Below are 57,671 nucleotides of genomic sequence, written 5' to 3'. Positions count from 1 at the left end.
TAATAGGCGATCTACTGGAAGACGTCCTTGTTTGTACATCTCGATAAATCTTGGGATGTCACGGGAAGGAACACAGCTTCCTAAATACGAGCCCTTCAATATCCTTTCTTCAGCAGTTAGAGAAGCTTGTGGAAAGGAAAATTCATGTTCATGATGTGGAAGCCCAGTGGTTATCGTTGTACCTCCACGTCGTGTAATATTGTAGGCAACCTTCATGGCTGGAACTGCTCCTGCTGTTTCGAAGGCAAATTCTACTCCGCCATTGGTTGCATGTTTTATCTGATCAATAACATCTTCTTGTGTAGAATTGAAAATATGAGTAGCGCCTAGTTGTTGAGCAAAGGATAATTTATCTGGATTAATATCGACAGCAATAATCTCACGTGCTCCAGCTGCAATTGATCCAAGTAATGCGCTTAGACCGATACCGCCAAGACCAACTATAGCAACCGAGCTTCCCATTTTTAAATGTGCGGTATTGACAACGGCTCCGACTCCTGTCATTACTGCGCATCCAAAGAGTGCAGCTTTTTCAAAAGGAATTGAAGGATCAATTTTAACTAAAGAATTTCTTGAGGTTACAACAAAATTTGAAAAAGCTGAAACACCTAGGTGATGATGAATGTATTGTTCCCCATCATGCAATCTTTTTTCTCCACCTAAAAGAGTGCCATCATTATTAGCTTTTGCACCATTTTCACAAAGAGCTGGCCTCCCTTCCTGACAAGATGAGCAATGTCCACAAGTAGCAACGAAGATACATACAACATGGTCTCCTACTTTTAAATCGGTTACATCCTCACCTAATTCTACAATGACTCCAACTGCTTCATGACCTAATGCCATCGGTACAGGGCGGGGGCGACTTCCATTTATAACAGACAAATCTGAATGACATAATCCAGCAGCCTTAATTTCTATCAAAACTTCTCCGCGTCCTGGATTATCAAGCTCCAATTCCTGAATAATTAGTGGTTTGCTTTCCGTGTAAGGCGTAGTTGCACCCATTTTATGGAGTACAGCAGATTTTACTTTCATGATGAACTCTCCTCCATTTATTTATCGTGTTTCCATTATTCATAATATCCTTGCGTCGATTTAATGAATTGTTCAAATTGCTTTGAATCATGACCAAACCACACTTGGGAATTTGTTTCCTTCGCGATCCGTTTAATTTTTTCTACAGCTTTTACATAGCCTAAAGAGTCATAGATAATTCCTGGTATTTTAATAGGAGGACCATAATTCTCTGCAGAATAAACCGCATCAGAAGCTAGAATAATACCTCCTGATTCAGGCATATCAATTTGTAGTCCGAGGAGTCCCCAAGCATGACCGCTACCAAAGTTTAAAATTTTTACACCTTCTACAAGTTCGAGACTATCTTCATTCCTTCCAATGGTTTTCCATTGCAAGTGGTTTTTTATCCACGCATCGATATCAGCCCAAATATATGCACCACTCTTATCATGATTAGCATAGGAACGAAGTGTTCCATTTAGCTCATCCTCATGAACAATGATTTTTGCATTTGTAAACATTTCAAGACAACCTGCATGATCTAAATGTAAGTGAGAGGCTACAACAAATTTAATATCTTCAGGACGAACATTTAATTGTTCAAGACGATTGTGTAAATAACATTCTTCGTTTGCTTCCCATGGAAATGTTTTTTGGGTAATTTCCTCCCAGCGTCCTTTTTCACCCATAGAGTTCGGGTTACATGCAGTATCGAATAAAATTTTCCCTTCAGGATGATCGATTAAAACTGTATATATTGGAAATTCTACAAATGTTGCGGGTTGATTTGGATGATCGATAGATGCTGGATTGTGCATGGCAACCATATAATTCTTATCCATTCGCATTCTTCCATTATCCATAACAAATAGCTTTGGACGTGGCTTAATTATGTTTGTCATTATTCATCCCTCTTTTTTTCATTTTTTGTATAGTTAATCAGTATATTCCACAAATGATACAAGTTTTAATAATGCTTCCTCCTTTCTACTTGTTTAGTATGCAAGAAATATGCCAAATTCAGAGCAGATTACTGACTAGTCCGAAAGTTCTGTATGGTTAAAAAATTCACATAGACATGCTATGATAATGTATATACTCTCTATGGAGAGCGGTTACATTTTTCTTTCTCAAGTAGAAATATTTCACCACCTTTAAGGAGTGAACGAAATATGCTAGAACAAGATAAGTGTTATTTGTTGAACGATAAAGTTAAGACAATATTAGAATTTATTTCTGATGGAGTCTATGTTGTCAATAAAGATGGGGTTACCCTTTTTGTTAACGCTGCATACGAGGAATTATCCGGTTTTGATCGAAGAGATCTTCTTGGTAGATATATGGGGGATTTAATTCGAGAAGGTTATATTAGCCAGTCCGTATCTTTAATGGTGCTTGAAAAGAAGGAATCCTTGTCTATTATGCAAAAGCTTGGTGGAAAGAAGGATGTGATTGTTACCGGTCGGCCAGTTTGGAATAGGAATGGAAATATTGAGATGGTTGTTACAAGTGTACGTGATATAACCAATTTAAATTATTTAAAAAATCATTTGGAGCGTCATGAACATATTTCAAAACTAAATAATTATCGATTTACATATGATCATTTAGGAAATCAACAGTCACAATTTCTCTTTAAGAGTAATATAATGAAAGATTTAGTTCGTAAAGTTGAACAAGTTGCCCCTTTCCCAACTAGTATTTTTATAATTGGACCTTCTGGAGCTGGAAAGGAAGAGGTGGCTAATTTGATTCATTATATGAGTGATCGCCGGAAAAAGCCGTTTATAAAGGTGAATTGTGCTGCTATACCTGAGTCGTTATTAGAATCTGAACTTTTTGGTTATGTAGAGGGAGCATTTACTGGTTCAAAGAGAGAAGGAAAGATTGGATTGTTAGAGCTGGCCGATGGTGGAACATTTATGCTGGATGAAATTGGTGAAATGCCCTTATCGTTACAGGTAAAGCTACTAAGAGTATTACAAGATAAACAAGTTCAACGAATTGGGAGTACACAAATAAAGACAATAGATGTGCGTATAATTTCAGCCACGAATCAAAATATAGAACAAAAAATGCAAGCAGGGGAGTTTAGAGAGGATCTTTTCTATCGATTAGCAGTGGTTCAAATGGAAGTCCCTCCATTAAGAGCTAGACTAGAGGATGTTGATTTGCTATTGGATCACTTTTTCCATAGTTTTAAGGAGCAATATAGAGTTGAGAAGGAATTGTTAGAAGAGACAAAGCAAATTCTTCTTACATACCACTGGCCGGGTAATATAAGAGAATTAAAGAATGTGTTAGAAAGCCTAATCGTCTCTATTCCAGAAATTATCATCAAACCTGAAAACTTACCTAGACATATAACTCAAATATCTAATAACACTTCGTCTCGTACTTTAAAAGAGCAGGTGGAAAACTATGAAAAAATGATAATAGAAAAATCCCTTAAGCGAAACCAATCAATTAGAAAAGCTGCCAAGGAATTGGGCGTGCACCATACAACACTATTGAAAAAGTTACATAAGTGGGGAGGAAACGGTTAAAAAAGAATGTTTAGATTTTGACTCGAATTTTGAAATTCATAGATAACGAACAGTATCAAATACTGTTCGTTATCATCTGGTTCTAAACACCTTAATCAAAGGCTGTTTTTGTATAGTTTGTTGCTTTTAGTTAAAGCCCAACTTCCGGCTTTTACACCACTAAAGGATTTAGCGACATTTTAGGAGTATGCTGCTCTTTTCACAGTGAATGAAAGATGTAGCTGTCGTCAACCGATAGTTAGTTAAAACTTACCTCAAATAGCCACAATGTTTGAGAAAAGTCCTTAAACAAAAGAAGCGGTTATTCTTTATCTTTCACATGCATAATTATCATGATCACGATCCATTTTTGCTTGGTAAGCAGGGTGTGTACTTGGTACTCCATCTGGATATTTTTTTCTTAATTCCGTACAGTTGGTAAAAAATTCTGTACTACCTGTTCCAGATGTAGGTGATGTGTTCCTTTTGATGCTGAGTTTTTTGATTCAGTCGGTATGGACGTCTGATTAGTACTTGATTTTTTTACATCAGTAGCACAACCATTAAAGCCTCTATCTGTTACGAGTCCTTTATTAGACCATATCCGTAAATCATGTGCTCTTGAGCAATTTTTTCATCCTGTTTAAATTGATCAAGATATTTATACGTTGGTTCATAAATGTATGCGACTCGAGCATAGCCTTCTTTTAATAAAGTTTCTTGAACCGATTTTCCATCAACAAAAACATAGGCTAGTAGGCGCCCATATTTATCTCTTTCATTTCCATTATCAAATTCTAGAGATAAATCTCCACTCGAAACTAATTGTTCGTTTTTTTCGGAAGCACTTTTTGCATATGGTTGAACACAAGTTCCTGGTTTTTTCGATTCGGGTGTATCAATTAATAAATAGCGAACCGTTTCCTCTTTCCCCTTATAAAGCACCTTTATTGTGTCTCCATCTACAGCTCGTGTTAATTGTACCGAGACACGTTGATTGTCAGAAGTACCCTTAGATCCATTTTTTTGCTTATTAGCTATATTATCTGCTTTTTTATTTTGATCTTCTTGTGTCTTTTCCACCTGTACACTATTTGTGACTTTTTCAGGGGTATTGATAACTCCTTTATAGACTAAAACAACAAGAATAACAGCGATAACAAAGCCAATTCCTCCAAATTTCCGCTTACTCAAAATCTTGATCTCCTTTTATAAAATTTGCATTTTATCTGGGCTGATAAAAAGGAGTCTTACCGATGTCAATATTAAAAAGACTCACGAGGCCTATTATACAATAAATAGGTAAGGAACTGTTTTAACAATTTGGTTTTACTTCAACTGTCCATTCGAATGGATCCGGTTCATTACCATTTTGAATACTAGTGATTGTATGATAAAGCTTTTTTGACAATGATCCAGTCTGCCCATTGTTAATCACCATTTTTTCACCTTCCCAATTCAATTCCCCAACAGGAGAAATAACTGCAGCTGTACCTGTTCCGAAGATTTCCTCAACTAACCCTTTTTTGTAGCTTTCATAAATTTCATCAATAGATATCCTGCGCTCAGTAACAGGAACACCCCAGTGATTTAAAAGATGAATGACTGAGTTTCTTGTAACGCCTTCTAGGATACTGCCATTTAAGGCTGGTGTGACTACTTCTCCATTGATTTTAAAGAAGATGTTCATACTTCCTACTTCTTCAATGTACTTTTTCTCAATTCCATCCAACCAAAGAACCTGTGAATAGCCTAGTTTTTCTGATACTTCCTGTGCTTTCAGACTCCCTGCATAATTTCCTGCAGTTTTCGCCTTTCCTGTACCACCAGCAACAGCACGAACATATTCACGCTCTACAAATATCTTTACTGGATGAATTCCTTCCTTATAGTAAGATCCGACAGGGGAAAGGATAATCATTAATCGATAGGTTTTTGATGCGGCTACTCCTAAATATGGTTCTGTTGAGATGATAAAAGGACGGATATATAGGGAAGTTCCCTCAGCTGATGGAATCCAATCTTGATCCATGCTAATTAATTGTTTTAAGCAATCTAAAATAAATTCTTCTTCAATTTGTGGTATACATAAGCGATCATTCGACATATTCAATCTTTCCATGTTTTTTTCAGGTCTAAATAAAAGCACCCTGTTATCTTGTGTTTTATATGCTTTAAGCCCTTCGAATACGGTTTGTCCATAGTGGAAAATCATAGCAGCAGGATCTAAGGAGATAGGCTGATAAGGTACAATTCGGGGATCATGCCATCCTGTTCCTTCTGTATAATCCATTATGAACATATGGTCTGTAAAGTGTTTTCCGAATTCAAGTTGATTAGGATCAGGCATTTGTTTTTTTTCTTGATTTTCGATGATAGTAATTGAATAATCTCTCATTTTGGTCCCTCTTTATCTATAAAATTTATTTTTAAGTTTTATTATTCCACCAATTTTCTAATAAATCAATTTTATTTAGTAAATAAAAATACTCCCCCTCAAAAAAGAGGAGGGGAGAAGAAGGTAAGAATAACAAAAAGAATAAGCAGCATTCATTCGAAAAATAATCTTGTCACTAATTTCAAAATGATTTTGAAGGACACAACCACTTTTTTCAGATATAACATCTTCTTAGACGATAGAGAATTATTGCACCTGAAACTTTTACAATGGTTGCTTCAAATTTACCTGAGGTGTCTTTCGAAACACCTCAGGCGCTTACAATTAATAAACTACCTAATAAGACCTTAGTCAAATTTCACTATATGATCTATATGAACTGTTAAGTTTTGTTAACAAAATTGTGAATAATAGGAATATATATAACGGAAAATGAAATATTCATTATGTTACAATTGACATATAACATAAATCATATCGAGTGGAGGGAATATCATTGAAATGTCCTGTTTGTGATAATGTAAGTATGAAAGAAGTAGAAAAGGAAAATGTATTAATTGATATTTGTCCTAATTGTAAAGGTGTTTGGTTAGATCGAGGAGAATTAGAAAAAATTACACAGGGCTTAAAAGATGATCAGCAATATTATCAGTCCTATCCATCAGAAGAAAGATCCTTCCAGGAAAAACACTATTCCAAAGAATATGATAAAAAATATAACAAACATTCCTATCCACCGAAACATAAAAAGAAAAAATCGATGATGGATATTCTTGGTGATTTATTTGACTAATTAGAGGTGTCTCTCCTTATATGGGGAGGCACTTTTTATTAGTCCAATTCATTATCGAATGTATAAATATGCTGGTTAATAGGTATTAATTTCCTAACCATTGACTACGATTATAAAAAGTGAAATAATAACATGAAAATATTCCTTTTTTCGACAAATTCAGACAGTTTTATTTATCCAAGGTAGTGGAGGGGAATATCATGGGTTCCGATGGTAAAGAGGCATATAAAGGGATAATGGATTCAGTAGAGATAAAAAAGTATGAACAAGATGATCATTTATATAATTTTAATCAAGCTTATCAGTCGATTTTAGATCATCACCCCGATCTTATATTTACATTAGATCTAACAGGGAATGTTCTATCATTTAATAATAAGGTCCCCTCAATGTTTGGATATGATAGTAGTGAAATATATGGTTCGTTTAAAAAGTATGTAGCACCAGAATCATTAGATCATTCCATTTATTACTTTCAACAAGCATGTAATGGTAGACCTGAAAATTACGACATTGCCTTACTACATAAAAATGGGTCTGCCATTGAAGTAAATATTAATTTAATTCCTATTATTAAACACAAAAAGATCGTTGCTATATTTGGTATTGCTAAAGATATAACGAAAAGTAAGGGAATTGAAAAGAAGCTCAAAGAAAATGAAGAGCAGTTTAAAAAAATTTGCAATAATCTAGAAGTATGTATTTGGTCACAAGATCTCAAGACTAAAAAAATATTATTTGTTTCTGAAGGGCTTCATAATATTACAGGTTATTCTTCTGAGGAGATGATGACCAATTCCTTTCTATGGAAGGATATTATTTATGAGCAAGATCATTCCATTTATTTTGAGAAGCAAAGTGAGTTAAAGAAAGGGAAATCCATTCATCATCAGTACAGAATCATTCATAAGAATGGTTCGATTCGTTGGCTGCAGGATCAAACGATTCCTTTTATTAACGAAAAGGGAGACATTACAAGACTGGATGGAATTATTTCGGACATAACAGAACAAAAAAGCAATGAGGAGCAAATTGCTTATTTTGCCTATCATGATTATTTGACGGATTTACCGAATAGAAGAATGTTTGATGAAGTATTGCATTCATTGATTGAGGATTCACAGGAAAAAAATCAATCATTTGCCGTTATTTTTCTGGATATGGATCGATTCAAATACATTAATGACTCTTTAAACCATGATATTGGCCATGAACTATTGATACAGATCGGACACCGATTAGTTGAAATGATACCTGATAAAGAATTGGTTGCTAGAATCGGTGGGGATGAATTTGCCATTTTGTTAAGAAATGACAAGTATATTTATGATTTAAATCAAGTAGGGGAACAAATTATTCAAGGAATAAAAGAGCCGTTTACAATAAATGATTATGAGTTGTATGTTTCTGCAAGTGTAGGGATTTGTCAATATCCTTTAGATGGTAAGGATGCATGGACTTTACTAAAAAATACAGATAGTGCTCTCTATCGAGCAAAGGATCTTGGGAAGGATAATTATGTTTTATATTCTCAATCAATAATGAAGTGTCCAAATAAATCTACATTCTTTGAAAAGGATGTAAGAAGAGCATTAACTAACAATGAGTTTAGGGTTGATTTTCAACCTAGAATTGATGTTAAAACAAATAAAATGGTTAGTGCTGAGGCATTAATACGTTGGGAGCATCCAGAACGAGGACTTGTCCATCCAGGAGAATTTATTCCTTTTGCTGAAGAATCAGGCTTAATTGTAGAAATTGGAGACTGGGTTATTCGATATGTATGTGAACAAATAAGACATTGGCAAGTTCAATCCATGCCGGTCGTCCCTGTTTCAATTAATATTTCACCGAAAAGTTTCTTGAAAAGAAACTGGAGTATAGGTGTAATGCAAATTTTGCAAGATACTGGGATTAGTCCAAACTTGCTTGAATTTGAAATCACTGAAAGAATTATTATGCAAAATGAAAAGATAGTCTATGATTCGATAAAAGATTTTAAAGAAAGAGGGATTACATTCTCTTTAGATGATTTTGGTACAGGATATGCTTCTATTACCTATTTGAAACAATTTCAATTTGAATATGTTAAGATTGATCGTTCGTTAATACAAAATATTCATTTGGACTCTCAAGATGCTGCCCTAACAAAGGCAATTATTGAATTAGCACATGGGCTAAGGATGAAGGTTGTTGCAGAAGGAATTGAAACAGTTGAACAATTTAATATTATTCAATCGTTTCAATGTGATGAAGTACAAGGGTATTTATATAGTAAGCCTTTAAAGACTGAGCAGTTTGAATCATTTATGAGTAAGGGGATCCATTAAAATCGATGATTAGGGATGAAAGGAGTTTATACTCCTTTTTTTTATACTTGACAATAGTCAGAATACTGGATATATTAAATTTTAAGCAATTCCAAGTTTTCTTATAGGAATATATAATTTAGTTTTTTCTTATCTAGAGCGGTGGAGGGACTGGCCCTATGATACCCGGCAACCTTAATCTCCTTGATTAAACGGTGCTAATTCCAGCAGAGCAAATAGGTTCTGAAAGATAAGAGGAGATTGTTCAAGTATTTTGAGCCTTTCTTCTTTTCGGTAGAAGAAAGGTTTTTCGATTTTTAGGGGTGATGAAAAAGTGGGTAGTTGAAGATGATATCCTTTTTGTTGGCTACGGTACAGAAAAATGTAAAGAGAGGGGATTTTTTTCATGGAGGACAAAAGGAAGGTAGTTAGCATTATTAGTTGCTTGACATTCGTTATGTTATTGGCAGGCTGTACAACATCAGCAAATCATTCATCAACCGATGAAAATGGTAGCAAGATTCGAAAGGTAAAAGTAGCTTTTGATCAATCCTCCAAGCCCATTTCATACATAGATGAGAATGGGAATCCAACTGGGTATGATGTAGAGGTCATGAAATTAGTCGATGAACTCTTACCTGAATATGAATTTGAGTATGTAGGTACAACGAGTGATGATTTACTATTAGGGGTAGAACAAGGGAAATTTCAGGTTGGAGTAAAAAATGCATTCTGGACTGAAGAAAGGACAAAGAAGTTTATTTATCCTAAAGAATTTCTTGGACTGAGTAGTACAGGACTTGTATTAAAGAAAGAAAATAAGGAGATTAAAAGTTTAGAAGACTTTGCTTCTGCGGGATACACCCTCGCACCGATTGCCGCAAATAATGCTCAGTATACAGTTATTGATGAATATAATCAGTCACACCCAGATAATAAAATTAAGCTCAAGGCAGGAGAAACCTTTTCGGTTGATGTTGTCCAATGGGTGAATGAAGGACGTGTAGATGGTGGAGTAATGATTGAGGGTCCTTTTAAAAAACAGGTAGAGGAGAAAAATGGTCCTTATCATCATTTAGTTAATGATGTTGTCTATAATGAATTCGCCGTAATAAAAACCTGGCCACTATTTAATAAAAAAGAGCAGGAATTTGCGGATGCATATGATCAAGCGATCAAACAACTGCAAGAGAAAAAAGAAACGAATGAGTTAAGTAAGAAATTTTACGGAAGAGATTTATTTGAAGTATTAGATCAAGCGAAAAAGTAGGAAAAATGGAGGGGGATAATGGAAAAATACTTTGATGCATCTTATATATTCAAATCCATCCCAATGCTGCTTCCTTTTCTAAAAGTAACATTTATTGTTACTGGCTTATCGGTAACGTTTGGAACCATTCTAGGGTTTATTTTGGCGATGGGGAAAATAGGAAAAGGTAGGATTGCTAGAAAAATTGCTAATGGATACACCACTGCCTTAAGATGTACGCCATCGATTGTTTTGTTATTTCTAGTCTATTATGGGGTTCCAGCACTATTAGAAAAATTTTCAGTTCAGACTGGTAATGTTGACAAAATTGTTTTTGTAGTAATTACTTTTTCTCTTCAGTTTGGTGCATTTATGTCTGAAGTAATAAGGAGTGCGTATGAATCTGTGGATAAAGGGCAATTCGAGGCTGCTGTTAGTGTGGGATTAAGTCCTTTTCAGGCATATAGAAGAATTGTCTTTCCACAGGCATTTGTAGTAGCTATTCCAAACTTTGGAAACAGTCTATTGGAGTTAATTAAAGAAGGCTCTTTAGCATATACGATCGGCCTAATAGATGTAATGGGGAAAGCCAATCTCATTATTGCAAGCAATTATAATGCACATGCTTTAGAGATCTATTTGGCATTATCGATCATCTATTGGATTATTTCTATTGTGATCGAACAAGTATTTTTAAAATTTGAAAAGGGATTTAGTAAAGGAAAACAATCATTGAAATCAACATAAGGAGGAACGCGAGTGCAAGGTAGCTTTAATCTAGAGTTTTTAGTCGATACGTTTTTTGTTGCTTTATCAGGCGTACCTACTGCCTTAATTATAACGATTGTCGCATTAATAGTCGCCTCACCATTTGGTTTTTTATTGGCATTAACAAGAATTAATCGCATCCCAATTTTAAGTCAACTTTCGAGAATATATGTTTCATTTGTTCGTGGAACACCTGTAATCGTTCAGATATTTATTATCTATAACAGCGTACCTTTAGTCATATCATCGTTATTCTCTAGGCTCCATATAGATAAAAATGTTTATGAGGTGAATCAGATATGGTATGCATTTATTGTTTTTTCTCTAAATACGATTGCAATCTTAATTGAAATATTTCGTTCCTCATTAATAACAGTAAGTAAAGGACAATTAGAAGCTGCCCAATCTGTGGGATTAACGAATGTTCAAGCCTATCGAAGAATTATTATTCCACAAGCATTGGTGGTGGCATTGCCAAATATTTGCACCGCTACGGTAAATCTGATAAAAGCAACTTCCTTAGGCTATGCTATGTCCTTACCTGAAATTACTTTAAAGGCAAAGGTAGCGGCAAATGTAGGATATAACTATGTTGAGGCCTATATTGATATTTTTCTTGTGTATTTGATTATTTGTAGCATAACGGAATATGGGTTCAAGCTATTTGAAAGAAGACTTAGCTCCTATAAAACAACTACAGCAAAAGGGGGGCAACATTATGCTTGAAATTAAGAATGTGCATAAGACATTTGGGAAAAGTGAAGTATTAAAAGGGGTAAATTTAAGCATAAGTAAAGGAGATGTTGTTGTTATTCTTGGTCCTAGCGGATCTGGTAAAACGACATTGTTAAGATGCATTAATTTTCTTGAAAGGGCCGATCAAGGTCAGGCTGTTTTTGGGAATATGAATGTAAATCTTAAAGCAGCTACTAAAAAACAAATTCATGAGGTCAGGCAAAAGGTTGCGTTTGTTTTTCAAAATTATAATCTTTTTAATAATAAAACAGCATTAGAGAATGTAACAGAAGGTTTAATTATTGGAAGGAAAATAATAAAAGAAAAAGCAATTGAAATTGCAAAGAAATCTTTGGATAAGGTTGGATTATCGGATAAATATAATGCTTATCCAAATGAATTGTCAGGTGGGCAACAACAAAGAGTAGGTATTGCAAGAGCGATCGCGTTGAATCCAGAGATTATCTTATTTGATGAACCTACTTCAGCTCTTGATCCTGAGCTGGTTGGTGAGGTTTTAAACATCATGAAGAAGATTGCCAATGAAGGAACGACAATGTTGGTAGTTACACATGAAATGTCATTTGCACAGGATGTAGCTAATCGTGTTGTATTTATGGATGAAGGTACGGTAGTAGAGGAAGGGACACCGAAGGAAATTTTTACACAACCTAAGGAAGAAAGGACACAACAGTTCTTAAAACGAGTCCTACCGAAGGAATATATTTATTATATTTGAGAAAAGAACAGGGTTTTCTAGTAAGAGGATAAATTTGTCCTCTTATAGACAACCCATTTCTAATGCTTAGCATTGTTGTTATTTAGGTAAATGTATTAACGTATAAAAAGAGTTTAAGAACGAGAATTCTTTTTAATTCACTGATAAACGAACTGCAAACATGAACCCTGTTACATGAAAAAAAACGACGGTAGGGGTCTTTTTCAAATGTAACAAACGAACGAAACCATTAAATAGACAAATCAAGAACAATTGGGATGGGGGTATTACCAAACAAATAGACCAACAATCATTGCACTAAGTAAAGATACTCCAATCCCGCTTACTAATAGCTTCCATACATTTTTGCCAATAATTTCGGAGCTCTCTTCACCGAAAATAGAGTTGTAGGTTCCATAAATCATACCTACTGTACTAAAATTAGCAAAAGACGTTAAGAAAGTAACCGAAACTGCTATCGTATGAGGCGCCATATTTTTGAGATGGTTTTTTAGATCCATCATTGCTACAAATTCATTTGTAGAGATTTTGATGCCCATTAAAGACGCAACATACATCGCGTCTTGACTTCCTAATCCAAGTAGAAATGCAAAAGGACTGAAAATAAATCCAAAAATCCTTTGAATTGTTAGACCATGGATAAAGAAACCTAGAATTCCATTTAAGCAAGAGGTGAGCGCTACGTAGCCAATGACCATTGCCACAATAACAATGACCATCCGCATTCCAACAAGCATACTATTTGAAATGGTTGAGAAAAAGTCTTTTCGATCTTTCTTTGGTGGGACATACACAATATTTTCCTCTTTACTCACAACAACAGGATTTAACATACTTGCAAGTAAAAGTGCGTTTAAACAATTTAAAGGAATTGCAGCAAATACATATTCTGCAGGAACCATTGATAAATAAGCACCTATAATTGATCCACTAATACTACTCATACTCATGATTCCAAATGTTAATAATCTCTTTCCTTTAAGAACCATTAACTGTTCTCGAATAACGGCTAATGCTTCTGTATTTCCTAAAAACATCATTTGAATGGAGAAAAAGCTTTCAAGCTTCGGTAGACCAGAAACCTTCGATATCACCCATCCAACCTTATCTATGATCCATTTCATAATCCCTAAATACGAAAGAATATCAAAAAAGGTAACAATGAAGATAATTGGCATTAGTGCACTGAAGAAGAAATCGACTGTCTCGTTTTTCATTACAGAAGGAAAGGCGAAAGAAATTCCCTCATTTGCACAAGAAACTAACCATGAGAAGAAGGAGGCGATTTGATCTATTACCCATGATCCTACAGTGGTTCCTAACATAAACCATGTAATGAGCAATTCAACGATTAACAAGCTAATGATCGATCGCCAATTGATTTGTTGCTTTACTGGTGAACATAGATAGATGAGAAAGCCGACAACGAGTATGCCGAGTACATTTATTATGAAAAACATATCATCACTCCAACACCTATTGTCCCCATAATAATAGACCCTATTCATACATGTAATTTATTAAAGATAACAAGGAAGGGATAAAAATCTCTAGTTCCTAAAAACCCCTTTATAATTATCTGTAATAATGGGGAAAATGTATGACAAACTGCGCTACTTGGTTAATATTACTAATGATATCGAAGTTGCGTATGATCTATGAAAACTTATATTATAGGTAAAAACATATGAAAAGTTCATAATTGTTGTGATATGAGGAAAGAGAGGAACGGCTCATGGAACGTTTCTTAGAAGATGTAGGATCTAATGTACAAACTTTCTTTACTATATTTGATTCGATCACCGATTTAATTTTTATTATAGAGTCAGATGGAACTTCTTTTCGCTATGTATATGCTAACCATTCAACATCTAAGGTTCTTCAATCGGGAAAAAATATTGTAGGTAAAAGGGTGGAAGAGATTGTTCCGAAAGAGCACGCTTCTAGGATGATTTCTTATTACAATAAGGTGATTTTAACAAGAAAATCAATAGAATTTATCCAGAAGATTGTAACATCTGAGGGAGAAATGATAGGAGAAACATCTCTTAATCCATTAATCCAAAATGGACAAGTAAGATATATTATAGGAATTGTCAGAGATATTACTGAAAGAAAAAGAAAAGAGCAAGAAAACATAGAGACAAAAAGAAAGCTAGAGAAGAGTCAAAAACGATTATCTTCCTTGATCGAGCATAATAGTGATGCAATATACGAGTCGGATTTACAAGGAAATTTTATTAGTATTAATAAAGTAATTACGGAAATTACAGGGTTCCGTACAAATGAACTTGTTGGGAAATCAATTATCAACTTTATTGTTGAAGAATATTTAGAAGAAACCACTCGCTATTTTAGAAGGGCTGTGAGTGGTAGAAATGAAGAATATGAAACTTGGATCTATACAAAGAGCGGGGAAAGGGTTCATTTAAATGTTAAAAACGTACCAATTATTGTTGATGGAATCGTAGTTGGTGTCTATGGAATTGCACAAGATATTACGGAGAAAAGTCGATTAGAAACACGGTTAAAAGAAAGTGAGCAAAGGTACAAATCCTTATTTGAGAATCATCCTGAGGCTATTTTCTCTTTTGATCTTAACGGGAATTTTACAAGTGGGAACCTAGGAGTTGAAAAAGTAACTGGTTACTCATTTGATGAATTAATTGGGACGTCATTTATCCCTTTAGTTGATTCGAACGATCTGGAAAGAACATTATTCCATTTTAAACAAACGATTGAACAGAAAAAGGCAGTAAACTATGAAATCAAATTAAAACCTAAGCTTGGACACTCAAAAGAAGTGTTAGTAACCAATATTCCAATTATTGTAGATAATCACGTAGTAGGAGTACATGGAATTGCTAAAGATATTACGGAAATTAAAAGAGCACAAAAGGAACTCCAAACAAGTGAGGAGAAATTTCGATTAATTACTGAAAATGCTTTTGATGTCATTAAGATGATTAATCCTCAAGGAGTGATAGAGTACGTATCTCCATCGAATGAGAAAATTCTTGGTTATTCCAGTTTAGAGTATGTTGGTCAATTATTTACGAAATATATTCACCCTGATGATATTCCAATCATAAAGAAAAGATTTGAAGGCTTTCTAAAAGGCGCCAAACCAACATCTATCGAGATTCGATTACGACATAAGAAGGGGCATTATATATGGTTGGAAATTACAACTACCCCAATAATCGAACAAGGAGAAGTTATACAGTTAGTAACTGTTGCTCGAGATGTTACTGAAAAAAAGAAGCATCGTGATGAATTAGCAAAAATGGCCTTTTACGATTATCTAACTGATTTGCCGAATCGACGTACCTTTGATGATCGGCTAGAGATGGCAATTCGTAATGCAAATCGTTCAAATAAGAAAGTGGCTCTTATGATGATTGATGGACGGAAATTCAAACTTGTTAACGATACATTTGGTCATGATGCTGGAGATGCAGTACTAATAGAAATGGCAAGGAGACTCAAAGCATGTGTCCGCGAAACGGATACGGTTGCGAGATTTGGAGGGGATGAAATAGGAGTAGTTCTCCCAGAGATAGATTCTGTTGATATTGTAGAGGATATTGCTAAACGAATTATAGATTCATTTGAAAAACCATTAATTTTTAAACATCATCAAATTCTTTTAGGTGCAGGAATTGGCATTGCTCTGTATCCAGATCATACGATGAAAAAAAAGAATTTAATTAAGTTTGCCGATGAAGCATTATACCGTGCGAAAGAATCGAATTATAGTGACTATTTTATTTTTCATGAAAATATATAAAAATTATTCGTTAAGCAGAAGGAAGAGCCGACTTTCTGGAACAATTATGTATTAAGAGATAGTGATAGAAAATCATCACAGATTCATGTAAAATAGAAGTTATGTGAAAAAGTATCTTTGAAAAGAGGGTAACGAATGACTAAAGAATCCATCTATGGATTAACAATAGATCAATTAACAGACTGGTTTTTGGAACATGGACAAAAGAAATTTCGTGCACAACAGGTGTGGGAATGGCTATATAAAAAACGTGTAAAAAGTTTTGCTGAAATGAGTAATATAAATAAAGATTGTATCCAATTATTAGAAGAACATTTTAACATGCATACACTACAACTTGAAATTAAACAGGAATCAAAGGATGGTACCGTTAAATTTCTATTTAAACTACCAGATGGAAATCTAATTGAAACCGTGCTAATGAGACAAAAATATGGTTTATCAGTTTGTGTAACAACCCAGGTAGGTTGTAATATCGGCTGTTCTTTCTGTGCAAGTGGAATTTTACGAAAAAATCGTGATTTAACGAGTGGTGAAATCGTTGAACAAATCATGAATGTTCAATTGCATTTAGATGAAATTGGTAAAGATGAAAGAGTAAGTCACGTAGTAGTGATGGGTATCGGAGAGCCATTTGATAACTTTACGAACTTAGTTACATTCTTAAAAAATATCAATTCACCTAAAGGTCTAGCAATTGGTGCAAGACATATTACTGTTTCAACTAGTGGACTTGCTCCTAAAATTTACGAATTTGCAGACTTAGATTTACAAGTTAATCTTGCTATTTCTTTACATGCACCTAATAATGAGCTACGTACACAAATTATGAAAATCAATCGTGCTTATCCATTAGAGAAATTAATGCCTGCTATTGATTATTATTTAGAAAAAACAAATCGTAGAATTACATTTGAATATATTCTATTAAATGATGTGAATGACCATAAAGAAGAAGCATTACAGCTTGCTAAGCTTCTTCAAAATAAACGCCATCTTGCATATGTGAATCTCATTCCGTATAACCCGGTTAGTGAACATATTCAATATAAAAGAAGTACACAAGAATCAATTATGACATTTTATGATACATTGAAAAAGAATGGAATTAATTGTGTTGTTCGTCAAGAGCATGGAACGGATATTGACGCTGCTTGTGGACAATTAAGAAGTAAACAATTAAAGAAGGCGAATTAAATTGTATACGAAAAAAGAGGGTGACCATGTATGTCTTGCACTCCAAGTGGAATCTAACTTTGGGGATGCAGACATCATATCATCCTCTTTTTTATTTTGGCTGTTTTTGTATAGGTTGAAGCTCTTTTCTCGGTAAAATGAGATGTGTAGCAGTTTTTAGCCGATAGTTATTCGTTAAAACTTTAGTTAAATAGCAACAATGTTTGAGGAAAGAGCCTTTATTTTCGAAACATTACTTTATTAATCCTAATCGGAAGGCTGATGCCACAACCTGTGTACGATTTTTGGCTTTAAGCTTTGTCATTAAACTACTCACATAATCCCTTACTGTATGTTCACTTAAATATAGTAACTCCGCCATTTTTTTATTATCATACCCTTCAGCTAGTAAATCAAGAATCATCGTCTCTCGTTCTGTTAGATGAAGCCCAGTTGTTTTCGCTACTTGTTCACTCTTTCTTGCAAAAAATAGACCAAGGCGTATACCTACTTCTTCTAAAATATCCAGTTCCTCTTTAGAACAATCAAATTCCTCGCCTAATTGATCAAATGTTAACCAGCCATATAATTGATTATCATGTGCAATTGGGATAAATATAACAGAAGATAGATTAAATAAATGGATATGCTCTTCTTTAATGAAATTTTCAGGATTCTTTAAAAAAATGGGCTGTTTCGTATTAAATAGCATTGCTTGCTTAGGATTGAGATGGCCTTTCATACTTTGTACCTTCGGAAGTTCAGAACCTATTACCCCATAGAATTGATTAGACCACGGAATATAAGCATAGAATACGCATCGTTTAAAGTGAAAATATTCTTCACATTTTTTTAAGATAAATGCTAAATCATGAACACCTGAAGATAAAATAAGTAGTTTATTTAGTTGATCAATTAACTCGAACTTCGTCAGTTCCTTATTTTTATTATGTTGTTTCGCATTCTTTTTGGGCTCCTCTATCCATTTTTCATAGCTGAAATCAAGATAAGTAAAGATAGATAATAAAAACATTAAAAAAGAACTTGTTCGGTTATGTTTTATTTGGAGCATAAGTGTAATAAATGATTTTTCAAAGAGTAAACGAAACAAGTTAAAGCGTTTCATTGTCAAGGTTGATAATTGGGATTGGAGCCAATTGTCTAAATAACTCTTATATACGTCATTGCCATTCTGTATGTTTGGTGATGTTAAAAATTGCAAAAATGTATCGAGTAGATTTTTGATGACTTTTCTATCTGATTCTGAGATGGCTGTTTCTAAGTTCAAGTAAGAATTGATATTTTCCTCGAGTTGTTGATGATGGGATTTAATAAATATGATAAATTGTTCAAACGTAATTTCTTCGTAATGACCTAACGCTTGTGTCATAAGAATTCAATCTCCTTAAAACAAAAAGTACCCCTATAAATGGTGGATATTCATTTTACAATTATACAGCATTATATAGGATAGTATTTAAAAATGAAAGGAGTAGGATAGAAGTATAGCTAGTGACTGAATCTATATGTTCTTTATTTATTAGTAATATTATTTACTTCTGATTTTTCCTACTTAGGAAATAATATTAGACGAAAGAAGAGTGAAATTCATGAGACTCGAAAATAAAGTAGCTATTATTACCGGCGGTGGCACAGGTATTGGCAGGGAAACAGCTCTTTTATTTGCAAAGGAAGGGGCAAAAGTTGTTGTTACCGATATTAATGAAGAGTCTGGAAGTCAAACTGTAAAGGATTTACAGGCTAATGGTAACGAAGCAATATTTATTCATCATGATGTGAGTAACGAGGATGATTGGAAAAAGGTAGCAAAAGAAACGATTGATCAGTTTGGGAAAGTAGATATTCTTTTTAATAATGCAGGTATTTATAAGATTAAACCACTAGCAGAAATTGCATTAGACGAATGGAATCGCTTAATGTCAATCAATGTAACAGGTGTATTTTTAGGAATGAAACATATTATGCCATTAATGGCTAAACAAAAGAAAGGTTCAGTCATTAATGCCTCATCAATAGCTGGCTTAATGGGCTCTCCTGGACATGTTCTATACGGTGCAAGTAAAGGTGCTGTTCGTATTATGACTAAGGATGCTGCGATGGAATATGCTCATGTTGGTGTAAGAGTTAACTCGATCCATCCTGGATACATTGATACAGGAATGGCAGATTATGCTTCTGAGGTTACAGGAAGTTCAAAAGATGAATTAGGCAAAAACTTATTCCCTCTCGGCCATCTAGGATCTGTTAAAGATGTAGCCAACACTGTGTTATTCCTTGCTTCTGACGAATCCGCTTTTTCTACAGGAGCTGAATTCGTTATAGATGGTGGAGCAACTGCAAAATAATAAATAAGTATCCTTTTAAAGAGAAGAAGAAGCGAATTATAGTACAAGATTTTATTGAAATGGAGCGAAAAAGATGAAATTAGAGAATAAAGTAGCCATTGTAACTGGTGGAGCAAGTGGAATTGGTGAAGCAACGGTCCGCCTTTTTGCTGAGGAAGGTGCACAAGTTGTCATTGCAGATTTTTCTGATCGAGGACAAGCATTATCTGATGAGTTAAATGCCAATGGCTTCGATACATTATTTGTTAAGACAGATGTAACTAAAGAAGAAGAAATTAAACATATGATCTCTGAAACAGTGAATAAATATGGCAAGCTAGATATTATGTATGCGAATGCGGGAGTTGCAGATGATGCACCTGCACATGAGCTAACATATGAAAAATGGAAACGAACTATTGATATTAACCTATCAGGTGTTTTCCTTTCTGATAAATATGCAATCGAACAATTTCAAAAACAAGGCACAGGTGGAGTCATTGTTAATGCTGGGTCAATCCATAGCTTTGTTGCGTTACCAAATCCGACTGCTTACTCTTCTGCAAAAGGCGGGGTAAAACTATTAACACAAAATTTATGTACAGCATATGCTAAGGATGGAATTCGTGTAAATGCAGTTTGTCCTGGCTATATTGATACACCATTATTAAATAAGGTTGACCCTAAAACAAAGGAATATCTAGCATCTCTACATCCACAAGGTAGACTTGGAAAACCTGAAGAAATTGCAAAGGCGGTTTTATTCTTAGCAAGTGATGATGCAAGCTTTGTTAATGGAACAACATTACTTGTTGATGGTGGATATACTGCACATTAATAAATTGGTTTAACTAAATAAAATGGGAGTAGTCCAATAAGGATTACTCCTTTTTGCGTTTTATATTTATGGAGTGTTTTAACCAATAAAAATGAGTTGAAGAGCAACATATAATAACGCTGAACCTAGTACAAAAGCGACAAACAACAGTTTTAATTTAAAATTAATTTTTTATTGATACCATTTCACTTGTTCTATTGAAAGTTATTGTAGAAATGTAAAGTGGAGGGACATCAATTGAAAAAATTTATTATAATACTACCTTTATTATTGATTATTGGAGGAATGGTGATTGTTTTAAAAAATATGAAAAGTGAAAGCAGCTCAGTAATACCTAAGACAACAGTCTCTTCTGCATATGATGTTGAACGTTTGGCTACCCAAGAAAAAACAAGTAGCGATATGATGAAAACATATAAAAAAGGAAATTATAGCCTTACAGATCCGTATATTATCAAGGACCCCTATAATGTAGCACCATTAACAGCCTTAGTTATGTTTAAAACAAAAGAAAAAACCAAAATTACAATAACGGTGGAGGGCAAGGATACCGAATCAACTATTACTAAAACTATTTCTGATTTTAAAACAGAACATGAAATACCGATTATTGGTTTATATGCGGATTATAATAATACCGTAAAGATTAAAAGTGAAGCGGAAGATGGGACTGTAAAAACGAAAGAATTGAGGATTGAAACAGAATCTTTGCCAGAAGATTTTTTACAAAATGAAGTCGTTAAAGCGAATAAAGAAAAAATGGAGGATGGTCTAACTTTTATTGAGTCCAGTTTTGGATATGGATACGCAGTAGATAATAATGGGGACGTAAGATGGTTTAGCTCACTGCCAATACATGCCACATTCAAGCGATTGAAAAACGGAAATGTTTTGTACGTTACAAAAAAGGAGAAGCAATATAATGAAATTTTAGAAATGGACATGCTTGGAAAATTGAGCAATGCCTATACCATCCAACCCCAAACTTATACTAACTCAGATGTGATCCACCATGATCTAATTGAGATGCCAAATGGAAATCTACTAGCTACAGTGAATTCTGATGAGAAGTATATTGAAGATGTTATTGTGGAAATCGATCGTCAGACAGGAGAAGTTGTCCATACAATTGACTTAAAGGATATTTTACCAGAAAATTTTTATATGGAATATGATGGACCTAGCGGGGAAGATGGTGAGGTAGATTGGTTCCACTTAAATGCCATTGTTTATGATGAATCTGATGACTCTCTTATTATATCTGGTAGGCATCAGGATACCGTAATGAAAATAGATTATTCAACAAGCAAGATAAAATGGATCCTAGCAGATCATGAAGATTGGCCGAATTCCTATAAGAAATTTTTATTAACTGAAAATGGAAAGGATTTTAAATATAATGCCGGCCAACATGCACCAATGATTTTGCCAGATCAGGACAACAATTCTGATACACTGGATATCCTATTATTTGATAATAATAATGTAATTTCTCGTGGCAACAAAACAGAAAGTCAGAAATATAGTCGCGCAGTTCAATATCGGATTAATGAAAAAACTAGAACAGTAAAAGAAGTATGGTCCTATGGAGAAAGCAGAGGGAAAGATTTCTTTTCTAGTATTGTCGGAAATGCAGTTTATCAAAATAGTACGGGGAACCGACTTATTACATCTGGATATATTTTAGGCGAAAATGATTCTGCTGAAAGTAGAGTAGTCGAGGTAACAAATGATTCAAATGCAAACGTAGTCTTTGAATTAAAGATTACTGGTTTCGAACAAGGCTCACATCGGCAAGTTTATCGAGCATGGAGAGGGGCATTATACCCTGATTTTTGGGAATTTAACCTTGATTACTAAGCAATGATTAGATTGAAATAACATAGTTGGGGCTATCTGAAAATGTTGGGATAGCCCCGGTTAGAATGAAATAAGGTATTATTTTACGAGTAAAACTGGTACAGGAGATTTTTGAACGACGACATGACTTACACTCTCTAAAAACTCTTTAATTCCTCTTAATCCCCTGTTTCCCATAATAATTAGATCGTTCTCATTTGTCTCTACATGATTTAGGATTGCCGTAATTGGTTGACTATCAACAATATATTTATGGATGGGGTTTTGAAGGTCAGCTAAATAGTTAACTGCATTTTCTAGAGTTTCATCAGCGTAATCATTGAACTTATCTTGGGATTCTTGAATCATTACGCCCCCTGGATACGTGGGAATAGGAACTTGGTTGGCAAACAAAAGATCTATTTCGGCATTCGGATTCACTTTTGCGAAATTTTTAACCGTTTCTAAAGCTTTGTTTGATAGATCCGTATTATTATAAGGTATTAATATTTTTGAATATAGCATAATATTCACCTAGCCTTTTTAATCATTTTTCTTTCTCAAACATTGCTGTTACTTAGGTAAAGTTGTAATTAATAAAAATAGGTTGAAGTTCGTAAAAGCCCTGCAATTTATGGAGCTTATAAAGAACCGCGGGACCTTTATTGAATGCAAAAGCAGGTAGTAGGCATATTTAGTTATTAGTTTGTATTTCTATATACCCCGTTTTTTTGACAATCAATCATTTTGGCGTAGTCCAATTTTTTTTAAGAACTTTAAAATAAAAGGATAGGCTATGGTTACTTAGAGATTAGGGAATGCTGAGAAGAAGAAGGTTGTTTCTGGGAGGATAGTCATGTCTAGTAGAAATTTTAGTAATTATTTAATTGGGACATCCATTATTATAGGTGCAATACTTATGCTAATTGCTACGCTACTCCATCCACCATTAGTTAATCCTTATGATGGGAAGACTGCATTTCAGGGATTTAGCGATGCCGATTTCTGGATGTGGGACCATATTTTAATGCTTATTGCCACTTCCTTATGGTTAATCGGTTTGGCAGGAAGTGAACATTTTTTTGCAAATCGAAGCAAGTCGGCTAAATTAGGCTCTTGTTTATTTTTTGTTTCCTTAAGCCTGTGGATATTTATCCTAGCTGCTGAGCTAACAGCTTTACCAATTTTAGGAGAAGAGTTTATTAAGGGTAGGAATAGGGTGCTTCTTGAGTTATGGCAGGCATTTTTCTCTCTTGGATTGTTAGCTGGATATTTTGCTGTTATGTGTAGTTGGCTAGGAATTTGTTTATATGGATGGAGTCTTAAACAAACCCATACTGATTTGCCAAGCTTATTTACAAAAGGAGCCTTTTTTTCCGGATTAATAGGTGTGATTGGAATTTTATTAACGTTCTTATCCTTTAATATGGGGTATATTCTTATTCCTTTGACTTCGGCACCGCCCTATTTATGGAGCATTTGGTTAGGTTGGAAAATAATGAAGAATGGTTATTTAAATGAATGAGGAACCCTTTGGGTGGAGTCTCTTTTCTATATATGTATCTTTTGTATGTTTCGAAATTTGGTTATATCACATATTAGACAAAAGTGGAAAAGCTGGAATGATTTCATTGTAGTTATCCAAACATTCTTTTATCAGTGATAAAAAGCGTTCCTTTTCTTCTTTCGAAATGCAATATGGTATATTTAGGATAACCATTTTAGCCTAATAAACATTTAAAAGGAGAGATTATGCAATGGCAAATTTCACTGGATTTATAGGAACATATACAAAAGGAGAAAGCGAAGGAATCTATACTTTTTCATTGGATACTGAGGAAGCTAGAATTCAAGGTGTAAAGCTAGCAGCATCATTAGATAACCCAACATATGTAACAGTTAGTCAGGATAAGCAATATCTTTATTCGGTTGTAAAAGAGGGAGAACAAGGTGGTGCTGCTTCTTTCTCTATTAAGAATAGTGGGGAGTTAGAGGAATTAAATAGAGAACTATCACCAGGTGCATCGCCTTGTCACATAAGTGTGGATAGCAAAAATAAGACGGTTGTAACAGCGAACTATCATAGGGGAATAGTTGAAGCCTATTTAACGACTAGTAATGGAAGCCTTGAACCAGTATCATCTATCATCCAGCATGAAGGATCAGGACCGGATAAAGAAAGACAAGAAAAGCCACATGTTCATTATGCTGGATTTACTCCAGATGAAAAATATGTTGCGGTCGTTGATTTAGGAATTGATCAGCTCATTACTTATGAAGTCGTTAATGGCCAATTAAAATTAGCCAATAAACTATCATTAAAACCTGGCTGTGGACCTAGACATTTAACCTTTCACCCAAATGGGGATTATGCATATCTAATGACAGAAATGAGTTCAGAGGTCGTTGCCTTGCAATATAATAATATGGATGGAAGTTTCCAAATAATTCAATATATCTCAACGCTTCCAAGTGATTTTACTGAAAATAGTCAAGGTAGTGCGATTCATATTTCTTCAGATGGCCATTTTGTCTACGCTGCCAATCGTGGACATGATAGCATTGCCGTATACGGTGTGAACCAAGAGACAGGTGAATTAACATTTATCGAACATACTTTAACAGAAGGTAATTGGCCAAGAGATTTTGTATTGGATCCAACAGAAAACTATCTCATTGCATCCAATCAAAATTCCAGTAACCTTGTTCTATTTAAAAGAGATTCAGTGAGTGGAAAATTAACGCTGCTACAATCAGATATAAAAGTACCTGATCCAGTTTGTGTAAAATTTCAATAAGGCACTTTAAGTGATAGGCACGGTGGTTCTTTTAGAGAATTAGATCGTGCCTGTCATTAAAGTTTGCTGTTGCGGTAACCAAAGAGAGAGAAAGGTGCCTGCTAGAGAGGAAAAAGCGGTTTTGCGGTAACCAAAGAGAGAGAAAGGTGCCCGCCCGAGAGGAAAAAGTGGTTTCGTGGTAACCAAAGAGAGAGAAAGGTGCCCGCCAGAGAGGAAAAATCGGTTTCGCGGTAATCAAAGAGAGAGAAAGGTGCCCGCCCGAGAGGAAAAGCAGTTTCGCGGTAACCAAAGAGGGAGAAAGGTGCCTGCTAGAGAGAGAAAAGCGGTTTCGCGGTAACCAAAGAGGGAGAAAGGTGCCTGCTAGAGAGAGAAAAGCGGTTTCGCGGTAACCAAAGAGGGAGAAAGGTGCCCGTTAGAGAGGAAAAAACGGTTTTGCGGTAACCAAAGAGGGAGAAAGGTGCCCGTTAGAGAGAGAAAAAAGGTTTCGCGGTAACCAAAGAGGGAAAAAGGTGCCCGCCAGAGAGGAAAAATCGGTTTCGCGGTAACCAAAGAGGGAGAAAGGTGCCCGCCTGAGAGGAAAAAGCGGTTTTGCGGTAACCAAAGAGGGAAAAAGGTGCCCGCTAGAGAGGAAAAAAAGGTTTCTTGGTAATCAAAGAGAGAGAAAGGTATCCGAAGCGGAAAACCATTAAATAACCTATTATTAGTAGTTAAAACATTACTAATGAGAAACAAGCATTGAAAAATGAATAAAAGAAAACGACAGAATAAAAATGTAAGCTCTTCATATGTGTCAGGCTATTTTATTCTAATATGCATAAATGATGCCTGGCACTAAGGAGGATAAATGGAAGAATTAGAGTTCATACATGTAAGTAAGGAGTTTAAAAATAAAAATGAGACCATACAGGTATTGAAAGGAATTAATGGAAAGATACAAAAGGGTACGATTACGACGATTATTGGTCCATCTGGTTCTGGAAAAAGTACTATATTGTCATTATGCAACTTATTAAGTACTCCAACCGAAGGGGAAATTTTTATTCGTGGGAAAGAGATTCGCGAATGGGATGTACAAAAGCTTAGATGCTATGTGGGGATTGCCTTTCAATCTGCTCCGCTCATTAAAGGAAGTGCCTTAGATAATTTAATACTCCCTGCAAAATTACATGGTCGAACATTGGCGCAACCGAAAAAATATATGGAGTACGTTGGGTTATCAGAGGATTTACTTGATCGTCCTGCGAAGGAGCTATCTGGTGGACAGCGCCAACGGCTATCGCTAGCTAGGACATTAGTAAATGATCCCTCTATTTTATTACTTGACGAAGTCACCTCCGCTTTAGATTCTATTTCTTCCCATGAAGTGGAAGAGCTAATTAAAAAATTAAATCATGAACATGGTACAACCATCCTATGGGTTACACATGATCTTGATCAAGCGAAACGTGTAGGGGACCAAACATGGCTAGTATTAGATGGTAAACTGATTGAAGCAGGACCAACGAATGAATTTTTCGAGGCACCAAGCGAACGACAAACCCAACAATTTTTAGAGTTAAAGAGGAATATGAGATGAACCTGCTTACTATTTTACTTAGTTTTGGTTTTGTTATTATTGCACTGTTTCTATCCGCAGCATTTAAACTAGGACTTGGGCGTGACTTACTAATAACGAGTGTCCGTGCAACCATTCAGTTAATGATCATTGGCTATATACTTAAAATGGTATTTGGCTTTAAAAATCCCCTCGTTATGATCGTGATGATTGGATTAATGATTTTAGTAGCAAGTAGTAATGCAGCAAAACGGGGGAGGGGATTACCACATATTTTTTGGAAAGTCTACTTAACAATCTTAATCGTTGAAGCAATTACACAGGGCTTTTTATTACTGCTACATATTGTACCTGCTACTCCGCAATATATTATTTCTATCAGCGGAATGATTATTGGTAATTCGATGGTAATCGCTAGCCTCTTTTTGAATCGTTTAAAAGGAGAGCTGGATATGAGGAAAGATGAAGTGCTTTTGGTATTATCACTTGGTGGGAGTCAAAAGCAATCGATTTATCCAATTCTAAAGCAATCGATAAGGTCTAGCTTAATTCCAACGATTGATAGCCAGAAAACCATTGGTCTTGTTCAACTTCCTGGGATGATGACAGGTCAAATTATTGCAGGGGCAGATCCTATTCAAGCCGTTCGTCTTCAACTTCTTATTGTATTTTTGATTATGACCGCAGCTACATTAACTTCTATTATCCTTGGCTTTCTAATCTACCCTGGTCTATTTAATCGCGAGCAACAATTGGATATTCAGGGCTGGGAATAAAAAGGGTGCTGTCTACTAAAAGGAATCCTCTTAATAGACAGCACCGTATTTAACAACAGCGGTTTACCTTTCCACTCTCATATCTTTCCTTTAATGCAAACATATAATATTCCTTTTCAGACATGATCGGCTCTTCTGGATGCTTTCTCTTCCGATGTTCTACGTAAATTTGGTAATTAGGTAATCCAAATATTGTTTTGATATTGCAGCCAATCTTGCTGAAAAAGGGATTTAATTTTTTCATTATCTTCACCTTCCAATTGGAATGTTTGGATATTTAGATGGGACAAAAGGACTTTCATGTAATTTAGCCTTTTTCTTCTTAATTAATATATCGTACCAAACTTTAAACGAAGCGATAACCATTAGAAGAACGATTGCTATAAAGATAATTGTTAATATAGCATCTAGTCGATCATTAAACACAATTTGCTTCATGACCTCCATATCGGTAGCCGGAGCGATGACTTTACCGGCATCAATTCCATCCTGATAGATTTTAGCGTGACTGAAAAACCCGATGGATGGAACTTTGGAAAATAGCTTCATACATGCTGCTACCAAGGTTGTGATTGTTAGAAACACATATGGAATAATGGTGACCCAAGCATAGCGGGCTTTGCCCATTTTTATAATAATAGTCGTTGCAATTGCAAGAGCAATAGCCGCTAACATTTGATTGGATATTCCGAATAATGCCCATAAGGAGTTAATTCCCCCGAAAGGATCAATAGCCCCTTGGTAGGTGATATAAGCCCATCCAATGGTAATAATGGCAGAAGCGATAATATTTGCTACTAAATTATTCGTTTTTGCAAATGGTTTATAGAAATTACCTACTAGGTCTTGCAGCATGAACCTGCCTATTCGCGTTCCAGCATCAATGGTTGTAAGGATGAATAAGGCTTCGAACAATATGGCGAAGTGATACCAAAAGGCTTTAGCACCGGCTAAAAAGCTAGTGAAAATTTCAGCCATTCCTACTGCTAATGTTGGTGCACCGCCTGTTCTAGACATGATAGTACTTTCACCAATTTCCTTTGCTGCATTCGTTATTTCACTCGCTGAAACTTGGAAGCCCCAAGTGGAAATGACAGAGGCGGCTTGTGATGCTTCTGTACCTATCACCGCTGCAGGTGAATTCATCGCAAAGTATAAGCCAGGATGTAGAGAACAAGCAGCGATAAGAGCCATAATCGCGACACCTGACTCCATCAGCATACCTCCATAGCCAATAAATCGGGAATGAGATTCTTTTTCGATCATTTTTGGAGTTGTTCCCGACGAAACTAACGCATGGAAACCAGAAACGGAACCACAGGCTATTGTGATGAATAAGAAAGGAAAAAGGTTACCTGCAAATACAGGACCTGACCCATCAATGAAGCGACTAATTTTTGGCATGTGTAATTCTGGCAAGACAATTAAAATTCCAGCTGCTAATAAAAAAATGACACCAATTTTTAAAAAGGAACTTAAATAATCACGTGGTGCGAGCAATAACCAAACAGGTAGAATGGAAGCTACGAAGCCATAAATTCCAATCATGATAGCTAATTGTCCACCTGTAAAAGTAAACATTTCGGCTAATGTAGGATTTTCAGCAACGTATTGACCACCCCATAGAGCCAATAGTAATAAAACAAATCCAAGAATTGATCCCTCGAGCACCTTACCTGGTCGAATATACCTCATGTATACTCCCATGAGTATAGCAATAGGAATAGTGGCAGCAATAGTAAATACACCCCAAGGAGAACCAGCGAGCGCTTTCACTACAACCAGTGCAAGTACTGCTAATAATATGACCATAATCGCAAGAATTCCGATTGAGGCGATGATTCCACCAAAAGGACCGACCTCTTCCTTGGCCATTTGTCCGAGTGATTTCCCATTCCTTCTCATAGAACCCATTAGAATCACTGCATCTTGTACAGCTCCAGCTAGAACTACACCGATAATGATCCAAAGTGCACCTGGTAAATATCCCATTTGTGCAGCTAAAATTGGACCTACGAGTGGACCTGCACCAGCGATGGCAGCAAAGTGGTGTCCGAATAGCACCCATTTATTTGTAGGAACATAATCCTTTCCATCATCATTTACTTCTGCAGGAGTTGCCCTTTTATCATTTAATTTAAAAATTTTATAAGCAATAAATTTACTATAAAAGCGATATGCAACAGCATATGTACAAACAGCGGCAATAATCAGCCAAGCAGCGGAAATAGTTTCTCCATTAGCTAATCCAAGTAAGGCGAAAGCAACTGCACCGATAATTGAAATAACGGTCCAGATTAGAATTGAAAGAACTTTATTTTTCATGATTATACTCCTTCCCTATTAAATAAAAATAGACTAATTTAAATCATCTACCCTCCTTGTTCGATAGTTTAAAATATTCGGAATTCATTAAAATATAACAAATACATCCATTTTAATCAATAAGGCACAGTTGATAATTTATTGAATAAATAACTATTTTTCGACAAAAATGTCAAAAAAAAAATCCTCTATCAAGGAGTCAATCTATTCTCTTCGATGGAGGATGAACTTTTCTATTCTTTGATGACTTTAATTGGCCTCATCATATCATGATCTTCATGTTCCAATATATGACAATGCCAAACATAATCACCGATATGATTTTCAAATCTCATAATAATACTTGTAACCGTACCAGGTTCTACCTTTATAGTATCCTTCCAACCTCTTTCATAAAGTTCAGGCTCTCTAGCAGGACCGGTATATTGAATGAATCCATCCTGATTAAAACGGTCGATGTCAAAAGGTCTCCGATTTATTAATTTAAATTGAACCAAATGGACATGAATCGGATGTGGAAAAGGTGTTAAATTAATGAACTTCCAAATTTCAACACTGTTAAGAACGGGTTTCTCCGTAACAGGATCATCCCACATACGATGATCTAGTAGAAGCATTGGCCTGTTAAAATGATCAGTTGAAGCACTTAAAGTTAATAATCTATTTCTTTGAACTGAACTAATATCAAATGAATGATCTGAACATAGAAAATTTGGAATATCACTTGTATCTTTCTCTGAAAGGGGGAGATTTACTTTAAATTGCATAATTATACTTAAATCCCCGTCATCATTGGTGTTTCGTAGTATGAATGTTTCACCTTTTAAATTGGTAAAGTCAATGATAATATCTGAGCGTTCAGCAGGCTCCAATGGAAGTGAGTTAAGTTCAACAGGTTTGGACAGAAGTCCTCCATCAGTACTAATTTGATAAAACGGGTGATCATTGTCGAACCTTAATGTATAGGCATTGGTATTGGAGGCGTTTAATAGTCTAAAACGGTATTTTCGTGGTTCTACTCGTAGATATGGCCAAATTTTACCGTTTACTACAATGGTATTGCCATTAAATGCTGGTACTACTGAAGGGTTAATTGATACAGGAGGATTCGTATTTTCAGGGTAAAATAAAGCTCCATCTGCTTGGAAAGATTTATCTTGGATCATTAGCGGAATATCATATTTTCCTTTCGGCAACTGTAAATGATCTTCCCTAGGATCATGGATTAAGAAAAAACCCGCTAGTCCTGCATAAACGTTTAGTCTGGTAATTCCAATTGCATGGTCATGATACCATAATGTTGCAGATCTTTGATTATTTGTATATTGATAGATTTTCTGTTTAAAGGTGCTACCCCGTTGTGAAAAATTTGTAGTAAACCATGCCTCCGGATGCCCATCACTTTCTGAAGCGACATTTGCTCCATGAACATGAACAACGGTTCTTACATCTGGTGAATCCGCTGCCCCATGGAGTGATCGATCGATGGGTAAAAAGTGTTTTTCTGGTAAATGGTTCATCCATTTTACTTTTATGGTTTGATTACGCTGAACCTTAATTGTTGGACCCGGATAAGTTCCGTTATAACCCCATATGGTTGTAAGTGGAAAAAGTTTATGGAATTGATGCTTGGCCTCCTTCATTTCAATTTCATAATAATGAGGCTTATCGTTAGCCTTCATTTTTGGTTTTAATACCCGTGGAATGGGTAATTCATCGATAAATTTAGGAATGGTTTCTGGTTTTGAAGGATCAACTTCCTTTCCTTTCGTTTCAAATTTATCCACTAAAAACTCCTCCTTACCTCTGCTTATTAAGCAATTTTTAAAATAGTTTATGTAGGTAATTTGTTTATGAAAGGGGCAATAGCGGAGAAATTAGGTTTTTAACTTATTTTTTGCGAAGAATCTATTTATATAGTTAACTGCGATTTTGTCAATTTTTAATAGATATTGTGATTTTCATCACCAATAATTTAAATCATATTTCTTATAATATAAATGAAAAAGTCAATTAAAAAGAGAGGATGAATAATATGGATAGTGAAAAGACTGATCGTTTACGCGTACTTCTTCAAGAGGCATTAGCTCCATTAGTGGAAAAAATAGAACATTTAGAGAAGGAAATTAGAAATTTGAAAGAAGAACAGAAGTAAATGAAGCACTGTAAATATACAGGATTCAAGTTGGAGTATATGAGATGTGCTTAAATGGGACCCGGCTTGTATGTCACTTGCACTCCTACTGGTAAAGTTGACTGTTTGTATATCTGTGGGGCATGAAGGAGATTAAAGTGTAGGACAGACAATTTATGCTTTGATAACCAACATGTAAACTATAAAGATTTAAAGCAAAAGGCTAACTTCAAAAAGAGGGAGTTAGTCTTTTGAATGTGAAAATGTTGGTTTAGGCTACCTTCCTTATATTGTAAAATTAAACGAAAGGGAGGTGAGATAACATTATGATAGCTTATAAAAGATTTGCTCTAATTTCATTTTTAATAATGTTTTTTAGTTTATTTATAAGTAGTAGTTTAAAGGACAACATCTTTGTATCTTTATTAACTTTCCTAATCATAATGGTTGTATTATATTCAATAATGATTATTATCCCTTTTTACTTTAGACGAAAGATAAATATATTTAATCAATATTATACTTGGATAGAAAAAGGAGGAAGATTTGGAAGCAAAAGATGAATTGCTAGAAGTTTTTCAGTGGAACATTCAATTAGGATGTTCTTATTTTTGTTTCATTTTAATCTTAAACACATATTCTTTGAGAGATAACACTACAGAATATAGATTTACGTATATAGAAGGTAGAACGTGTAGATAGCCATTCTTGAAAAGATGTTGAAAACACCCCTTTTCGCATCACGTATGAATAGAGGGGTTAGTTTATAAAATGAATCATTCGGAACCTATGTACTGAATTAATAGATTTCTAACTTGGGACTAATATAGAAACTAGTAGGATAAAAGTTTACCTATTAAAAGAATATCTCGTACAATTTTCTCATTTTTAGAAAATTCTGTTATTTTAGATGATTTTCATATATAATAAGGGTAAGGAATGTTAGTAAATCTATCAATGGAAGGGGAAGTATCATGGAAAGAAAGTTAATTCCTTATAAGGTGATAGAAGTTGTAGATTCAGTTGAGGAGAACATTCCAGAGGGCATTAAATTAATTCATGCAGAAGAATTGTGGGAAGATGCGGACTATGGTGAAGGCGTAGTTATCGCAGTCATAGATACAGGTATCGACCGCAATCACCCAGATTTAAAGGATCGAATTATTGATGGGAAGGATTTTACTGGTTCCGGTGATTATCAAGATGATAATGGTCATGGGACACATGTTAGTGGAACCATATTAGCTACTATGAATCAGTTTGGTGTTGTAGGAGTTGCGCCACGTGCAAGTGTATTAGCACTAAAAGCATTAAAGGGTGACGGTACAGGAGACGTTCAGTGGATTAATCAGGCGATTGATTATGCAATCAATTGGAAAGGACCAGATGGTGAAAAGGTCTCTGTCATTTCAATGTCACTCGGTGGACCTGAAGAAGAAGAAGAACACCAGTTAATTAAAAAAGCTGTTCAACAAAATATTTTAGTGGTATGTGCTGCCGGAAATAGTGGTGACGGTCGTGATAATACAGATGAATTAGATTATCCAGGTGCCTATCCTGAGGTTGTACAAGTTGGTGCAGTTGATTTAGAGAAGAATTTGGCTGATTTTTCAAATACGAATGATGAAATAGATTTAGTTGCACCAGGAGTTGAGATTTTCTCGACTTATCCAGGTGGAAAATTTGCGAAGCTAAGTGGTACCTCAATGGCAACGCCACATGTCAGTGGAGCAGCGGCATTGATTAAAAACATTGCAGAAAAAGAGTTTGAACGAAAGCTTACAGAAGCGGAGCTTTATGCACAGCTATGTAAAAGCACGGAGGATCTAGGAATTAGTAAAAAGGCACAGGGAAACGGAATTCTTAATCTAACAAGCCTTCATAAAACAGCAGAAAAGGAAATCATGATAACGATAGAATCAAAGAGTCTCGGGCTGTCTGCTCAAACGGTCTCTATTTCTTATAAGTAGAAAAGGAAAATGGGAAACTATAATAGTTTCCCATTTTTACTTTTATCCAGCACTAAAAAACAAATCGGACTTTTAAAAGGCTATTGTCATTTAGTTTGTGGCATATATATGCACTACTGCAGGCTTTTACATCTAATAAAGGGTCCCGCAAGTTCTAAAGGAAGCGGCTCTTTTTTTAGTGGAAAAAGATATTTAACGGAATTCAACCAATTAATTTCAGTTAAACTCTTTAGCGAAATGCCAACAATGATTGAGAAAAGAGCCTTAAAAAATAGAGGAATAACTAAACAATAAAACGAATGTTTGAAATATAAATAGGAAATTGATAAAGAAGGAGGGCTAACTGTGTCTAGTAATTTAATAGCAGGGAAAGATGTTCAGCAATGGAAGGATGATTATCCCTTACTCGAGAAAATTTCTCGTCTGGAAGAGGTATTTTGGAGAAATATTGATTATGGTACAAAGAAAGAAATGGAATATTTATCAAGCAAAGATATTACTGATGGTTTAGAACGATTGGAGAGGTTTGCTCCTTTTATTGAAACGATGTTTCCTGAAACTTTACATACAAAGGGAATTATTGAGTCTCCTTTAAAAAAAATTAATAAAATGAAGAATCAGCTAGAACATGTCTATAAAATCGATATAAGTGGTGAGTTACTTTTAAAATGTGATAGCCATCTACCTATTTCTGGATCAATTAAAGCAAGAGGGGGTATTTATGAGGTATTAAAACATGCTGAGGATCTTGCTCTTGAAAATGGATTACTTACCAATACGGAATCATATACCATTTTTTCATCAGCTAGGTTCAAGGAGCTTTTTTCAAAATACAAGATTGCTGTGGGCTCCACTGGGAATCTTGGTTTAAGTATTGGGATTATGGGTGCAGCATTGGGCTTTCAAGTGACTGTTCATATGTCTTCAGATGCAATGACATGGAAAAAGAATCTGTTACGTCGTAAAGGTGTGACCGTAATTGAATATCAAACTGATTATAGTCATGCAGTTGAAGCGGGAAGAAGGCAGGCTGAAACCGATTCGACATGTCATTTTATTGATGATGAAAACTCGAAAGATCTTTTTTTAGGCTATGCAACAGCAGCATCCCGTTTAAAGGAACAATTCAAAAAAAGAAATATTATTGTAGATGAAGATCACCCATTATTTGTTTATTTACCATGTGGTGTGGGGGGTGGCCCTGGAGGAATTACATATGGTTTAAAAAACGAGTTTGGAGAAAATGTTCATTGTTTTTTTGCGGAACCGACTCATTCACCATGTTTTCTCATTGGTCAAATGACAGGTCTTCATGATAGGATCTCTGTGTTTGACTTTGGTCTAGATAATCGAACAGCAGCTGACGGACTAGCAGTCGGTAGACCATCAAGTTTTGTTGGGCAGACAATTGGTCACCTGCTTAGTGGTTGCTATACCATCGATGATCAAAGACTTTTCTCCTTTTTAAGGAAGTTAGTTGATACTGAAAATCTTTTTCTAGAGCCTTCTGCCCTAGCAGGATTTTATGGGCCAATTCAATTATTTAGAACGATAGAAGGAAAGAAATATTTAGACTGCCATCAATTAAATGATAAAGTATCAAATGCACTTCATCTTGTATGGGCAACAGGTGGCAGTATGGTGCCTAAAGAGGTGGTTTCTGAATATTATGAAGAGAAAATAGAGGAGTAAGATCCTATGAATCTTCAATATTTTCCATTTTTGTAGTATATTATTATATAAATAAGTTTGAATGGGGCGATGGTTTTGACGGATGTAATTGGAGTCATTATGGTGTTTTCTATTCCAATCATTGCTATTATAACAAGCCATATTCGTAGTAATACGAAAATTAAGGGCAAGCTGATTCAAGATCAATTGGAATTAGAGAAATTGAAACATCAAAATTTCTTACTTGAAACAGAGAAAATGCGACTGGAATTGGAAAAAATGAACCAGATCGATACAAAAGATACGCCGAAAATCCCTTAAAAGAGGGTTCAGTCCCCTCTCATACGTGTGCTTAAATCTTACAGGTCCGTATGATATGGGGATTACAAAGATTAATATAGAGAAATAATATGTTTTGTAATTTTAAATCGTAGCCTCTGTTTTTTTCTTTTTACTTTTTCGATTTTTAAAGGTTGCGATGACCAATAGCAGGCTAGGAATGATTACTTGCATTGGTAGATGTAAATAGAGAGGTACGATAACTAAGCCTTCCTTTATGTGTTCAGAAAAATTACTGGCAATGGTCATAGATAAAAAAAGAATCACTAATCCTAGTGGGTAAACCAGTTTTTTATGCTTGCTAATTTTGAATAGATCAGCTGTTCCAATTACACCTGCATAGAAAAAAATACTAATTTTGAAAAACCCCCCAATAATGACAGCGAGTAAAAAGAAAACATCCAGTCGTTCTAAAAAATCGGCTACTTGAATACGTTGGATGGTTGTGAGTAAAGGAAAGGGAGCACGTGAAACAAGATCCACCCCAAGGACAGATATGTTTACTCCCATTGAAATCGCTAAATTGACACCACTTAATGCCATAGCAGATATGCCAATCCACTTTGCTTTTACGGGATTATTAAGATAGTTAAGAATCATTGTAAAGGCAACCATCTCTCCATAAGGTACATATAATGTTTGAGTAAATGTAACCTGGAATATTTTCATAGCTCCTTCATCTAATATAGGCTTCAGTCTATTTAAATCGATTAATCCAGAGGCAACCACAAGAACAAATCCGGAAATAGCTAATAAATATAGAAAAAAGAAGAATATTTCGCCTGTTCTCGTTAAGACCTCAATTCCTTTATGGATAGCATAAATGACAGTTAAAATCATGATTGCGTTTATAATAAATTCTGGTGTATTAGGGTAGGCAAATGTAATTAGAAGTTCTCCGAAATCTCTCAAAACCCTCGCAGACAGATAAAAAAAATAAAGGATATAGACAAATGCAAGGATCTTACCTAAAAAAGATCCAACTATTTTTTGAACATAAGAGGTAAAGGGAATATCTGGATAATAAAGGTAAAGGCGATTATATAATAAAAATAAAAATATTCCTAAGATCATTCCAGTAAGAATGGTAATCCAGGCATCTTGTTTTGCTCCTGATCCTAATGAGATAACTAGGGCACTACCATGTTCAAATAGGACCATAATGACAAATAATTGGTAAGCATTGATTTTTACATTTTCCACCGGACCACCCTCTGTAATTCTAGTTATTCACTTCAGTAATATAAGGATTATTTCTTAATCCCGTACGACGGATAAATGCATCAACGTCTACGTCTACTTTTAGTTCAGGAAAACCAACGTCATTCCAATCATTTTTTAGCTGGTTCCAAACTTTAGGAGAAGTACGGTGAATAACATCTCCAAAACCAAAAACATCAGTCTTTTCCTTCTGAATCATTTTTATGGTAGCCATAATTTCCTTTTTTATTTCCTTTTCTGCTAATTTTTCCAGCTGAAATATTATATTAGGATTAGTGAGATCAATTTGTATATCTGCTTCTCTTATATCGCCTTCAGCTTCAATATGAACCTTTATTACCGGCTTATTTTTTTCTAGTTTTGACTTAATAATTGATTTACCGCGAATCACAAAAAAGGCAAGAGGTTTATTGTTATTTTTCCAATTAATATTTACTGGAGTTTGTTGAACTTTGTTTTGTACCCAAAGTACACCACGGGCATTTTTTCCATGCAACCATCTTGTTAGTTTGCCTTCTTTAAAAATTGCCATTCCTCCTGCTTGTAAACGTGCTGCTGCCTCAGTTGTTTGGAGATTAGCTTGTCCTTTTCCTTCTTCTGAATTTCCAACAATTTTAAATCCGCTAATTATCGGTTCCTTTCCGGGACTGACCATATCTCTTATTACATCATCTACACTAACATCCATATTTTCCCCGAGAGCTTTTTCAGTGAATTTGAGTGTTTTAGTTATTTTATTGGCAGGAAGCTTATCAATTGGTGTAAGCATTTTTAGAAGATCTTCTGCTGTTGAATTTTCAGCAATGACGATGGAGGAGGTTGTACGAAATTGAGGGTCTCTTTCCATCACATCAAATAGTTGCATTAATCCTTCTCTAGCTAGATCTTCACCAATGACAACGAGGTTTGCATGGGCATAATATATTTGGCGAGAGACATTTTTTGAGCCCAATCTTGCTGCATCTAGCATATTTCTTCCTGAAACAGTATAAACCGTGATTGGTATCCCACTTGTTTGTGCACCGCCTTGCTGATTTCCAGCAACATTTCCGGGATTAATAATTTGAAAGGTGTTACGAAACTTTCCATTTTCTAATTTATCTACTCCAACTGCATTGACAATGGCTAGATCAGTTAATTCACGTTTATCCCAGCATCCTGCAAGAAAAGTGAGACATCCTAATATTAATAATAAGTGCCACCATTTCTTCTTCATTCTTGATTCTCCTTTTTAGGCTGACTTGCTGTCTGTTTTGGAGGATGTGGTTCCTGATTTTTACCTGAACGTATTATATTTTTTTGGCTAATTAATCTTGGTCTTTGTTTTAATGTCCAGATTGGCAGTCGGATCACTGTATCACCTGCATTAGATGGGGTGAATGGCGCCAATGGGAACATATATGGAACACCGAAAGATCGTAAATCACATAGGTGAATGAACATCACTAATATGGCCATAATTAATCCATAAAATCCAAAAGTAGCAGCAATGATCATGAACAAAAAGCGAATTAGACGAGCGGATATAGCCATTGAAAAGGATGGGGTTGAAAAATTTGCAATGGCTGTTATTGAAACGATAATTACCATTGCAGGTGAGACAATCCCTGCTTGAACAGCCGCTTGACCAATGACAAGTGCCCCAACTATGGAAACCGTTTGACCAATGGCTTTAGGAAGTCTAATTCCTGCTTCACGTAAAATTTCAAAAATTACTTCCATGATGACAGCCTCAACAAATGATGGAAACGGTACAGCCTCTCTTTGTGCTGCAATCGTTATTAGGAGCAAGGTAGGTATCATTTCTTGGTGAAAGGTAGTAGCTGCGATATAGATAGATGGAGCAATAATTGAAATGATAAAAGCTAACACTCTTAATAACCGAATCCCTGTTGCAATATCGAAGCGAAAATAATAATCATCTGCAGCTTGGAAAAATTCCACAAATAATGCAGGTGCAGTTAGAACAAATGGAGTTCCATCCACGAAAATTGCAACCTTTCCTTCTAAAAGATTAGCAGTAACTACATCAGGCCTTTCTGTAATATAGAGTGTTGGAAATGTTGTGAAGGTCTCATCTTCAATTAATTGTTCAATATATCCAGTGTCTAATATGCTATCAATATCTATACGCTTTAACCGTTTTCTCACTTCCTTGATAACCTTATCATTAGCAATTCCGTTGATATACATGATTGCAACATCTGTTTGAGTTACTTTCCCAATTTGCATCGTTTCCAGCCATAAGTTGGGGTTTTTTATTCTGCTCCGAATTAGGGATGTATTGGTCCGTATCCTTTCAATGAAACCAATTCTAGAACCACGAATGGTTAATTCTGTACTAGGTTCTGTTAATGCTCTTTTTTCTCCACCTACTGTACTAATTGAAAGAGCCTCATTGGCATTATCCATAAGAATGATTGTTTCCCCTGATAAAAGGGAGTGAAAAAGTTGATCCCAATCATAAATCGATTTAACTCCACTTATAGATATCAATTTTTCTTTTATTATGTGCAATGAGTGCTGTTCAGAAATTGTTTCATCCATGCTTTCCTTAGTTAGAAGCTCTCCTATGATGTTATTATCAATTAATTTGTCATCTGCCAATCCATCAGTATAGATAATTGCAATCCTGCTAGTTAGACCAATTTCCATCTTACGGATGATAATATCTGAACTATTTCCTAGCGTTTCTATTATTTTCTTTACATTTTCATCAAGATTATTCCCAAAGTATTCTTCGGGTATGAATGCTGCCTGCCCTGAACGGTCTCCACCGGTTTTGACACTTTTCTTCTTTTTAAGTATTTTCTTAAGAAATGACATATTAATTCCTCGTTTTCACTAACTTTTTGTACATATACCAAATTCTTCTCAAGCTTTGGTTGGATTATGCGTAAATGTGATTTTTCAAGAAATTTTGGATATGCTAAAGTGAAAATTATCTCAATGTTTTAGGAGGAGATAAATTGAAATTATTTGGAATAAGTATAGGATTAATCAGTTTTTTAATTGCTCTTTCAATTGGAATTGATATGATTATGGGGTTTGAATTAAAAAATGCAATATTCAACGCATTCAATCCTTTTAGAGTAATGGATACAAGTGAGTTTGTCGTATTCTTTTTTTTTATATTAGTATTTCTGATTCAATCCATTACTACCTATGTTTTAAAAAAGAAGAAAAGGAATCCATCGTAAAATAATTAAGTCAAAGAAAAATATAAATAAAACTGTTATGATAAGTGAATAGAAAGATTTAGGTGAGGGTGTGAATCGAAGAATCCCCCTTGGTTTGTAGATATTTAAGCTTATAAGTACTAGAAAGGGTTCTCGCATGAATAAGGAAGCGGAGTTTTTTAATTTCAGTCAGATAAAAAAGAGAGTTATTTTAAATCAGCAACAACAGAAGGCTATTTTACATACTGATGGTCCCCTTCTTTTGTTAGCGTCGCCGGGTTCAGGAAAGACAACAACGATCATTATAAAAATTGGTTATTTAATAAAAGAAAAAGGTGTTAATCCAAAAAGAATTAAGGCTGTAACCTTTAGTAAAGCTTCAGCAATGGATATGAAGGAACGATTCAATTCATTTTTCCCCATGATACCGCAAGTAGATTTTTCAACTATCCATAGTCTTGCATTTGAAGTGATACGAGAGTACTTTAGGAAAACTAATACAAGCTTTCAACTTATTGAAGGCATTCAACCACTGGAAAGAAACCAACTCACATTAAATAAGAAAATCATCATAAAGGAAATTTATAACAATTTAGTTGGTGAAAATATAACAGATGACCAGTTAGAGGAATTGATGTCCTATACTAGTTTGCTGAAAAATAAACTAATTCCGGAGGAACATTGGTCTACCGTTAAATGTCAAATACCAATGGCTGAAAAAATAGTTCAAGAATATGAGTTATTCAAACGAACGAGAGGGACGGTTCGATTAGTCGATTATGATGATATGCTTACGATTGCAAATCAAGTGTTTGAAGAGGATTCTGAATTTCTTCGAACCTATCAGCAACGGTATGATTATGTTTTAACGGATGAAAGCCAGGACACTTCACTGGTTCAGCATGCAATCATTGAAAAGCTGGTTTGCAATCATCGCAATCTTTGTGTTGTTGCAGATGATGATCAATCGATTTATACTTGGCGCGCAGCAGATCCAAAATATTTGCTTGATTTTAAGCAGGTATATCCTGAGGCAGTCATCCTTATGATGGAGCAAAATTATCGTTCATCAAAAGATATCGTAGATGTTGCTAACCAATTCATTCAGCAAAATAAACACCGATATAACAAACAGATGTTTACTGATAATCCTTCCTATCAACCCATACAATTAAAAAGATTGGCAGATTATCAAAATCAATCTAAATATTTAATAAGGGAAATTTCTCAGCATGATAATTATCGAGAAGTCGCAATTTTATATCGGAATCACTCTTCATCTATCAGTTTAATGAATGATTTTGACCGGGCAGGTATCCCTTTTTATATTAAAGACTCAAATTCTCACTTTTTTTCTCATTGGGTAGTACAGGATATATTAAATTTTATGAGAATCTCTTATAATGATTCACGTACAGACATTTTGGAGAAGATTCATACAAAATTTAATGGCTATATTACAAAGCAACAAATGAAAGATCTTCAAAAAATAAATAATAAACAATCCTGTTTTGATAATCTTTTGCAGTATATCAATCTGAAGGACTATCAGATTAAACAACTACAAAAATGCAAAAGCTTGTTCCAAGAGATGAATGGCATGGCACCACTACAGGTGATTCGTCTAATTCGCGAATCACTAGGATATGAGAAAGCTCTTGAAAAATTAAGTGAAAGATATGGATTCAACCTAGATCATCTATTGGATATTTTAAATACTCTCGAAGAGATTGCGACCACATTAGATACGATGGAGGAATTTGCTGGTCGTTTGCAATATTTAGAGAAGAAAATGAAAGAGTCTAAGTTTGGAAAACATAAAAATGTGGTAACCTTCTCAACATTACATAGTTCAAAAGGATTAGAGTTTACGAGAGTATATATGATCGATTTGGTTGAAGGAATCATCCCTTCAAAAGAGGAAACGAGGTCAAAAGAGCAAGGAAACGAGGAATTAATTGAAGAGGCTGTTCGTCTATTTTATGTTGGGATGACTCGTGCAAAGCTTCATCTAGAATTGCTCTCTTATGAAATAAAGAATGGAAAACTTGTAAATGAGTCACGCTTCGTGGGAGGTGTTCGTTCTATTATGAGCCCAAAAAAGGAGAAGAAGATGAAGCACGGCTTAAATGGTAAGATGGACACATCTTCAACAGCAATAAAAGAAGAAGAGCAACTCTATGTTGGGATGGAAATAAAGCACCCTGTTTTCGGTCAGGGTGAAATCATTTTACTGGACCGTGAACAATTTGAAATACGTTTTGAAGCCGGTGTTAAAAAACTGTCACTTAAAACATGTCTAGAGATGGGGTTGTTGGAGGCAGTATAATCATTTTAAATTACAGGAGAACTTTTCAATGAATCAAACGTTTACGATAAAAGAAAAAACAAAACAAATTTTCATTCTCTTAATACCTATATTAATTACACAATTAGGTATGTTTTCAATGGTTTTTTTTAATACTATTTTATCTGGTAAGTATAACTCCTCCGATTTAGCTGGAGTGGCGATCGGTTCTTCCATTTGGAATCCTGTTTTTACAGGCTTAAGTGGGATATTGCTCGCTGTATCACCTATTGTAGCCCAACGTTTTGGTGAAAGAAAAAGCAAAGAAGTCTCTTCGATTGTAGTTAATGGGATCTATCTATCACTAATGATTGCTATAGTTGTTATCATTCTTGGATTTTTTCTGTTAAATCCGTTATTAGACTCAATGAATTTAGAAACAAGGGTTCAACATACAGCGCATGCTTATCTCGTAGGTTTAAGCTTTGGAATTATTCCTCTTTTTATTTTTAATGTACTCAGATCGTTTATTTATGCGTTAGGGAAAACTCGTATTGTTATGGTCATTATGATCTCTTCATTACCTATTAATTTCTTTTTAAACTATGTTTTGATATATGGGAATATGGGATTTCCTGAACTGGGTGGTGCAGGCGCAGGCTATGCCACGTCCATTACCTATTGGATGATTGCAGGAGTAACAGCCTTTATTATTAAAAAGCAAGATCCTTTTTCAACTTATCAAATCTTTTCAAACTTAAAAGATTTTTCATGGGGGAATTGTAAAGAAATCTTGAAAATTGGGGTACCGATGGGGCTTTCGACCTTCTTTGAAACAAGTATGTTTGCAGTAGTAACTATTTTAATTAGTAAGTTTAGCATTACAACCATTGCCGCCTATCAATCGGCATTGAATATTGTTTCATTTCTTTATATGGTACCTGTTAGCATATCCCTTGCTTTAACGGTGCTCGTAGGATATGAGGTAGGGGCTAAAAGGTACCGGGACGCTCGAATATATAGCTGGCTGGGCATTTGTCTAGCGATTATTATCGCTTTATTTACTGGACTTTTGGTTGTGTTATTCCGTTATAAAGTGGCAGGATTCTATTCAAATGAAGCAGCGGTTATTCAATTAACTGGTCACTTTTTAATATATGCGCTATTTTTCCAGCTATCGGATGCAATTCAAGTGACAGCACAGGCTGCATTAAGAGGCTATAAAGATGTAAATTTAGCATTTATCATGACATTGATTGCTTATTGGATGATTTGCTTGCCTGTAGGTTATCTTTTAGCCCATTTTACCAATCTTGGTGCTCCAGGATATTGGATTGGCCTAACATCAGGATTGTTGGCTGCTGGAGTAGGACTGTCATTAAGGCTTCTATATATCCAAAAAAGGAAATTTGTTATTTTAAGTGCATAAAAAATTGGAGCTATCTCTTTTAATATTTTATGAGGTAGCTCCTTTACTAATTTTTATATGGTTAATAAATAATTTGTATACAAACTATATTTACACGAATAATAATTATATGTATAATAATAATTGTGCTTGAAAGGAGAGCCTCTCTATGGAGATGTCAAAGGATAAATTAATCGGATTTGCTTCAGTTCGAACAAGTAGAAAGATTAGTCGACTATTAAATCATTATTTAAAGCCATATCAAATTACATCTGAACAATGGAGTGTACTTAGAACACTAAAAGAGTCGGATCATATATCTCAAAAGGAATTATCAGAGAAAGCCGATAAAGATCAGGCTACACTGACTAAAATTCTTGATTTGCTTGAAAAAAATGATTTTGTCAAAAGAGTAGCTAATCCTAAAGATAGACGATCCTTTCTCATTACTATTACCGAGAAAGGGACTGGGTTAGCTGAAGAATTATATCCATATATTGAGGGCATTTTTAGTAAGGTTATCGATGGAATTAATAAGGAATCGTTGGAGACATATTTAAATGTATTACATTCAATTGAGAGTAATACTGATTCACTTCTAAATGATATCAATAACTAGAAAGAAGGATTATTAAATGAACGAATCACCTAAGTTGTGGACACCACAGTTTATGGCCATTGTCTTAATGGCTTTTTTATTTTTTCTTTGTTTACAATTATTAACCGCTGGCTTTCCAGCCTTTATAACAGATGTGAAAAATAACCCAACTCAAGGCGGACTCATGACTACTATTTTTATGCTTGCTGCTATTGTGACCCGCCCGTTCGTAGGTTACTTGATTCATCGTGTAAATGTGAAGAAGATGAGCGTATTTACATTATTATTTGTTGCAGTAACATTGTCTCTTAGTTACGGACAGGAATCTGTTCCGTACTTGCTTCTTTTGAGAATTTTTCACGGTATTGGTTTTGGCATAATGACAACAATATTAGCTACATTGGCAACGAATATTATACCTAAGAAAAGGCTAGGTGAAGGGATTGGCTATTACGGACTTGCTACGAGTATCGGAACAAGTATGGCACCAATGATTGCCTTAGCTTTACTTGCATATATGCCTTTTAATACTTTATTAATCATTGCAGTGGTATTAGCTGTTATCACTTTTTTATGTAGCTTTATGATTAAAACACAAGAGGCACCTGTTTCAAGTAAGACAATCGAAAAGAAACTTTCTTTTAAAGAATCTATTTTCGATAAAAAGGCATTTATACCAAGTCTACTATGTGTTTTTTTCTCCATCACTTTAGGAGGGGTAGTTAGTTTTCTTCGAGAGCTTGGAAAAGAGGCTCATTTAGGTGGTACTGTTTCTTTATTTTTTCTTATTGTAGCCATTATTATGCTTGTTGCACGTCCTATTTCTGGAAAGCTTTATGATACTTATGGACATAAAGTAATTATATATCCAGCGATTATTTGTGGGGTCATTGGGTTATTTTTATTATCGATAACTAATGGTTCAGTAACACTACTTACCGCAGGCTTTTTCTATGGAATTGCATATGGAACTGTCACACCTACACTCCAAGCAATAGCTGTCAGCCTAGTAACGAAAGAAAAACAAGGAACGGCTAATGCAATGTATTTTTCAGCAATGGACTTAGGAATGGCCATTGGTTCTACTGGTCTTGGTATTCTTGCTGCTAATAAAGGCTTCCATTTTATCTATGGATTTTCAATTATTTGTCTTGTATTATTAATCCTCATTTACGCCTTACTATTTACGAAGAAAAAAGAAACCGAAGCACCAGTGTCTGACACGTATTATTCATTAAAGTAAATTTTTTATTTAAATAAAAGATATGAGAAAAAGCTATCACATTTATGCGATAGCTTTTTCTCTATTTTATAGTTGTTGTTCAAAATTCACGCGTTTATTTAAGTAATACATAATTGGAGCACCAATTGCCATTACAACAAACTCTCCAATTGCAGTCGTTACCCATGTAATCGTGAATGGCAAGTCAAAAGCCAGATGAAGTTCAATAGCGATGAGGAACATAGTAATTGTAAAGACGATCGTATTTACTATCATGCGTCCCCATATATTTTTAATAAATTTTGAAATGATGATCGTGATAAGTAAGGCAATGATAGATTGTCCAACCCCAAAAACAAGGTCATAAGCCCTCATAGGGGAAAAAAATAAATTGGTAAGAAAAACACCTAAGACAATGCCGATCATATACTTTTTGTTAAACACGACCAAATGATTAAATATTTCGGATACTCGGAATTGTATATTCGTAAACCCAAAGGGTTGAATGATAAACGACACGGCAATGTATAATGCAGCTACAATCCCATTTCCGACAAGAGTTTTGACTTTCATATTCAGTTCTCTCCTTAGTTTTTTATCGTGGGATGGTTTCGAACCACGTTTGAGTAAACACTCAAGATATAATAATATAATATATATAGAAAATTCGTCAATTATAACTAATGGCTGTTTTGGGAGAATGTGCTATTAAAATTAAAATAAGAGGGTAAGTTGAATGACCCCATTTACTGAGAGAGTCGTAACAATTATTCGAAATATACCGGAAGGAAAGGTAATGACTTATGGACAAATTGCTACAATTGCAGGTAGTCCAAGAGCTGCAAGGCAGGTTGTAAGAATTTTGCATTCTATGAGTAAGAAATATCAACTGCCATGGCATCGAGTGGTCAATTCCAAGGGAATGATCGGTTTTAAAGATGATGAGTATTATCATGTTCAAAAGTTCTCCCTTCAAAGTGAAGGGGTTGAATTTAATTCGAATGGAATCATCAATCTTAAAATATTTCAATATCAACCTGATAGTCTGTGAATACACGCGAAAAGGGGTGTCTAAGGGAGGGTGCTCCCCAATAAACACCCTAAATAAAGCCTGGCCAATTTTTCTTTAAAGTAAAGTCCAACTATATAACATTAAAGATCTCTAGAAAAAATAGTGACCCCATAAATATCGGAATTTTGCTCACATATTTTATCAAATCCACTTCTGATTAAACCTTTAGCTGCTGTTTGATAAGGTTCACTAGAACGTAAAAAACGTTCACATTTACCTGCTTCTCCAATAATGGTTACTTCAACAATTGTACGTGGTGATTTTGGATTTAATGGATTTCTTTCTGAAACGATCGTAACAACATCTGGTGGTTTCGGTATCATATCATTTAAACCCACTTTCTCACCTCATTTCTGTTAGGTTTACTTTATTAAATGTTCTTCTCAATAAAATTGCTTGTTTTACTATCATATAGATTAGAAGAAAAGGCATAATATTAAATAAAACGAGAGTTATATAATCATATAATTTAATGCTCGGTATTCCAAATATCGCTTCCTTCAGGATGTTTAGATGAGAATGGAGGAACAAAACAAAGAAAAATATACTTCATTTTTAGTATCCCAGTCTATCTGTAGTGCATTTTCATATACTATACAGTGGGCTTAAGAATGGGGGTGTATAAATGAAAATAAGGGATAAATTTCGTCTTTCTTTTCTCACATGGAATTTGTATATGGGGGCGGAATTGCCACCACTGTTTACCGCTGTTAGAAACCAAATTCCGAATTTAGTATCAGATGTGTATCGGCAATTTCTTGCAACCAATTATCCACTTCGTGTAAAAGCGATTGCTCGTGAAATTGCACAAAAGAAGCCAGATTTAATAGGTCTTCAGGAAGCTGTAAAGTGGCAGTTAGAAATCCCGAATTTTCGAACGATCACCTATGATTTTGTACAGATGTTAATAATTGAGCTAAAAAAGAAAGGCTTAGACTATGCCCTTGTTGTTCAAAATAATAATACAACAGTAGAGCTTCCAGACAGTAATGGTAATTTAATTCGTTTGATGGATAGGGATGCGATATTAATACGAAATCAAAATAGATTGCAAGTGAATAAAAGAATGAAGGCTAATTTTCAAACGAATCTTAATATACAAATTCAAAATCAACAGATGGAAATTCTACGAGGATGGTGCTCGATTGATATTAGACTTGATAGAAAACAATTTAGATTGATTAATACTCATCTGGATACGCAAATAGATATTCAGATCCAGCAAGCAAGGGAAATAATTATTGGACCGGCTCAAACAGATTTGCCTCTAATAGTGATGGGAGATTTAAATTCTAATGCGATGACCAATGACTCGATAACATATAAACAGTTCAGCGAATTTGGTATGCAAGATATATGGATAAATAGTGGAATAGATACCGGTGTTACATGCTGTCAGGGACCTGATTTATTGAATGCTGAATCAAGTCTAGATAGCCGTATTGATTTTATTCTATATAAAAATGGTTGGACACCAATAGAGGCAGAGATCGTAGAAGGTAGAACAAATACGGGGTTATGGTCTTCGGATCATGCAGGTGTATCTGCAAAAATGTATCTAAATTAAAATTTCATGAACAGCAAGACTCGTCATTAAGACGAGTCTTTTTTTTGAGCAATTCCTTCCCCTTTATAGAAGATTACGTAGAAAATCGTTTGTCATGGTTTGAAAGTAATTATGTTACTATTAACTAAAATGGAAAAAATTAAGGGGGGATTCTGAAAATGGAAGGAATTTTGACAATAAATAATTTAAGAAAAAGCTATGGAGCGAATGAGGTTTTACAGGGGATTGACCTTACAGTATCAAGAGGGGAAATTATCGGTTATATAGGACCAAATGGTGCGGGGAAAAGTACAACTGTAAAGATCATTCTTGGTATTGAAGAAGGATATACAGGTGAGGTTAAGCTATTTGGAAAAGATATATCAGATGGAAATATTGAATATAAGAAAAAAATCGGCTATGTTCCTGAAATTGCTGAAGTATATGATACTTTAACTGGATTCGAGTATTTAACTTTTATTGGTGAATTATATGGAATGGATTTTGATTTGGTAGAATACAAGGCTAAGAGATTAATGGAATTGTTCGGAATTGGGGACGTTTATCATTCAAGAATTTCTTCTTATTCTAAAGGGATGAAGCAAAAATTACTAATCATCTCAAGCATGTTGCATAATCCAGAAATTTTATTTTTGGATGAGCCAATTAATGGATTAGATGCGAATAGTGTAATGATATTTAAGGAAATATTATCTCAATTAGCAGAACAAGGGAAGACCGTGTTTTATTCATCACATATCATGGATGTAGTAGAGAAGATTAGTAGCCGAATTATTCTGTTGAATGGTGGAAAAATTGTCGCTGATGGAAGCTTTGTTGAATTAAAAAATCAAAACAAGGAAGGTACATTGGAGGAAATCTTCAATCAATTGACCGGGTTTAATGAGCATAAAGAAATTGGTGAAAGATTTGTATCCATTGTTCAAGAGGTGTGACTATGGAAGATTTTCGAACCTTAAAAATTCTTGATCGTTGCCAAGGTTTATTCGAAAAAATGGGTGTTGATTACTCCATCTTGAGAAAAATTTTAAAAGTCAAGCTAATGATGGATCAAAGAAGAGTTCCTACTATATTTAGCCAATCATCAAAGAAGAAAAAAGACAACAATAAACAAGAAACGAATGGATTTATTAAATCCTTATGGATTTATGCGTTTATTGGTTTATTTACGATTCCATTTATTGTATTTGGAACAAATTATATGTTTCAGATGAGTATTGTTTTTGGGATAGTTATGTTTATGGTTATGACATCAATGATATCTGATTTTTCTTCTGTATTATTGGATGTTCGTGATAAAAATATACTACATACAAAACCAATTAACCGTAAAACAATAAGTATCGCAAAGTTTGTCCATATCTGTATCTATTTAGTTCTTCTAACTACATCGATTACGGCTATTCCAATGATTGTAGGATTATTTAGGCATGGTATTGTATTTTTCATTATTTCAATCATTGGATTAATTTTAACGAATTTATTAATTGTTGTGTTCACTGCATTATTGTATATTTTTGTTTTAAAATTTTTTGATGGAGAAAAGCTGAAAGATATCATTAACTACGTACAAATTGGTTTGTCTTTGGCATTAATGGTTGGTTACCAGGTACTTATTCGCTCATTTGAAATCTTTGATTTTGACTTCGTATTACATCCACATTGGTGGCATATATTTATCTTTCCTATGTGGTATGCAGCTCCATATGAATGGATAATAAATGGCCAAAGTTCAATGTTCTATATAGTGTTCTCTTTGCTAGCTATAATGGTTCCTTTGATTGCCTTTTGGATATATCTTCGTCTCGTTCCAGCCTTTGAAAAGAATCTGCAAAAGCTTTCAAACCAAAGTAAATCTAAACTAATTAAGCGTAGAGGCTGGAAAGAGTGGTTATTAAGCTGTATTTGTCGAAGTAAAGAGGAAAGGGCATTCTACCGATTTACAACTTTAATGATGAAGCATGAACGCGATTTTAAATTAAAAGTCTATCCTTCATTAGGCTTTTCCTTCGTAATCCCATTTATTTTTATTTTTACAACCATGAATCATAGGGGATTTAATCAAGCTGGAAGTAAATCCTATTTAACTATTTATTTTAGCATGTTAATTATTCCAACTGTTGTGATGATGCTTAGATATTCTGGGAAATACAAAGGAGCTTGGATATTTAAAACATTGCCAATTAAGGATTATTCACTATTATTTAAAGGTACATTAAAAGCATTTTTAGTAAAACTATATTTACCAATTTATTTAGTACTAAGTTTCATTTTTATCATCATTTTTGGCATAAAGATTGTACCTGATTTAATCATTATTTTAATAAATTCCTTTTTGTATACGATGATAAGCTTTCTTTTTTTGGAAAAATCAATCCCGTTTTCTGAAAGCTTTGAAACGATTGGGCAAAGTGAGGGATGGAAAATATTTGTCTTATTTATTCCAATCGCTCTTCTCGCTGGAATTCACTATGTTAGCTTGCAGGTTCCAATTGGAATTTATATTAATATCGTAATATCTTTTATTACCAGTTTGATTCTTTGGAAGATAGGATTAAGAAAGGTACGAATATAAAATGCCCTTTGGGAACAAGGTCTTGGAGGAGATAATATGATGTTTGATCAACAATTAGAAAAATATGCAGAGCTTGCTGTCAAAGTAGCACTTAATATACAAGAGGGACAGCTGTTATGGATTTCAGCACCAACAGGTACTGAAATTTTAGTAAGAAAGATTGTGAAGCAAGCGTATCTTACTGGTGCGAGAAATGTTCATGTTAATTGGTACGATGAAGAAATAAAGCGTACACATTATGAATTAGCTTCGAATGAAGTGTTTAAGCAATACCCTAAATGGCTAGTAGCTGCACATGAGGAGCTAGTAGAAAATGGTGGGGCCTTTTTACAAATTGAAGCCGACGATCCCGATTTATTAAAAGGGATTTCAATCGATAAAATTACAAATTGGCAGAAGGCACAAGGGGATGCGCTGGATCATTTTTATGAAGCAATTGATACGGATAAAATTAGCTGGTCCATCATTGCTATGCCATCGAAAAAATGGGCAGATAAAGTTTTTCCCCAGCTACCTGAGAGGGAGCGGATTCCAGCGCTTTGGGAGAAAATTTTTCAAGCAGTTCGCATCGATCTTGAGAATCCAGTAGATGCTTGGCGAAAACATATAGATGAATTATCGGAAAAAGCTAATTCTTTAAATGAAAAACGGATTAAAAAGTTACATTACAAAGCAGAGGGCACTGATTTATGGATAGAACTTCCAGAAAGGCATCTCTGGTTGACAGGGAGCAGTGTGAACTCAAATGGTGTGACTTTTATCGCTAATATGCCTACTGAAGAAGTGTATACGGTTCCTCATCGAACGGGTGTAAATGGATATGTATCAAGTACAAAGCCATTAGCTTATCAAGGAAATGTAATTGAAGATTTTACTCTTACCTTTGAATCGGGAAAAATTGTGGATGTAACAGCAAAGGTAGGTCAGGAATTATTAGAGAGATTAATAAAAACAGATGAAGGTGCTTCTTATTTGGGCGAAGTAGCATTAGTTCCTCATAATTCGCCAATCTCTAATTCACAATTACTATTTTTTAATACTTTATTTGATGAGAATGCATCGAACCATTTAGCGATTGGTTCCGCATATCCAACTTGTTTAGAGGGAGGACAACTCCTTTCAGAAGAAGAAAGAAAAGCTGAAGGTCTAAACGATAGCATTGTTCACGAGGACTTTATGATTGGATCTGCCAAGATGAATATTGATGGCATTTTAGATGATGGTACAAAAATAGCCATATTTCGTAATGGTAATTGGGCATTTTAGAGATTATATCTACTTCTTTAAAGGGAATAATGACCGAATCAAAGAATCATATATTTAAAATTATAAGAAAGAAGCGATCGAGATGAGACAAATTATTGCCCTTGGTGGTGGTGGATTTTCTATGGAACCGGAAAATCCATTGTTGGATCGTTATATCTTACAACAATCAAATCAATCAGCACCAAGAATTTGTTTTCTTCCTACTGCGAGTGGAGATTCTGACAATTATATTCAGCGATTCTATCAATTTTTTGATAAACAATTATGTCATCCCTCTCATTTATCACTTTTTAAACCTCCAACAAGAGATTTAGAGTCGTTCATTTTAGAGAAAGATATTATTTATGTTGGAGGAGGAAATACTAAAAATTTATTAGCTTTATGGAGAGAGTGGGGACTAGATCTTATATTGAGAAAAGCTTGGGAGCAAGGTACCATATTAGCAGGTATTAGTGCTGGCTCTATATGCTGGTTTGAGGAGGGATTAACTGATTCATTTGGTACTAGCCTTGAACCGATTCAATGCCTAGGCTTCATAAAAGGTAGTTGTTGTCCCCATTATGATGGAGAGATTGAGAGAAAACCAGCATACCAAAAGATGATCTATTCAGGAAAAATAAACTCGGGTGTAGCAATAGATGATGGAGTGGCAATCCATTATGTCGACCAAAAAATGAACAAGATCGTTAGCTCGAGACCTGAAGTAAAAGCATATGAAGTCAAACGAATAGATAATGAGGTTATTCAAAATGAACTGGAAGTAAATTATTTGGGGACGAAATAGTATGTTCACTATAATTACATTCTTTAAACAGTTGAATTGGAGATAATATAATGGAGTATCTTAAAATATTTAATGATGAGAAAGAGCCCGTAGGTATCGCATCACGTGAAGAGGTACATAAAAAGGGTTATTGGCATGAAACATTCCAATGCTGGTTTATTAGTAAATGTAAAGATAAGTGGTTTGTCCTGCTTCAAATTAGAAGTAGAAATAAAAAGGACTATCCAAACTTGATTGATATTACAGCCGCTGGTCATATCATGGCAGATGAAGCAGTTGTAGATGGTGTTAGAGAAATTCAAGAAGAGCTAGGAATTAATGTGAAATTTAACGAATTGATTTCTTTAGGAATGATTGATTATAGTGTAAAGCATAAAGATCTTATTGATAATGAGTTGGCAAATGTATTTTTATATAAAAGCAATCATACGTTTGATGATTTTACCTTGCAGAAGGAAGAAGTTTCAGGGATTGTAAGAATCGAATTCTCCTCCTTTTATGAATTTTGTACAGGCATGCAAGAGGAAGTTAGGATACAAGGTTTTGTTTTCAATCAGAAACATGACAGAGTTCATATCAATCGAATCGCCAAGAAACATGAATTTGTCCCGCATGAAAGATCATACTATGAGACAATTGCAAGAAGAATAAAGGAAAAGATTGAAGAAGAGAATGAAGGACAATGAAAAGGGTGAATGACAATTACTTCAATTTGTTTAGTTCGACATGGAGAAACAGACTGGAACGTGATGGGAAAGATTCAGGGAAGAACAGATATACCATTGAATGCTAAGGGAATATTACAGGCAAAAGAATGTGGAGAATTTTTGAAAGGAACCAATTGGGATGTTATCATTTCTAGTCCTTTAAAAAGAGCAAAGCAAACAGCAGAAATCATCAATACATATTTACATATTCCGCTTGAAGAAATGGATGAATTCGTTGAACGTCACTTTGGAAAAGCGGAAGGTATGACTTTAGAGGAAAGAATGACTGCATACCCTGATAAGCAATATCCGAATCAAGAAGAGATTTTATCTGTAGAAAAACGTGTGAAAATAGGGATTAATAAAATTCATGAAAAGTATAAAGACGGAAAAGTACTTCTTGTTGCCCATGGGGCAGTAATCAATACTATCTTATCTTTATTTTCAGATGGTGAACTAGGTTATGGAAAAACAAATTTAGTTAACGCGTGTATTAGTAATATTGAATACTTTCAGGAAAAGTGGAAAGTGAAGGATTATAATCAAATTTCTCATCTATCGCAATACAGGAATAATGAAAAAGGCTGAATCATTAGGGTGAATCAGCTTTTTTCTATTTTCAAGATTCATTATACACAGAGATATTATACTAATCATTTATAGAGTGTATTTTATTTAGGAATACGAATAAAAATAAGTGACTATTAATACGTAAAGAGGTATCTTAAAAGTAGTAAAATCAGACAAGGATGACAGGGATGAAGTTTTTAAATAAATATATAAAAAAATATTGGTTTCCATTTAGTGTCGCCGTGTTGTTTTTAACCTTTGAGGCTATTTGTGATTTGCTGCAGCCAACAATCATGTCAAAGATCATCGATGTCGGTGTGGCTAATAGAGATTTAGATTATGTGTTTAAATATGGGGGACTGATGCTATTAATAACAGCTGGAGGTGCAATTGCCGCTTCTACACGGAATATATTATCAAGTATTGTGTCGCAAAATTTTGGTTCGGAGCTTCGTTCAGATTTGTTTCGAAAGATACAGTTTCTTTCTTTTAGAAGCATAGACAAGTTTGACCGTGCATCGCTTGTAACGAGACTAACAAATGATGTGACACAGGTCCAAGTGTTTGTAAATGGGTTGATGAGGATATTTGTTAAAGCACCGCTATTATGTGTTGGTGGACTGATCATGGCAACCAAACTAAATGTGCATTTAGCCGTAGTTTTAGCTGTAGTTGTTCCGCTTGTAGCATTAACGATTATTGTGAATATGAAGATTAGTTTTCCTTTTTTTATCAAAGTGCAAGAAGCATTAGATAAGGTGAACGGACTTATGAGAGAATACTTATCTGGAGTTCGTGTAGTTAAGGCTTTTAATCGTTTTGATTTTGAAGTAAATAAGTTTAATGATGCAAATGCAAAATTTCAAGATCGATCGATCTCGGCAATCAGAATCATGTCAATTTTTAGCCCGATCATTATGTTAGTGGTGAATTTGGGGATTGTTGCGGTGTTATGGATTGGCGGCATTCGTGTGGATCATGGTCAATTACAGGCAGGGACAGTTATTGCATTCACTAACTATATGACACAAATTCTTTTTTCTTTAATGATGATTTCTATGGTATTTAATATGTTTGTGCGAGCGAAAGCATCTGCAAGCAGAATTGGAGAAGTCTTTGCAGAAAACAATGAAATGACTTGGAAGGAAAATGACACAAAAGCTGTAACAAAAGGGCAAATTGACTTTGAACAGGTAACTTTTTCTTATAATGGTTCGGGAGATCCGATACTAAAGAATATAACCTTCACTTGTTTACCAGGAGAAACTGTGGGGATTATTGGCTCAACAGGCTCTGGGAAATCAAGCTTAGTTAGTTTGATTCCACGATTCTATGATGTTCATTCAGGAAGGATTAAAGTGGATGGGAGAGACATTAAAGAAATCCAGCCTAGCAAATTGAGAGAAAAGATTGCTATAGTACCTCAAAAAACGACATTATTCACTGGATCAGTCATTGAAAACATTCGATGGGGAAAAGAAGATGCGTCATTTGAAGAGATTCAAAAGGCTGCAAAAATGGCACAGGCCCATGAGTTTATTCTAGAAACTCCAGAAGGGTATGAGACCCGAATAGGTCAAGGTGGAGTGAATTTTTCAGGTGGACAAAAGCAACGATTATCGATTGCACGTGCGCTAGTTAAACAGCCTGAAATCCTTATTCTTGATGATAGTACAAGTGCTCTAGATATGGTAACGGAGTCTAGATTAAAAGAGTCACTAAAAAAATACTCTACTAATTTGACATGTCTTTTAATTGCTCAGAGAATTACTTCTATAATGGATGCAGATAAAATTCTTGTTCTTGATGATGGGGAGATTGTAGGTATTGGAAAACACGATGAATTAATAAAACACTGTAAGGTGTATCAAGAAATTTATCGATCTCAAATTGGAGAAGAGGTGAGGTAGAGTGTCGGAACAAAAGGCTAGTCAACCAAACAACTTTCAGCGACCAGGCGGTGGACCACGAGGGCATGGGGGTAGAGGCGGTCCAATCGTTAAACCGAAAAATTTTACAGGTACATTAAAGAGACTTTGGCGTTATTTCGGAAACGAGAGAAAAATTCTATCCACGATTTTGATATTTATTGTCGTTGATTCACTCATTACCTTATCCGCACCGTATTTGATTGGTAAATCAATTGATGCAATGACCATTGGTGGAAAAGTAGATTTCGGATTGCTAAAAATGACAATACTCGTCCTATTGATCGCTTATGTTGCTGACGGTATACTTACATTCTTACAAGGTTGGTTAATGGCTGGCGTATCGCAACGAATTGTCAAACGTCTACGAAGTAACTTATTTAAAAAGCTACAAAAGCTTCCTGTATCTTTTTTTGATACACGTACTCACGGAGAGCTAATGAGCAGACTTTCAAATGATATTGACAATGTCAGCAATACCATTTCACAGTCCACCACCCAATTAATGTCTGGCGGAATTGTATTAATTGGATCATTAATCATGATGCTGATCTTGAGTCCCGTCTTAACATTAGCTAGTCTTGTAACAGTTCCATTAGTCTTTTTATTAACTCGAACCATTGCTAAAAAAACTCGAGTATTATTTAAAAACCAACAAATTCAGCTTGGTAAATTGAATGGACATATTGAAGAAACGATATCTGGAATTCAAGTCGTCAAAGCTTTTAATCATGAGGACAAAGCGATTGAAGAATTTGAAGATATCAATACAAAACTAAAACAGGTGGGGTTGAAAGCACAAATCTGGTCTGGTTTTCTAATGCCCATCATGAATGTAATAAATAATTTTGGATTTGCGGTAGTTGCTATCATTGGTGGTTTGCTTGCTGTGAAAAGTTTAATTACTATTGGTGTTATTGCAAGTTTCCTCACTTATTCTAGGCAATTTGGTAGACCATTAAATGACTTAGCAAATATATTTAATGTGCTTCAATCAGGTGTTGCAGGTGCAGAACGGGTCTTTGAAGTACTTGATGAAAATGAGGAACTACCAGATAAGGAAGGAGCAATAACATTAGCACAACCGAAAGGGCATGTTGTATTTAATAATGTAACTTTTGGTTACCGATCAGATGCTCCTATACTTAAAAATGTTAGTTTTGAATCTGAAATAGGCTCGAGCTCTGCACTTGTC

48 protein-coding genes, 1 pseudogene and 2 riboswitches (2 of these 51 cut by a window edge) are annotated in these 57,671 nt (G+C 34.8%); of the genes and pseudogenes, 34 read left to right on the top strand and 15 right to left on the bottom strand.

All coding sequences use genetic code 11. The features are described from left to right. Both MHI39_RS22990 and MHI39_RS22985 read right to left on the bottom strand, forming a co-directional pair. Window positions 1-1,038, bottom strand: the 5' portion of a protein-coding gene (locus tag MHI39_RS22990; protein ID WP_342540297.1) for a zinc-dependent alcohol dehydrogenase family protein. It extends 87 nt beyond the left edge of the window; the window shows 1,038 of its 1,125 coding nt (coding positions 1-1,038); it begins with the start codon at window positions 1,036-1,038; its stop codon lies off the left edge, out of view. 35 nt (window positions 1,039-1,073) lie between these two features. Next, entirely contained in the window at window positions 1,074-1,922 is an 849-nt protein-coding gene (locus tag MHI39_RS22985; RefSeq protein ID WP_259548138.1) for an N-acyl homoserine lactonase family protein, read from the bottom strand. 270 nt (window positions 1,923-2,192) lie between these two features. Between MHI39_RS22985 and MHI39_RS22980 the strand changes: the two genes are divergently transcribed. Beyond that, window positions 2,193-3,566, top strand: coding sequence for a sigma 54-interacting transcriptional regulator (locus tag MHI39_RS22980; protein ID WP_259548136.1), 1,374 nt, complete (start codon window positions 2,193-2,195; stop codon window positions 3,564-3,566). Between the two features lie 308 nt (window positions 3,567-3,874). Here MHI39_RS22980 and MHI39_RS22975 read toward each other — a convergent pair. Beyond that, window positions 3,875-4,610: pseudogene (locus tag MHI39_RS22975) on the bottom strand (thermonuclease family protein); the annotation flags it as partial. Between the two features lie 250 nt (window positions 4,611-4,860). Next, a complete protein-coding gene (locus MHI39_RS22970) occupies window positions 4,861-5,943 on the bottom strand; it encodes a branched-chain amino acid aminotransferase (protein WP_259548134.1) in 1,083 nt (360 codons plus the stop codon). A 496-nt stretch (window positions 5,944-6,439) separates the two neighbouring features. Here MHI39_RS22970 and MHI39_RS22965 point away from each other — a divergent pair, with 496 nt between their 5' ends. The 6 genes from MHI39_RS22965 (at window position 6,440) to MHI39_RS22940 (ending at window position 12,536) form a co-directional block, all read left to right on the top strand. Beyond that, window positions 6,440-6,736: a zf-TFIIB domain-containing protein gene (locus MHI39_RS22965; protein ID WP_259548132.1), complete on the top strand. Its 297-nt coding sequence runs from the start codon at window positions 6,440-6,442 to the stop codon at window positions 6,734-6,736. A gap of 200 nt (window positions 6,737-6,936) precedes the next feature. Next, window positions 6,937-9,066 (top strand): EAL domain-containing protein, encoded by a 2,130-nt coding sequence (locus MHI39_RS22960; protein ID WP_342540296.1) that lies wholly within the window; start codon window positions 6,937-6,939, stop codon window positions 9,064-9,066. A gap of 126 nt (window positions 9,067-9,192) precedes the next feature. Next, a riboswitch (SAM riboswitch) is annotated at window positions 9,193-9,302 on the top strand. A gap of 149 nt (window positions 9,303-9,451) precedes the next feature. Continuing rightward, window positions 9,452-10,315: a transporter substrate-binding domain-containing protein gene (locus tag MHI39_RS22955; RefSeq protein WP_259548130.1), complete on the top strand. Its 864-nt coding sequence runs from the start codon at window positions 9,452-9,454 to the stop codon at window positions 10,313-10,315. 18 nt (window positions 10,316-10,333) lie between these two features. Next, entirely contained in the window at window positions 10,334-11,041 is a 708-nt protein-coding gene (locus MHI39_RS22950; RefSeq protein ID WP_259548129.1) for an amino acid ABC transporter permease, read from the top strand. Window positions 11,042-11,053: 12 nt separating this feature from the next. Then, entirely contained in the window at window positions 11,054-11,788 is a 735-nt protein-coding gene (locus MHI39_RS22945) for an amino acid ABC transporter permease (protein WP_259548128.1), read from the top strand. Further along, window positions 11,781-12,536 (top strand): amino acid ABC transporter ATP-binding protein, encoded by a 756-nt coding sequence (locus MHI39_RS22940; RefSeq protein ID WP_342540295.1) that lies wholly within the window; start codon window positions 11,781-11,783, stop codon window positions 12,534-12,536. The genes MHI39_RS22945 and MHI39_RS22940 overlap by 8 nt, the downstream gene beginning before the upstream one ends. Before the next feature lie 266 nt (window positions 12,537-12,802). Here MHI39_RS22940 and MHI39_RS22935 read toward each other — a convergent pair whose 3' ends face one another. Continuing rightward, window positions 12,803-13,996, bottom strand: coding sequence for a nucleoside transporter C-terminal domain-containing protein (locus tag MHI39_RS22935; protein ID WP_342540294.1), 1,194 nt, complete (start codon window positions 13,994-13,996; stop codon window positions 12,803-12,805). 275 nt (window positions 13,997-14,271) lie between these two features. Between MHI39_RS22935 and MHI39_RS22930 the strand changes: the two genes are divergently transcribed. Both MHI39_RS22930 and rlmN read left to right on the top strand, forming a co-directional pair. Next, window positions 14,272-16,326: a PAS domain S-box protein gene (locus MHI39_RS22930; RefSeq protein WP_259548126.1), complete on the top strand. Its 2,055-nt coding sequence runs from the start codon at window positions 14,272-14,274 to the stop codon at window positions 16,324-16,326. A 135-nt stretch (window positions 16,327-16,461) separates the two neighbouring features. Further along, window positions 16,462-17,523, top strand: a complete 1,062-nt coding sequence (gene rlmN / locus MHI39_RS22925) for a 23S rRNA (adenine(2503)-C(2))-methyltransferase RlmN (RefSeq protein WP_342540293.1) — start codon at window positions 16,462-16,464, stop codon at window positions 17,521-17,523. A gap of 232 nt (window positions 17,524-17,755) precedes the next feature. Here the strand turns inward: rlmN and MHI39_RS22920 are convergent, their stop codons facing one another. Further along, complete coding sequence (locus tag MHI39_RS22920; RefSeq protein WP_251339067.1) at window positions 17,756-18,892, bottom strand: LuxR C-terminal-related transcriptional regulator; 1,137 nt, start codon at window positions 18,890-18,892, stop codon at window positions 17,756-17,758. Between the two features lie 220 nt (window positions 18,893-19,112). Between MHI39_RS22920 and MHI39_RS22915 the strand changes: the two genes are divergently transcribed. The 3 genes from MHI39_RS22915 to MHI39_RS22905 all read left to right on the top strand — a co-directional run bounded on the left by MHI39_RS22915 (window position 19,113) and on the right by MHI39_RS22905 (window position 22,545). Next, window positions 19,113-19,868: a glucose 1-dehydrogenase gene (locus MHI39_RS22915; RefSeq protein WP_259548125.1), complete on the top strand. Its 756-nt coding sequence runs from the start codon at window positions 19,113-19,115 to the stop codon at window positions 19,866-19,868. Window positions 19,869-19,941: 73 nt separating this feature from the next. Continuing rightward, entirely contained in the window at window positions 19,942-20,685 is a 744-nt protein-coding gene (locus MHI39_RS22910) for an SDR family oxidoreductase (protein ID WP_259548124.1), read from the top strand. 237 nt (window positions 20,686-20,922) lie between these two features. Next, on the top strand, window positions 20,923-22,545 hold the full coding sequence (locus MHI39_RS22905; RefSeq protein ID WP_342540292.1) for an aryl-sulfate sulfotransferase: 1,623 nt from the start codon (window positions 20,923-20,925) through the stop codon (window positions 22,543-22,545). Between the two features lie 78 nt (window positions 22,546-22,623). Here MHI39_RS22905 and MHI39_RS22900 read toward each other — a convergent pair whose 3' ends face one another. Beyond that, window positions 22,624-23,049, bottom strand: a complete 426-nt coding sequence (locus MHI39_RS22900) for a universal stress protein (RefSeq protein WP_342540291.1) — start codon at window positions 23,047-23,049, stop codon at window positions 22,624-22,626. Between the two features lie 331 nt (window positions 23,050-23,380). On the opposite strand from MHI39_RS22900, the gene MHI39_RS22895 reads away from it, so the two are divergent. The 4 genes from MHI39_RS22895 to fetB all read left to right on the top strand — a co-directional run bounded on the left by MHI39_RS22895 (window position 23,381) and on the right by fetB (window position 27,653). Then, window positions 23,381-24,049, top strand: coding sequence for a hypothetical protein (locus MHI39_RS22895; RefSeq protein WP_342540290.1), 669 nt, complete (start codon window positions 23,381-23,383; stop codon window positions 24,047-24,049). Between the two features lie 232 nt (window positions 24,050-24,281). Next, window positions 24,282-25,322, top strand: a complete 1,041-nt coding sequence (locus MHI39_RS22890; protein ID WP_342540289.1) for a lactonase family protein — start codon at window positions 24,282-24,284, stop codon at window positions 25,320-25,322. Between the two features lie 844 nt (window positions 25,323-26,166). After that, on the top strand, window positions 26,167-26,898 hold the full coding sequence (locus MHI39_RS22885; RefSeq protein WP_342540288.1) for a phosphate ABC transporter ATP-binding protein: 732 nt from the start codon (window positions 26,167-26,169) through the stop codon (window positions 26,896-26,898). Beyond that, on the top strand, window positions 26,895-27,653 hold the full coding sequence (gene fetB, locus MHI39_RS22880; RefSeq protein ID WP_058003183.1) for an iron export ABC transporter permease subunit FetB: 759 nt from the start codon (window positions 26,895-26,897) through the stop codon (window positions 27,651-27,653). Before MHI39_RS22885 ends, fetB begins: the two co-directional genes overlap by 4 nt. 49 nt (window positions 27,654-27,702) lie before the next feature. On the opposite strand, the gene MHI39_RS22875 is transcribed toward fetB, so the two are convergent. The 3 genes from MHI39_RS22875 to MHI39_RS22865 all read right to left on the bottom strand — a co-directional run bounded on the left by MHI39_RS22875 (window position 27,703) and on the right by MHI39_RS22865 (window position 31,765). Beyond that, window positions 27,703-27,897 (bottom strand): YbdD/YjiX family protein, encoded by a 195-nt coding sequence (locus MHI39_RS22875; protein WP_058003182.1) that lies wholly within the window; start codon window positions 27,895-27,897, stop codon window positions 27,703-27,705. 5 nt (window positions 27,898-27,902) lie between these two features. Beyond that, on the bottom strand, window positions 27,903-29,978 hold the full coding sequence (locus MHI39_RS22870; RefSeq protein ID WP_078110034.1) for a carbon starvation CstA family protein: 2,076 nt from the start codon (window positions 29,976-29,978) through the stop codon (window positions 27,903-27,905). A gap of 233 nt (window positions 29,979-30,211) precedes the next feature. After that, complete coding sequence (locus MHI39_RS22865; protein ID WP_342540287.1) at window positions 30,212-31,765, bottom strand: multicopper oxidase; 1,554 nt, start codon at window positions 31,763-31,765, stop codon at window positions 30,212-30,214. Between the two features lie 1,321 nt (window positions 31,766-33,086). Between MHI39_RS22865 and MHI39_RS22860 the strand changes: the two genes are divergently transcribed. From MHI39_RS22860 to MHI39_RS22850, 3 genes are all read left to right on the top strand, one after another. Further along, window positions 33,087-34,082: a S8 family peptidase gene (locus MHI39_RS22860; RefSeq protein ID WP_342540286.1), complete on the top strand. Its 996-nt coding sequence runs from the start codon at window positions 33,087-33,089 to the stop codon at window positions 34,080-34,082. Window positions 34,083-34,427: 345 nt separating this feature from the next. Continuing rightward, complete coding sequence (locus MHI39_RS22855) at window positions 34,428-35,774, top strand: D-serine ammonia-lyase (RefSeq protein ID WP_342540285.1); 1,347 nt, start codon at window positions 34,428-34,430, stop codon at window positions 35,772-35,774. A gap of 75 nt (window positions 35,775-35,849) precedes the next feature. Next, window positions 35,850-36,074: a hypothetical protein gene (locus MHI39_RS22850; protein WP_342540284.1), complete on the top strand. Its 225-nt coding sequence runs from the start codon at window positions 35,850-35,852 to the stop codon at window positions 36,072-36,074. A 102-nt stretch (window positions 36,075-36,176) separates the two neighbouring features. Here MHI39_RS22850 and MHI39_RS22845 read toward each other — a convergent pair whose 3' ends face one another. Genes MHI39_RS22845 through MHI39_RS22835 form a run of 3 tightly spaced genes read right to left on the bottom strand, consistent with a single transcriptional unit; the run spans window position 36,177 to window position 40,139 of the window. Continuing rightward, window positions 36,177-37,295, bottom strand: a complete 1,119-nt coding sequence (locus MHI39_RS22845) for a GerAB/ArcD/ProY family transporter (protein ID WP_342540283.1) — start codon at window positions 37,293-37,295, stop codon at window positions 36,177-36,179. A gap of 19 nt (window positions 37,296-37,314) precedes the next feature. Continuing rightward, window positions 37,315-38,529 carry a Ger(x)C family spore germination protein gene (locus MHI39_RS22840; protein ID WP_342540282.1) on the bottom strand — a complete coding sequence of 405 codons (1,215 nt, stop codon included), beginning with the start codon at window positions 38,527-38,529 and terminating at the stop codon, window positions 37,315-37,317. Further along, a complete protein-coding gene (locus MHI39_RS22835) occupies window positions 38,526-40,139 on the bottom strand; it encodes a spore germination protein (protein ID WP_071976405.1) in 1,614 nt (537 codons plus the stop codon). Before MHI39_RS22835 ends, MHI39_RS22840 begins: the two co-directional genes overlap by 4 nt. Before the next feature lie 143 nt (window positions 40,140-40,282). Between MHI39_RS22835 and MHI39_RS22830 the strand changes: the two genes are divergently transcribed. The 5 genes from MHI39_RS22830 to MHI39_RS22810 all read left to right on the top strand — a co-directional run bounded on the left by MHI39_RS22830 (window position 40,283) and on the right by MHI39_RS22810 (window position 46,028). Beyond that, on the top strand, window positions 40,283-40,513 hold the full coding sequence (locus MHI39_RS22830; protein WP_058003171.1) for a hypothetical protein: 231 nt from the start codon (window positions 40,283-40,285) through the stop codon (window positions 40,511-40,513). A gap of 136 nt (window positions 40,514-40,649) precedes the next feature. Further along, complete coding sequence (locus MHI39_RS22825) at window positions 40,650-42,821, top strand: ATP-dependent helicase (protein ID WP_342540281.1); 2,172 nt, start codon at window positions 40,650-40,652, stop codon at window positions 42,819-42,821. Window positions 42,822-42,849: 28 nt separating this feature from the next. Beyond that, window positions 42,850-44,208, top strand: coding sequence for an MATE family efflux transporter (locus tag MHI39_RS22820; protein ID WP_251344962.1), 1,359 nt, complete (start codon window positions 42,850-42,852; stop codon window positions 44,206-44,208). Between the two features lie 148 nt (window positions 44,209-44,356). Continuing rightward, entirely contained in the window at window positions 44,357-44,806 is a 450-nt protein-coding gene (locus MHI39_RS22815; RefSeq protein WP_058003168.1) for a MarR family transcriptional regulator, read from the top strand. Window positions 44,807-44,822: 16 nt separating this feature from the next. Beyond that, the gene (locus MHI39_RS22810) at window positions 44,823-46,028 is read left to right on the top strand and encodes an MFS transporter (protein ID WP_058003167.1); all 1,206 of its coding nucleotides are present in this window, start codon (window positions 44,823-44,825) and stop codon (window positions 46,026-46,028) included. Between the two features lie 66 nt (window positions 46,029-46,094). Here the strand turns inward: MHI39_RS22810 and MHI39_RS22805 are convergent, their stop codons facing one another. Beyond that, window positions 46,095-46,580: a QueT transporter family protein gene (locus MHI39_RS22805; RefSeq protein ID WP_058003166.1), complete on the bottom strand. Its 486-nt coding sequence runs from the start codon at window positions 46,578-46,580 to the stop codon at window positions 46,095-46,097. A gap of 8 nt (window positions 46,581-46,588) precedes the next feature. Then, window positions 46,589-46,633, bottom strand: a riboswitch (PreQ1 riboswitch). Between the two features lie 110 nt (window positions 46,634-46,743). On the opposite strand from MHI39_RS22805, the gene MHI39_RS22800 reads away from it, so the two are divergent. After that, window positions 46,744-47,058 carry an MGMT family protein gene (locus tag MHI39_RS22800; protein WP_071976404.1) on the top strand — a complete coding sequence of 105 codons (315 nt, stop codon included), beginning with the start codon at window positions 46,744-46,746 and terminating at the stop codon, window positions 47,056-47,058. Window positions 47,059-47,159: 101 nt separating this feature from the next. On the opposite strand, the gene MHI39_RS22795 is transcribed toward MHI39_RS22800, so the two are convergent. Further along, window positions 47,160-47,417 (bottom strand): hypothetical protein, encoded by a 258-nt coding sequence (locus tag MHI39_RS22795; RefSeq protein WP_058003164.1) that lies wholly within the window; start codon window positions 47,415-47,417, stop codon window positions 47,160-47,162. 287 nt (window positions 47,418-47,704) lie between these two features. Here MHI39_RS22795 and MHI39_RS22790 point away from each other — a divergent pair, with 287 nt between their 5' ends. From MHI39_RS22790 to MHI39_RS22750, 9 genes are all read left to right on the top strand, one after another. Further along, entirely contained in the window at window positions 47,705-48,646 is a 942-nt protein-coding gene (locus MHI39_RS22790; protein ID WP_058003163.1) for an endonuclease/exonuclease/phosphatase family protein, read from the top strand. Window positions 48,647-48,804: 158 nt separating this feature from the next. Beyond that, on the top strand, window positions 48,805-49,581 hold the full coding sequence (locus MHI39_RS22785; protein WP_259548100.1) for an ABC transporter ATP-binding protein: 777 nt from the start codon (window positions 48,805-48,807) through the stop codon (window positions 49,579-49,581). Window positions 49,582-49,583: 2 nt separating this feature from the next. Continuing rightward, the gene (locus MHI39_RS22780) at window positions 49,584-51,221 is read left to right on the top strand and encodes an ABC transporter permease (RefSeq protein WP_259548098.1); all 1,638 of its coding nucleotides are present in this window, start codon (window positions 49,584-49,586) and stop codon (window positions 51,219-51,221) included. A gap of 36 nt (window positions 51,222-51,257) precedes the next feature. After that, window positions 51,258-52,487 (top strand): aminopeptidase, encoded by a 1,230-nt coding sequence (locus MHI39_RS22775; protein WP_259548097.1) that lies wholly within the window; start codon window positions 51,258-51,260, stop codon window positions 52,485-52,487. A gap of 82 nt (window positions 52,488-52,569) precedes the next feature. Then, window positions 52,570-53,271: a peptidase E gene (locus tag MHI39_RS22770; protein WP_278891291.1), complete on the top strand. Its 702-nt coding sequence runs from the start codon at window positions 52,570-52,572 to the stop codon at window positions 53,269-53,271. 50 nt (window positions 53,272-53,321) lie between these two features. Beyond that, entirely contained in the window at window positions 53,322-53,957 is a 636-nt protein-coding gene (locus tag MHI39_RS22765; protein WP_278891289.1) for an NUDIX domain-containing protein, read from the top strand. Window positions 53,958-53,972: 15 nt separating this feature from the next. Continuing rightward, the gene (locus MHI39_RS22760) at window positions 53,973-54,566 is read left to right on the top strand and encodes a histidine phosphatase family protein (RefSeq protein WP_259549430.1); all 594 of its coding nucleotides are present in this window, start codon (window positions 53,973-53,975) and stop codon (window positions 54,564-54,566) included. Window positions 54,567-54,736: 170 nt separating this feature from the next. Then, a complete protein-coding gene (locus MHI39_RS22755) occupies window positions 54,737-56,458 on the top strand; it encodes an ABC transporter ATP-binding protein (protein WP_259548096.1) in 1,722 nt (573 codons plus the stop codon). A gap of 1 nt (window position 56,459) precedes the next feature. Beyond that, on the top strand, window positions 56,460-57,671 hold the 5' portion of the coding sequence (locus tag MHI39_RS22750) for an ABC transporter ATP-binding protein (RefSeq protein ID WP_259548095.1). Its footprint extends 633 nt past the window's final position; only the first 1,212 of its 1,845 coding nucleotides appear in the window; its start codon is at window positions 56,460-56,462; its stop codon lies beyond the right edge, outside the window.

This window comes from Heyndrickxia sp. FSL K6-6286 (genome assembly GCF_038630395.1).
GTDB lineage: Bacteria > Bacillota > Bacilli > Bacillales > Bacillaceae_C > Heyndrickxia > Heyndrickxia oleronia.
The sequence above is the reverse complement of the archived record's forward strand: the minus strand, read 5'-3'. Positions and strand labels throughout refer to the sequence as shown.

Coding starts and splice junctions, on each gene's coding strand:
- MHI39_RS22985 (WP_259548138.1), bottom strand. CDS start 1,922: ATGACAAACATAATTAAGCCACGTCCAAAGCTATTTGTTATGGATAAT.
- MHI39_RS22980 (WP_259548136.1), top strand. CDS start 2,193: ATGCTAGAACAAGATAAGTGTTATTTGTTGAACGATAAAGTTAAGACA.
- MHI39_RS22970 (WP_259548134.1), bottom strand. CDS start 5,943: ATGAGAGATTATTCAATTACTATCATCGAAAATCAAGAAAAAAAACAA.
- MHI39_RS22960 (WP_342540296.1), top strand. CDS start 6,937: ATGGGTTCCGATGGTAAAGAGGCATATAAAGGGATAATGGATTCAGTA.
- MHI39_RS22955 (WP_259548130.1), top strand. CDS start 9,452: ATGGAGGACAAAAGGAAGGTAGTTAGCATTATTAGTTGCTTGACATTC.
- MHI39_RS22950 (WP_259548129.1), top strand. CDS start 10,334: ATGGAAAAATACTTTGATGCATCTTATATATTCAAATCCATCCCAATG.
- MHI39_RS22940 (WP_342540295.1), top strand. CDS start 11,781: ATGCTTGAAATTAAGAATGTGCATAAGACATTTGGGAAAAGTGAAGTA.
- MHI39_RS22935 (WP_342540294.1), bottom strand. CDS start 13,996: ATGTTTTTCATAATAAATGTACTCGGCATACTCGTTGTCGGCTTTCTC.
- MHI39_RS22930 (WP_259548126.1), top strand. CDS start 14,272: ATGGAACGTTTCTTAGAAGATGTAGGATCTAATGTACAAACTTTCTTT.
- rlmN (WP_342540293.1), top strand. CDS start 16,462: ATGACTAAAGAATCCATCTATGGATTAACAATAGATCAATTAACAGAC.
- MHI39_RS22920 (WP_251339067.1), bottom strand. CDS start 18,892: ATGACACAAGCGTTAGGTCATTACGAAGAAATTACGTTTGAACAATTT.
- MHI39_RS22915 (WP_259548125.1), top strand. CDS start 19,113: ATGAGACTCGAAAATAAAGTAGCTATTATTACCGGCGGTGGCACAGGT.
- MHI39_RS22910 (WP_259548124.1), top strand. CDS start 19,942: ATGAAATTAGAGAATAAAGTAGCCATTGTAACTGGTGGAGCAAGTGGA.
- MHI39_RS22900 (WP_342540291.1), bottom strand. CDS start 23,049: ATGCTATATTCAAAAATATTAATACCTTATAATAATACGGATCTATCA.
- MHI39_RS22895 (WP_342540290.1), top strand. CDS start 23,381: ATGTCTAGTAGAAATTTTAGTAATTATTTAATTGGGACATCCATTATT.
- MHI39_RS22890 (WP_342540289.1), top strand. CDS start 24,282: ATGGCAAATTTCACTGGATTTATAGGAACATATACAAAAGGAGAAAGC.
- MHI39_RS22885 (WP_342540288.1), top strand. CDS start 26,167: ATGGAAGAATTAGAGTTCATACATGTAAGTAAGGAGTTTAAAAATAAA.
- fetB (WP_058003183.1), top strand. CDS start 26,895: ATGAACCTGCTTACTATTTTACTTAGTTTTGGTTTTGTTATTATTGCA.
- MHI39_RS22875 (WP_058003182.1), bottom strand. CDS start 27,897: ATGAAAAAATTAAATCCCTTTTTCAGCAAGATTGGCTGCAATATCAAA.
- MHI39_RS22870 (WP_078110034.1), bottom strand. CDS start 29,978: ATGAAAAATAAAGTTCTTTCAATTCTAATCTGGACCGTTATTTCAATT.
- MHI39_RS22860 (WP_342540286.1), top strand. CDS start 33,087: ATGGAAAGAAAGTTAATTCCTTATAAGGTGATAGAAGTTGTAGATTCA.
- MHI39_RS22840 (WP_342540282.1), bottom strand. CDS start 38,529: ATGAAGAAGAAATGGTGGCACTTATTATTAATATTAGGATGTCTCACT.
- MHI39_RS22835 (WP_071976405.1), bottom strand. CDS start 40,139: ATGTCATTTCTTAAGAAAATACTTAAAAAGAAGAAAAGTGTCAAAACC.
- MHI39_RS22825 (WP_342540281.1), top strand. CDS start 40,650: ATGAATAAGGAAGCGGAGTTTTTTAATTTCAGTCAGATAAAAAAGAGA.
- MHI39_RS22820 (WP_251344962.1), top strand. CDS start 42,850: ATGAATCAAACGTTTACGATAAAAGAAAAAACAAAACAAATTTTCATT.
- MHI39_RS22815 (WP_058003168.1), top strand. CDS start 44,357: ATGGAGATGTCAAAGGATAAATTAATCGGATTTGCTTCAGTTCGAACA.
- MHI39_RS22810 (WP_058003167.1), top strand. CDS start 44,823: ATGAACGAATCACCTAAGTTGTGGACACCACAGTTTATGGCCATTGTC.
- MHI39_RS22805 (WP_058003166.1), bottom strand. CDS start 46,580: ATGAAAGTCAAAACTCTTGTCGGAAATGGGATTGTAGCTGCATTATAC.
- MHI39_RS22800 (WP_071976404.1), top strand. CDS start 46,744: ATGACCCCATTTACTGAGAGAGTCGTAACAATTATTCGAAATATACCG.
- MHI39_RS22790 (WP_058003163.1), top strand. CDS start 47,705: ATGAAAATAAGGGATAAATTTCGTCTTTCTTTTCTCACATGGAATTTG.
- MHI39_RS22785 (WP_259548100.1), top strand. CDS start 48,805: ATGGAAGGAATTTTGACAATAAATAATTTAAGAAAAAGCTATGGAGCG.
- MHI39_RS22780 (WP_259548098.1), top strand. CDS start 49,584: ATGGAAGATTTTCGAACCTTAAAAATTCTTGATCGTTGCCAAGGTTTA.
- MHI39_RS22775 (WP_259548097.1), top strand. CDS start 51,258: ATGATGTTTGATCAACAATTAGAAAAATATGCAGAGCTTGCTGTCAAA.
- MHI39_RS22770 (WP_278891291.1), top strand. CDS start 52,570: ATGAGACAAATTATTGCCCTTGGTGGTGGTGGATTTTCTATGGAACCG.
- MHI39_RS22765 (WP_278891289.1), top strand. CDS start 53,322: ATGGAGTATCTTAAAATATTTAATGATGAGAAAGAGCCCGTAGGTATC.
- MHI39_RS22755 (WP_259548096.1), top strand. CDS start 54,737: ATGAAGTTTTTAAATAAATATATAAAAAAATATTGGTTTCCATTTAGT.